Raw genomic sequence first — 55,975 nt, 5'->3', positions numbered from 1 at the left:
CAGCAGGCCCGCAGGCTGATCACCGCGGCGCCGACCCGGGCGATGAACCCGTTGCGGCCGCAGGAGCAGGGGTGGAAGGAACGGATGGGCGCGGAGCGATCGCACTCGGCGCAGAATCTCTCCGGTCTGGCCCTGGTGGCGCCGGTGGCGTTCTTCGCCGTGCGGCTCAACCTGACCCGTACGCTGCCCTTCACCTTCTCCTTCGACGACCATATGCCGACCCACTACATCTCGCGCCTGGCCCCGCCCGGCGTACTGAGCGAGTTCGGCGACGTGAGGTAGGAGATGCGAGGTAGGTGACGTGAGGTAGCCGGCGTGAGGGAGCCGGCGTGAGGGAGACAGGGGCAGTCGAGGTCGGCGTGGGGCGCCGGTGCGCTTCACAACGCCTCGGCTCCCCGCCTCACCGCCCTGCCCACCAGGCCAGTCCAGCGTTGCCCGCACAACCCCACGCAATCGCGAAACACCACAAACAGATCAAGAAGGATGAATAGTCCAAAAATGGTGGCGCGGCCCCGCAGGGCGGCCTGCAACGCTGAACGGCATGGCCGACCACAACGATCCCAACTGCGTGAACTCAATCTTCGCGGACATCGATCCCAGTCCGGCCGACCTCTACGACATGTTCGGCTTCCCGGGACCCGATCTCGCACACGAGACAGTCGTGTTGGCATCGACCTTCGCCAGCGTGCCGCAGGCCGGCGAGCTCGACCCCGACATGCTGTACCGGATGCTCGTCCACCCGCGCCGGCGGGCGGGCGGCTGGCCCAATGGGTTCGACCTCGAGGGCATGGTCCGCTACGTCGACGGCGTACGCGAGCGCCTCACCAGCCCACAACAGAACGGCGACATCCGCGCCTGGGTGGATGACCGGCAGACGGCGCATCTGACGCTGACCGGGTTCGTCGGCGGAGACATCTCCGAAACCGTCCCCACCAACACGGTCACCTCGATTCGCACGCCGGGCGGGGAACACATCCGGGTCTTCGTCGGCGGCCGGGACGACGCGTTCTTCAACGACCTCCCCGGTTTCTTCCGCTCCATCAACTACGCGCCGCAGTACTACCACGTCCCGCACGACTCGCCCGCCGAGCTGCGCGAGGTGCCGATTCCCAAAACGCTGCTGGAGCTGGAGGGCAATCACTACTTCAACTACGATCCGGCGCAGCCGAATTGGGGCCGCGGCGAGAAGCGCGACCTGCCCGCCGAACCGATGATCTGGACCGGTGACCGCTTCGCCAAGGACGCCGACGGCAACTACCGTCTGGTCTACAGCGGGCAGGACGCGCAGGCCGGCCAGAACGTCAACTGCGTGGTTCTGGAGATCCCCCTCGGCTATCTGACCCGCGATCCGGACGCAGACCGCGTGGTGGACGTGTGGGCGGAAAGCTGGGTGCGCAGGGCGGTGGGCAAGGTTCCGCTCCTGCCCGAGGAACCGCTGATGAGCGAGCAGCCCTGGGCATTCCTCAAGGAGGCGGAGCAGGACCCGCAGTTGCGCGAGTACAAGCGGGTGGACACCACGGCGCAGCCCTTCGCCGATGCCGCGCTCAACGAGCGGGAGGACAGCCGCCAGGTCGGCGGCAAGAACTTCATGCTGGCCCCGCACTTCATCAAGCGCCTGGCCCATCTCGGCTGGGGGTTCGGCCCGTCCATCACGGCGCTCGGCCTGCCCTCCGCCTTCGACCACGACGACGCACCGGTCTCGGTGCACAAGGTGTACCGCAGTGTGGCCAGCGCGTTTCCGCGAGCCCGCAAGGTGCTCTTCCAGGAACTGCGCATGCCGGACGACAACTGGAACCCCAAGGGGCTGGACATCCCGTTGCGGCGGCCGGTGGAAATCTTCATCCCGAACGTGTGCGCCATCGACATGGACACCACCGGGACCTGGCCGTTCGGCCGTCGGCTCGAAGACCAGGTGGCGACCCGGTTCCTGTCGATGTTCCTCGACATGGACGCCGACATCGCCGGCCGTCGTTGCCACGTCGAGAGCCTCAACATCCAGGCGCTGTGGGACTCCGCACCGGTGGTCCCCAAGACACCGCCGAACCCGCTTGCCAACGACAAGGAGTTCCTCGCCGACTTCCCGTACCTGGCTCCCCCGTGGTGACCGGCGTCGCCGACCTGGCAACGGTGGACCGGGACCGCATCGCACGCCTCGACACGCTGCTGGACACACTGCACGACGGCCAAGGCGCCGGCCTCACGCCCACCGAGGCCGCCGTGCGGACGGTGACACTGCGCTACCAGCGGGCGAACCTGTCCGGCCGGGACACCGATCTCCGGGCGGCCCAGGACGCCGCAGAGGAGGCGCTGCGCCAAGGGCTGGTCAGCGACAACCTGCTCACCGCCCTGGCCCGCATCCACCTCGACAACCACGATCTCAAAACCACTACTGAGCTACTGGACCGGTGCCGTTACGGGGCTGCCTCGGCGACCGTGCAGGGCATGCGCGCCGCCGTACTGCTGCAACAGGGCGACGCCGTGGCCGCCGCGCGGCTCCTGCGCACACTCCTCACCGACGAGCCCTCCTGGGAGCACCTCGCCGGGCTGGCCGCCGTCCACGACGAGCTCGATGACCTGCGGGCCGCCGAGAAGCTGTACCAGAGCGCCGCGCACGAGCTGGACGCCAAGCAGCTCTCGGCGCTGGCCTGGGTGGAGGTGCGCCGGGCACGGCTGGCGCGGCGCGCGGGCGACTCGGCAGGCGCCCGCGCGTACCTCCGTCGTGCACAGGACGCCTGGTTCGACTGGCGGGTCGCGGCCGAGTCCGCGCGGTACCGCCTGGAGGAAGGTGACCTTTCCGGCGCCGCGGCGCTCGCCGAGGCGCTCGTCTCCCACACGGGCCGGCCCGACCACGAGCACCTGCTGGCCGACGTCCACGCCGCCATGGGAGACCGCACGAGCGCCGCCCGGCACCGCGACGCCGCGCTGCGCGGCTATGCGGCGGCCGGCCGGCGCTGGCCCTGGCGCTACCTGCACCATCAGGCGGAGCTGCAGCTCACCGCGGGCACCCCGGCCGACCTGGGAGAGGCACTGCGGCTGGCCGAGGACGACCACCGCGCCCGCCCGCACCGCACCACCGGCCGGCTGCTCGTCACCGTGCTCACGGCCTGCGGACACACCGCACGCGCCAACCGGCTCGCCGCCGAGCTGGAGGAGGAGCGGAGGCGGGCGCTGGCGGCGCTGGACGGCTACTGAGGCCGGCCGATCCGCCCGGTGGGCGGCGGTGGGCCGACCATCGCCGCCCGTTGGAAGCCATGGGAAGCCATCGGAAGCCTGGGAAGCCATCAGGACCCGTTCTCGCCCTGTACAAGGCGAGCGGCGCCGCGCTCGAGGTCCGCGAGACAGCACGCAGTCGACATGCAGTCAACATGCAGTCGATATGCAGTCATCACACGGGCCGGCCGCCGGGGCATCCCCCGGCGGCCGAGGTCAGGACCGACCGCCTGTCACGGCGAGCCGCGCACGCCTTTCTCCGCGAAGAGACGTTCGATGCGTCGGACGGAGCGGCGCAGGTCCCGGCCGAAATACACGCCGCCGATGAGGCGCAGCAGCGGGTCGAAGAGCTTGCCCTTGGTCGTCGTGGGAACGCGATGAATGTGCAGGTCGATCCGTGTGCGCTGATCGCCTGCCTCGCCGGTCAGCCGGTACAGCCAGTAACTTCCGGTGCCGAAGGCGTTGCTGTCCACCACATCCAAACGCACTTCACTGGGCGACCAGGCGTAGCGGTAGCGCTGCCAGATTCCCCCCGCGTTGGTCCCCTCCGTGACATCGGCCCAGCCCTCGCCCTGGTCGTGCACCACCAGCTGTCCGGCGCTACTGTTGCCCCAGATCCTTGCCCTGCCCGGGCCGAAGTCGGTGAGGGCCTCGATGAAGGCTGCGGGCGGGAAATCGCCGGCGGCCGAGACTCGCACATCGCTCATGTGCTCCTCCTGGACCGTGTGGGCGCAGCCCGCGTCACCAGGCCGAGCCAACGGCTCCTCATGATGGCGACAGGCTCGCAGCGGGCCGGTCCCGCGTCAAGGCAAGGCATACGAAACCGCGCATGGTCGTCCGAGGGCACAGGCGGAAGGAGCGTCCACACCGTGGATCATGAGTACGTGAGCGCCACCCTGAAGGTCGCCGTGCCCGCCGCGAGGGTCTTCGCGGTGCTGGCGGACCCGACGGTCCATGCCGCGATCGATGGCACCGGCTGGGTACAGGAAGCCGCCGACCGGGCGCCGCTGACCGAGGTGGGGCAGGTCTTCCGGATGAACATGTACCACCCCGACCATCCCAACGGTGACTACCAGGTGGCCAACAAGGTCCACGTACTCGACCCACCGCGCGCGATCGGCTGGCTGACGGGGCAGGAGAAGGAGGACGGTCAGCTGGATTTCGGGGGCTGGCTCTGGCGTTACGACCTGACTCCGCTCGGGCCGTCCGAGACCGAGGTCACGCTCACCTACGACTGGTCGGCGGTGCCGCAGTACATCCGCGAGTACCTCCGGTTCCCACCGTTCGGCCCCGAGCATCTCACCAACTCACTGCGCCATCTGGCCGAACTTGTCTCCAGCGGGTGAGGTCAGGATTCACTTGCCTCCAGCGGGTGATGGCAGGGTTCACTTCTCTCCAGCAGGTGATGGCAGGGTTCAGTTGTCGTGCCCAGCGGGTCGGCGTTGCTTGGCGCGGTGGGCGAGCGCATCGAGGATGCGTTGCCACGCCGGCGATGCCTCGGAGATCTGGGCAGAGACCAGTTTCAGCAACCCCGGCTGCCCACCGTCGCGTTCGTGCGCGACCTCCCACGCGTCCAGGTCGTCGATGAGCCGGTCCAGGCGTGGATCGTGCGGATCCCAGTCGACTGCTTCATCACACGCGAGATACAGACGCGTCGTCTCGGGGTCGTCGAAGCCGGCGTTCTTGTCCCGTATCCGCTGCGGCATGGCCTGCGGGTCCAGTGCCTGCATCAGGATCCACGCGTCGCGCTCGAGCCGTACCCTGCGTTCGCTGACGCCGAGACCGCGCATCCGGTCCAGGATGGCGACCACCTCGGGCGGCAGGACGAGCCGTTCGCCGCCGGCCAGTTCGGCGATCCGGCGGCGGTACTCGGTGAGTTGGTCGATCTTGCGCTGCAATGCGGCGTCGATGTCGGTGATGGCCGCGGCGAATTCGGTCGGCTGTGCATGCAGCAGCGCGTCGATACGGGCCAGTGGCACCCCGGCATCGGCGAGGGTCCTGATCCGGATGAGGTCCACCGCCGCTTGCGCGCCGTAGCGGCGGTAGCCGGAGGCATCGCGCGCGGGCTCGGGCAACAGGCCGACGTGGTGATAGTGGCGAACGGTGCGCACGGTCACGCCGGCGGTTGCCGCGAGCTGGCTGATCGTGAGCACCGGTCCCCTAGGGTCTTCGTACAACGTGGTCTCACCAAGTCGAGTCTAATCGGGGGCGCGTCTGGTCCGGGGGACGGCTGGTCAGGGGCGCGTCTGATCCGGGGCACGGCTGATCCGGGGCACGGCTGATCCGGGCCACGGCTGATCAGCGGGACGGCTGATCAGGGGCGCGTTCGGTCGACGACATCACGGACCGCCTGGACCACGGCATCGGGGCGGTCGAAGCAGAGCCGGTGGTGCACCGTGTCGGAGAGGACGCGTTGTTCCCCGTACGAGACCGCGCTCACCAGAGCCGCGTCCATCCTCCTATGGCCGTCAGACATCTCTCGCAACGTCCGCTCCGACGTCATCGCCTGCTGGGCCGGGGCGGTGCCCACCACGGTGAGAGCAACCAGCGGTACGTCGGGGATGTCCGGCCCGGCGCGCAGTTCGGTGGCCAGTGCGGCCAGCTCGGTGCGCTCGGCGATGCCGGCGTCGGTCCATTCGTCACTCGTCTTGGCCTCGAGCAGCGCCTGCCGCATGGGCGCCGGGTAGTCCGCGAGCAGCTCGGCGTACATCTCGCGCAGGGCCGGACGCAGCTGTTCCAGCTGCTCCCGATCGGGTGCCATCTGCTCCACCGCGGTCAGAGACATCGCGGGCGGCATGAAGTGGTCCCAGTCGCGGTGGAAGGCGTCCAGCCAGACCAGGCCGGCGACGTCCTGCGGGTACAGCTGCGCGAACCGATGGGCGTAGAAGCCGCCGAGCGAGTGCGGCACCAGGACGTACGGTGCGGCGATGTCCTGGGCGCGCAGCAGCTCGCGCAGCTCCGTGGCGACCGCCGCGGCAGTGCGCGGCAGCGGGAGGGCGTCGCTGTAGCCCGTACCCCCGCGGTCGTACACCACGGCGGTGGTGAACTGCGAAACCTTCTGCTGGACACCAAAATAATCCAGGCCGACCGCGCCGGCGCCCGGCAGGAACACCACGGCCGGCCCGCCGCTGCCCGACCGATGCACGAAAACGCGGCGGCCGTCGATCTCCTCGAACCCGCCGACCGGCGGCACGAGCCGAACCGAGGAAGTGCTGTTGTCCGTCGTCATGCGGCAAGGCTCCAACCCTGACGCAGGGGCAAGGTCAATCCCGTCCGCCGCGACCCGGCCACGGCCCGGCGTCCCTTCCGTGACCCACACGCCGCGAGACGGTTCACCCGGTCCCAGTACCGCTCCCGATCCCGGCCCCCGTACCGCTCCCGATCCCGGCCCCGGTGCCCTCCAAGAAATCCAGAAAAAAGTCGGGCGGCGATGTCGAGATCCCGCGTCCGGCTCCGTCCCCGAGGTGAAAGCGACCACAATGGGCCGCACGAGCATCGAGGAGAACACGATGGCCAAGTACCTGCTGCTGAAGCACTACCGCGGCGCCCCGGCTCCGGTCAACGACGTGCCGATGGACAAGTGGACGCCGGAAGAGATCTCGGCCCACATCCAGTACATGAACGACTTCGCGGCCCGGCTGGAGAAGACCGGCGAATTCGTCGACGGCCAGGCGCTGGCCCCCGAGGGAGCGTGGGTCCAGTACGGCGGTGAGGGGCGCCCGCCGGTCACCGACGGCCCCTTCGCCGAGACCAAGGACCTCATCGCCGGCTGGATGATCATCGACGTCGACAGCTACGACCGCGCCGTCGAACTGGCCGGGGAACTCTCCGCCGCCCCCGGGGCCGGCGGCAAGCCGATCCACGAGTGGCTGGAGGTCCGCCCGTTCCTGACCGCCCCGCCCACCATCACGGAGTGACCTCTCAGGTGTCTCACTCGCCCGAGGCGGCTCCGATGGATGAAGCCCTGCTCAGGAGCCTCACGCCCAGTGTGCTCACCGTCCTCGTCCGCCGCGGAGCCGACTTCGCGGCGGCCGAGGACGCCGTGCAGGACGCGCTGGTCGAGGCGCTGCGCGTCTGGCCGGCCGACCCTCCGCGCGACGCGAAGGGCTGGCTGATCACCGTCGCCTGGCGCAAGTTCCTCGACCAGGCCCGCTCGGAAGCCGCCCGCCGACGGCGCGAGGACCTCCTCGAGGAGGAACCGGCGCCCGGGCCCGCGCCCGCGGTGGACGACACGCTCCAGCTGTACTTCCTGTGCGCCCACCCATCGCTGACCCCGGCGTCCGCCGTCGCGCTCACCCTGCGCGCCGTCGGCGGGCTCACCACCCGCCAGATCGCCCAGGCATACCTGGTGCCCGAGGCGACCATGGCGCAGCGCATCAGCCGTGCCAAGCGCACCGTCTCCGGCGTCCGCTTCGATCAGCCCGGCGACGTCGCCACCGTGCTGCGCGTCCTCTACCTGGTCTTCAACGAGGGGTACTCCGGTGACGTCGACCTCGCCGCCGAGGCCATCCGGCTCACCCGGCAGCTCGCGGCCGCGATCGACCACCCCGAGGTGGCGGGGCTGCTCGCCCTCATGCTGCTCCACCACGCCCGGCGCGCCGCCCGGACCGCGCCCGACGGCAGCCTGGTACCGCTCGCCGAGCAGGACCGGGGCCGGTGGGACACGGCGTTGATCGCCGAGGGCGTCGGCATCCTCCAGGCGGCCCTCGCCCGCGACCGGCTGGGCGAATTCCAGGCCCAGGCCGCCATCGCGGCACTCCACGCGGACGCACCCACCGCCGAGGAGACCGACTGGGTGCAGATCGTCGAGTGGTACGACGAACTCACGCGCCTGACCGACAGCCCCGTCGTCCGGCTCAACCGCGCGGTGGCCGTCGGCGAGGCCGACGGCCCGCGCGCCGGCCTGGCAGCGCTCGCGACGGTGGACGACTCCCTCCCCCGCCATACCGCGGTGGCGGCCTACCTCCACGAACGCGACGGCGACCTGTCCACGGCGGCACAGCTCTACGCCGAGGCGGCCCACAAGGCCCCCAACCTCGCCGAACGCGACCACCTGACCCGCCAGGCCGCCCGCCTCAACGCCCGCCGGCGCCACTGACGGACCACGCCCGGACTTTCCCACGGCACTGGACGCGCCCCGTGGCCAGAACGGTCGCTGACCTAAGCGAACCACTCCCCCGGAGCTACGCCCGCAGCACCCGCACGCCTGCCGAGGTCAGGTCGGTCGCCAGCTGCTTGTGCCGGGGCGTGCGGAGCTCGATGGTCTCCCCCGCGTGCAGATGCAGGTCCAGTGAGCCGTCGCCGAGCCAGGGCGCCTGCGTGGAGTACACCGCGCCGAGGATGTCGGTCAGGGCAATGTCCAGGGCTTCACCTGCCGGGCCGCGCAGGTGCATGGCCGAGGCAGTGAGCGCTGCGGCGCCGGCGCGGGCGGGACCGCGGTCCCAGGTGGCCGGTTCCGTGTCATGGGAATCGTCCTCGTTGAGGCCGAAGTGCACTGCGCAGGGGACGGATCCGGCAGGGAGGGCAGCCGCTGCGGTGTGGAACGCCGCGTGCAGGGCTCGGCGTTCGCGCAGGCGCCCCACCAGGAAGAACGGCAGCAGCAGGAGGAAGACGCCCAGCGCCCCGGCGACGATGACGCCGAGATTGGCCGCGGTGCGCGGGCGGGCGATGCAGATCCCGCCGAGGATGACGACGGTCGGGGCGACCATGCACGCCGCGATGAGGACGCGGTAGGGCTTAGTCACAGCCCCCGTGTCGGTCGGCGGGGCGGTGAGACGCTCGCGGAAGATCCTGCGGTTGCGTTCCGTGGCCTGTACGGACTGCCGCTCGCCGGCCCAGCGGTAGCGCCGGCCGTACTTCGCCGCGACCTGCCAGGCCAGCGCTCCAGTGGTGAACAGAGCAGCAGCCCCCGTGACCGGGATTACGGAGACCGCGTCCGCGTTCGTCAGGACGACCAGCAGGCAGATCGCGCAGACGAGGACCGCGATGCCGCCGAGGTTGCCACGCAGGTGCAGGCCCTGGTTCCGGACATAGCGGTCGCGAACCGGAGGGTGTTGATCCGCCGGTTCGAGCTCGGCCGGGATGTCGCCGGGCGGCAGCGCACGAGCTGCGCGGGTGCGCTCCAGCACGTACCAGGCCCGGATGCGCTGCCACCGCAGCCGGTCCCGCGACCGGATGGACCGCAACCCCAGCAGCGCGGCGCCCGCGGCCACGACCGTCGCGGCGAAGGTGATCAAGTCGGTGCTCATGCGCTCGCCGCCATGGCCGTCGGCGCCCGCCTGCACCGCGTCCGTCGCACTGCCCGCGGCGAGCGCGACGGCGGCCACCAACAGCCCCGCGCAGCCCAGAAAGTACAGTGCGCGCAGCCGGGAAAAGTCCTCGCGAACCAGCGAGTTGAGGGCCTGTGCCCGTTCCCGCAACAGGGCGGCCCGGTCGGGATACGCCTGGACGGGGTCCGGCCCCGGATACGGCTCGCCCCGCCGTTGGCGGGCCGCCGCGAGGTCGGTGCGGCTGTCCGCGATGGTCATGCGGTACTCCTTCATGTGTTGCTGCGTATACGCCGCGCCCGTGCCGCCCACTGTCGGCCACCCCGAAGACGGACCGCCCACCAGTCACCGGAACGCCGGCACGCCGACACGGCCGATGAACACCGCAGGCACACCGACGCGTTCGCCGCGCCTTCCGGGCCGGACGGCAACCGTTCGTCGATACGGTCGAAGCTCAGAGGTTAATCGCTCGGCAGGAGGCCAACGCGCCAGGCCGGATCACCGTGCCTCAGCCCCACCGCGACGCTCGCCTGCCCTACGGATCGGCGATGACGGCAGCCGGGCAGGGGCAGCTTGCCGCGTTGCCTCGGACGTCGATGGCTGGAGAGGCGCCTGCAGGCGGTCGTGCAGGTCGGTGACTCCGGCCGCCGGCCTGGCCGTCACGTCGTATCCAGGTGGCGCAGCCGGTCCCGGGCGGTGCAGCGCAGGCGTGCGGCCGGAACGCGATCCGACACGTTGAGGGCGCGCTGTGCGGGTGGGCCGTCGCCGAGCCCGACGACGGCCCACCGGCATTGTCAGTCAGCCCAGTAGTCCTTGAGCATTTCGCTCGGCCAGGCGGGCTCACGGATCGCGCCGCGTGGGCCCATCTCCTTGAAGTAGGGCGAGAGGTCGTAGACGGGAGTGCCGTCGACAGCGTCAAGGTCGCGCACGTGCAGGTCCAGGCCGTCAACCTTGAGGAGGCGGGGGAAGGACTGCGCGAGTTGGTTGGGGCGGCGGTGGTTGCGGTGCACGAAGGTACCGGTGGCAGGCCAAGCGGCGTTGTTTCGTGGGCTGCGGGCGTGCAGGGCGACGTCGTCCGGGGACGCCTCGCTGAAATGCCAGACGACCACAAGATGGGAGAACTCTTCGAGTCCTTGGACGACCTCCGGCGGGAAGTCACTGTTCAGGCGGATGATCGCAGTCTCGTTCCAGCTGTCGTCAGTGACCTCACTGCGGCCGCCCACGACGACGCCGATGGGTTTGATCTCCAGCGACTGTGCCATGCGTATCCCCTCATCCCTCGTCGATGCGGCGATCAATCTACTGGGGCGAAATACGAGCCGGCCCGCGCGCCCAGGTCGTTGATGAACGTGACACCGCTGCGACGCGGTACGGCGAGAGCAGGCGGCGCATCCCCACCACGGCCTGCCGCAGTCCCTCAGCGTGCACGCCGTCTCACGCGCGAGCGCCGCCTGGAGAAGAAGAACGTACGGTGGTGCAGCGACCGACGGCTGGCGCCCGGTCCTGGCGGCGGGGGCGACGGGCTGCCCGACACGTCGATCTCTCTGCCCTGGTGTACCAGGAGTTGGAGCCCTTGCCGCAGCGCCTGCCGCCGCGCATGGTCATCCGTGCCTGGCGCCGGCCGACGGGCACCCGCGCCGCTGAGCGACGCCCGCGGTCTGAGGCAAGCGCGACTCTTCGCCCGTCAGTGGTATCACCGTTTCCCGACAACGTGGCGATGCAGCCGTGCACAGCTCCACGTGCCTATCATGACGGTCAGCGCGGTCAGGCCGGCGATCACCCCCCCCCCGGTACGAGTCGGAGTCCAGGTCCGCTTCGCTCTTCTCCACCGGATCGGCTACCTCCTCGGGGTCGTACAGCACGCGCATTTTGTCGCCTGGTTCCACCCAGTCCGCGTCGCAGCCGTCTCCCTGCGACAGCCGCGGAGAAATTTCCCAGCCGTCGCTGGCGACGAGCGTGCACTTGTCGGTCTTGCGGTCAGCGACGTCATCCACGACGGCCTCGGTCCACCGGCCCCGCATCTCCAGCGCCCGCTCCTCGCCGGCTGCGTGGGTGATGCCCGCCAGCCCGACGGCGGAGAGGAAAACAGCGGCGAGCGCGAGGACAGTCAGTGGCGGCGTCTTGTGGGAGAAGCTGCGGCGGGGCACGAGCAACGGCACCAGAATGAGCGCCAGGGGCACGAGCAGACCGGTGAGAGAGGCCACTACGCTCAGCGCGCCCGGCAGCGGCACCACCGGCGCGAACCACATCAGGCTCACCGACACCGCCACGCACGCGCCATTGAACAGCAGCCAGAGCAGGTCCGTACGGAATCGAGCAGGAGCACTCTTGGCCGTCCGGGCCGTCCGGTCGGCTCTTGCCGCTCGTCCGTCTCCGCCCTTGCCCGGCGTCATGCGCGCACCGCCCTCCCAGCTCGGCGCCGGTGCAGCAGGTGCCGCTGTATGCCGACCACGCAGCGGCAGATCAGGCAGGCGGCCCCCGCACTGCCCACGGCGATGGTCCAGGCGAGGGCGGAGGGGTTTTCATTGGGCTCAGTGTTGAAATAGAGCCACAGCGCCAGCTCCCACAGCACAGCGCTTGCGGCGGCCAGCACCGCACCGATGAGCTGCAGTCGGCGGCTGCGCCCGGTGGACTTGTCTGCCAGCGGCGACAGCGGTGGCCACCACATCCGGACGAACCACACTCCGCACGCGGCGAAGGCCGCGCCGAGGGCAGTGAAGCCACTGAGCGGCTGACTGATCATGAGGCCGACACCGGATGGGAGGCACATGAGCGCGCCCCAAAACATCATCGCCCGTACTTGCCCTTCGCTCAGCATGCTCGGTGGTATCCACACCACGGTCATTCCCCCTACGTGAGGCACGAGATCCGGTGGCCTCGCCAACGCTGTCCTACAGATGATCAAGTAGCAGTCTCCCTCACCGGTTCGCCCGCCCGGGCTCCGAGGGGCGAACTGTCCGTCATTTCCCGGCGACAAGCACACTGCCGCCCAGGCTCACCCCAGCCCGATCCGCTCAGGGGCGACGCGAGTCGCCCCGGGGATGCACCAGTGGAGCCGGGCAAGCGGGCAGGCAGGGTCGTCCCGGGGCCGTCAGTTCACCCCTGCCGGCGAGAAGCTGAGCAGGAGCAGCGCGATCCCCGTACCGATCCCGACGGCGAGCACCAGGACCGTCCAGAACAGGGTCTTGGCTGCCATCCCGAGGCAGGAGCCGAGGAGGTACTCCTCCGGCCGCAGGCGCTTCCTGGCCCCGCGGGGTACGCGGACGCCGCTTGAGGGCTACGGCACGGCTCGCGCTATCGCCTTGTCGATGGAGGTATCGGCGCCCAGACGGGGCTCCTGTACGGCGAGACGGACGCCGTGCTCATCGGTGAGCAGGAGCGCGGCCAGCCATACCTGCCCGAGCACTTCAACGAGTACGCGGACAACCGGTGGTGCGGAGTGCTCCCTTGCGCGCTCAGACGGTCCGGGCCGGCGGCGACCCTCACGGACCACCACAGGCACGCGGTGGGAGCGTCGGGACTTGACTCGCGCCGGTCGGCGCAGCCCAGCGACCGCCCGGCAGGCACAGGTCATCGCGAACCCATAAGTAGCCGTGTCAGAACCACTCATCAGTGGCGAACCGTTACGCGTGGGCGAATCCGAACCCGGTATGAATCCGGTTGCGGCGATGCCGGCGGTCCCGGTGGGGTACCGCCATGAGCGGTGCCACGAAGCGAGAGCAACGGGTGGGGGCGGGTCAGGACCGTAGGAGCACTGGACCGTCGGCTCCATGGCGCCGATGGGCGGTGCTCCTGGCTCTGATGCTGGCCGCCTTCACCTTCAACACCGCAGAGAACCTGCCGGTCGGCCTCCTAGAACTGATCTCCGAGGACATAGCGGTGTCCGTGTCCGCGGTCGGTCTTCTGGTCACCGGTTACGGCGTGACGGTGGCCGTGGCATCTCTGCCGCTCGCCCGCGTCACACAGTCGCTGCCCCGGCGTCATGTGCTCACCGGCCTGCTGGCCGCACTCGTCGTCTCCAGTCTCGTCGCGGCACTGTCTCCCTCTTATCCCCTGCTTCTTGGGGCGCGGCTGCTGACCGCGCTGGCGCAGGCTCTGTTCTGGGCCGTGATGGGTCCGGTGGCGGTCGGACTGTTCGCACCCGAGGTCCGGGGGCGTGTGGTGGGGGCACTGTCCGTCGCCGGGTCGCTCGCCCTCGTGCTCGGTGTGCCCGCCGGGACCTGGCTGGGCCGGCAGAGCGCCTGGCAGGTACCTATCGCCCTGCTGGCGGGCCTGGGGATCGTCTCCCTCGTGACGATCGCCGCTCTCCTGCCGACCACACGCCCGGAAGAGGCACGCGCCGCCTACGGGACCGCTCCCGACGCTCGCCGGTTCGCCACCGTGCTCGTGGCCGGTGCCCTGTCCGCCACCGGGGCATTCACAGGATTCACCTACCTCGTGAAGTTTCTGGGCGACGTGAGCGGGTTCTCCCCGGACACGGTCAACGCCCTGCTCGTGGCTTTCGGACTCCCCTGTCTGGCCGGAGTGGCCCTCACCGGGGCACTGCTCGACCGCTTTCCGCACGCGACCCTGGCCACAGCCGTGGCTGCGCAGGCTGGGAGCCTGCTCGGCCTGTACGCGGCCGGCACCGACCCGGTGGCAGCGGTGGTGTTCCTGGTGCTGATGGGCGGCGCACTCGGACCGGTGTTCATGGCCACCCAGAACGAGATGCTGCACTGTGCACCAGGCCGTACGGACATCGCCCTCGCGGCGAACTCCGCCTCCTACAACGCTGGTATCGCAGCCGGCGCCGCGCTCGGGGGACTGCTCCTCGCACTAGTCGACGTACGGGCCGCTTTCCTCGCCGGCGGGCTGCTCACCACCACGGCCTGTGCGGTGCTGTTCAGCGGGCGGCATCGCCCCCGGCCGTGACGGCAACGGAGTGGGGAAGAAGACGAAGCCGTGGACGCCGGATTCGGCTTCGCCGCCGATCTCGGCCTGGCCGCGGCAGCAGGAAGACCTCGGGCGACGCCGGCCAACCGAATTGGGTGGAGGGGCCCTGATGCGTCGCGCTCCCGGTGCTGCCCCGGCGCGCCTCGTTCAAGATCGATTGTCAGTGGTGGGTGAGAGGCTAGGAGCATCCAGTGGGAAGAGGGGGAGCAGTCATGTCCGGTACCCAGAACTACATCAACCACGTTGCTCTGGTCTTGGATGCCAGTTCGTCCATGTCACACCTGAGCCGCAAGGTCGTCGAGGTCGCTGACCAGCAGATTGCCTATCTGGCCCGGCGTTCGAAGGAGTTGGACCAGGAGACCCGCGTCACGGTGTACGTCTTCGCCGACAAGGTGGAGTGCGTCATCTACGACAAGGACGTGCTGCGGATGCCGTCGCTGAAGCAGTTGTACCGGGTCGGTGGGATGACGGCTCTGCTGGCGGCCACGCTGAAGTCGCAGCGGGAGCTGGCGCAGACGGCTCAACTGTACGGAGACCACAGCTTCCTGACGTTCGTGCTGACCGACGGCCAGGAGAACGCAAGCCACCGCTGCCCGGACGCCCCTGCCACCAATCCGCGGGAGCTGGTGCAGGCCGTGGCCACGATGAGCCAGACGCAGGAGGACAACTGGACGCTGGCCGTCCTCGTGCCCGACCAGATGGGCAAGCGCGAGGCCATGCAGTGCGGTTTCCCGAAGGACAACATCGCCATCTGGGACGCCACGAGCACCCAGGGCCTGGAGGAGGCCGGGCAGGTCATCCAGCAGGCCACCGAGAACTTCATGGTGGGTCGCGCCCAGGGCATCCGCGGATCGCGAGCGGTGTTCTCCACGGGTGCGGACGCGGTCAACAAGGACACCATCAAGGCAGCCGGCCTCACTCCGGTGAAGCCGTCGGAGTACCAGCTGATCCCGGTGGCCCGCGCGGCGGCGATACGCGAGTGGGTCATCGAATGCGGGCACACTTACCGCACCGGTTGTGCGTTCTACCAGCTGAGCAAGTCGGAGAAGGTCCAGGCACGGAAGCAGATCGCGGTGCTGGAGAAGAAGACGGACCGGGTGTACACGGGGCCGCAGGCCCGAGCTCTGCTCGGCCTGCCGGATGCGGAAGTCCGCGTCAAGCCGGACCACAACGACGACTTCACGATCTTCGTGCAGAGCACCAGCGTGAATCGGAAGCTGGTACCGAACACGCGGTTGCTGCTGATGATCTGACGTGGCGTAACCAGCCCCGCTGAGCTGACGTCTCACAACCAGCCCCGCCGGTCCTGCCGGCGGGGCTCCCTTCGAGTACCCAAGTACTCAAATACTCGAGTACAGGCAGCGCTCACGTTTCATTGCGCGCGGGCGCCTTCGCGGTGGGGTCCGGGGTGTTGTGGCGAGTGCACGCCCACAGTGCGAGCCCAACGCAGCTGAACGCGGCGCCCAGTGCGCATACGGCGCCCCAGCCGGCCAGTGTGTAGAGGGAGGTCGCGGCGATGGCGCCGGTGGCGCTGCCGATCGAGTAGAAGACCATGTATCCGCCGATCAGCCGGCTGCCCGCGTCCGGGTGCAGTGCGTAGATCAGGGTCTGGTTGGTGACGTGGACCGCCTGTACGGCGAGGTCGAGGAGGATCACCCCGACGACCAGGGCCCAGAGCGAGCTGCGGGTGAAGGCCAAGGGCAGCCACGAGGCGGCGAGCAGTGCCAGGGCGATGCCGGTGGTCCGCCGGGAGAGCCCGCGGTCGTTCAGACGACCCGCCGCGGTCGCGGCCAGGGCGCCGGCGACACCGATCAGTCCCAGCGCCCCGATCGCGCTGTGGGGCAGGAAGTACGGGGCCGCGCTGAGCGGCAGCGCGACGCTGCTCCAGAGGGTGCTGAACGCGGCGAAGATCAGCAGTCCGAACAGGGCCCGGAGCCGCAGCAGTCGTTCCCGTGCGAACAGGGCGATCGTGGAGCGCAGGAGTTGTCCGTAGCGCAGGGTCGTCGTCGGTGGTGCGGCGCAGTGGCGCGGCAGTACTCGGTACAGGATCAGGGCGAGCAGTGCGGTGAGCGATGCCGAGGCGAGGTAGACGGAACGCCAGCCGGCGAGATCGGCCAGGAGGCCGGATGCGGTGCGGGCGAGCAGGATGCCGATGACCACGCCGCTGGTGACCAGGCCGACGACCCGTCCGCGCCCGGCACTCGGGGCCAGCGATGCCGCGAAGGCCACCAGCGTCTGCGTGACGACCGCGAGTAGCCCCGTCGCGGCCATGCCCGCGAGCAGCATCGCCGCCGTGCGGGCGGCGGCCACGACACCCAACGCCATTACCAGTAGCAGCAGTTGGGCCACGATGAGTCGTCGGCGGTCGGCCACGTCGCCCAACGGCACGAGGAAGAAGAGTCCCAGGCCGTAGCCGACATGCGTGAGGGTGACCACGCTGCCGACAAGTGCCGGGCTCATGCCGAGGTCGTGGCCCATGGTCACCAGAAGCGGCTGGGAGAAGTAGACGTTGGCCACCGCGGCCCCGCAGGCGACGGCGAAGAGTATGACGATGCCACGGGTGAGGATGAACGCGGAACCTTCACTGCTGCTGCGGGCGTTGGTCTGTGGCGACTCGGTCCCCGGCGTCTCCCCCCGTGGCGCATCGGTATGCGGCGTCTCGGTATGTGGTGCCTCGGTATGTGATGCCGCAGCCTCGCCGTTGCCGGACATGGGCACTCCCACTCCCCCGTACATCTGGTTTCATCTTGCCACCAATAATGAGGGCGACGGTAGCCTTGGTTGGTAGCATGTTGCAACCAGTGTGAGAGTGAGGACGCCATGGTGACCAGAACGCGCTTCGACGACAGCGAATGTCCCGTCGCCCGGTCGGTGGACGCGATCGGCGACTGGTGGTCCCTGCTGATCGTGCGGGACGCCTTCGACGGAAGCCGGCGCTTCGGGGAGTTCCAGCGCAGCCTCGGCGTGGCGAAGAACATCCTCACCGCGCGGCTGCGCACCCTCGTCGCCGGTGGCGTCCTCGAATCCGTCCCCGCCTCGGACGGCAGCGCCTACCGCGAGTACGTGCTGACTCCGAAGGGCAAGGCGCTCTTCCCCGTCATCGTGGCGCTGCGGCAGTGGGGCGAACAGCACTTCTTCGCCTCCGATGAACCGCACTCGGAGCTGGTCGACCGCCGAGCGGGACAACGCCTCCGCGCACTGGAAGTGCTGTCTGCGGACGGTCGGCGGCTGGACCCCGACGACACCACCGTCCAGAAGACCGTCCAGAAGGTCGCCACCCAGTGATCCGATCCGGAGGCACGGGGATGCGAGTCGACACAGGGATGTGAGTCAGAGACGCTGCGGTGCGGGGTCAGGGCACCGTTGCCGCTGCGACCGGAACGGCGGAGGAGTCGCCGTCCCGGGAGCGAGTGAGGAGTTGCCGCTCATGCAACTCCTGCTCCACATAGCGTCCTTGGGAAGGGGGACTCAAGCCCTGGCGTGCGTCCGGCTACTGTTGTCGGAGGCGACGGGCGTGGTGCGGTCGGCTTCATCCTGGATGAGCAGGGAGAGCAGGGAGGCCACTGTCAGACCGGCTTCGGCCGGGTGGCGCAGCACCCTGCTGGGATCGATGCGATACAGGTTGGTACGTCCCTCCCGGGTGTGAGAGAGATAACCGTCCCGCTCCAGGTCGGCGATGATCTTCTGGACGGCGCGTTCGGTGAGGCGGCAGTACGCCGCGATGTCACGGATGCGGGCGCTGTGGTTGTCGGCGATGGCCGCCAGCACTCGCGCATGGTTGGTGATGAACGTCCATCCGGTGTAGGGCTCGGGCACTCCATCCATCTCTCCACTTTAGCGACCGGACATGCACGCTTTCAAAAACACGTACTCTTTTTCAGGTATTAGTTGACGTGTGTGGGCCAGGGCGACAGCCTGGGACCGGTCCGTAGGCAGAGACGAGGGAGAGACCATGCCGGAGCCTGCGTACTCTGAGCAGTCCCCCATCGGACAGGGCTCCGGGCGCGAGCAGAGCTGCCTTCCGATGGCGGCGGCCCCGCCGTTCCTGGCGGCGATCGACGTGCTGCCGGACGGCGATCGGGTGATCGCAACGATCCAGGGAGACCTCGACCTCGACGCCGCCCACTGGCTCCGGTCCTACCTGCGTCAAGCCCTCAGCAGATCGGCCCGCGGTGTCGATCTGGACCTGCACAAAGTCGAATTCTGCGACTGTTCCGGTCTCAACCTCCTGCTCATCCTGCGCCAGAGAGCCCTGGAACAGGGGAAGACCGTCATTCTCCGCTGCAGCAGCCCCGCGGTCGAGCGGCTGCTCGATCTGACCAGCACCCAGAACCTGTTCACGCCCCCGAACCCGGACGACAAGCACATGACATCCTCTACCGCCCACGACCCGGGCCCGCCCAAGGAAACCGACCAGGACCTGCATGCCCTGGTCGCTCAACTGCGGCGGGCCATGCGGACCCGGCCGACCATCGACATGGCCCGCGGCATGCTGATGGCCTCCTTCAACCTGAGCCCCGAGGCGGCCTGGGAGGTGCTGGTCACGACCTCACAGAACACCAATACCAAGCTGTACCGCCTGGCCGGAGACCTGGTGAATACGGTTCAGGGCGCCGCCTTGCCCCCGGCCATTCAGGAACAGCTCACGGCCGCCGTCGCCAAGGCCAGGAGAGCACCCGTAGCGCCGCCCCCGCAGCCCGGACCACCGGACGACCTGCAGGACGCCGCGCCGGAACCGCTCAGCGTCCAGCCCGATTGCTAGCTGTCCGCGATTCGTCACTGTCCTCAATTCGGCGCCGGCTCCAGCCGGTTGCATGTGGCACGCGAGAGGCCCCCGACCTGTGGTCGGGGGCCTCATCGCCGGGACGTGCCGCACCCGGACGAGGAGCAGCAGGCCCGGAAAGCTGTTCACCGGGCGGATCAGGCGCATACTGGTGGCAATGACAAAGCCAGCCGCAGTGAAGCGACATTTGCCCACGAGCCCCTTCAAGGCCCCGGTGGTGCAGCCTCTCAAGCAGTTCGACGTGGGCGACCGGGTCACACACGACGTGTACGGCCTCGGCCGTGTGATCGGCATCGAGGACGGAATCGCGGTGCTTGTGGATTTCGCTTCGGCGCAAGAACGGATCATGAGTCCGTACGCCAAGATGAGCAAGCTGTAGGACCGCCGGCCCGGCACAGCACGCTGGGCCCGCTATGGGAGACCCGCTGTTCGCCCCCGGTCCACCACCGGGGGCGAAGGGAGCTTCCGCGCGTCTGTCAGGCGGCCTGAACCAGTTCGGCGCGGCCGAAGAGGATGGCGTAGCCGGAGGGCAGCTGGGCGAGGATGCGGTCGAGCAGGTCGGGACCGGCCAGGTGGGCGACGACGCCGAGGACGGAACCGGCGTCCCAGCGCGTGGTGGCCAGGGTGCCGCCCGTGTGGGCGGCGAGGTCCTTGATGAAATGCCAGCCGGTCAGGGAGTCGGTTTCGGGTATCTGCGCGGTGAAGATCTGCGCGGCCTGGCGGGGCAGGCGGGCGGCGAGTTCGACGCGTTCCTCACCGGTGAGCCGGCGGCCGAGTGCGGCCAGGACGGCCGAGGTGACTTCTTCGGCTCGTTCGCGGGTGGGGTAGGCGCCGTCGTAGCGGACGCGCTCCAGCATCTGCGTGTAGGACAGGGCCGGCGTGCTCGCGGTCTGCTGCGAGGGGGAGTGCATCGGTGGATAGGTGCCTTTCTCGGTAAGGGGGCTGCTCTGGTGGCGGTCGGGCGATGACGGACAGGTCGCCGATGACGGACAGGTCTCCAGTGAGCGACGGATCGCCGAGGGCCGATGGATCGCCGGCGACGGACGGATCGCCGACGGCGGACAGGGCGGCTCACCGGTTGGGTGGGCTGTGTTCGGCGGCGGTGGTCTCCTGGGGGCGGCCGAAGAGGAGGTCGTAGCCCGGGGGGAGCTGGAGCAGTATGCGCTGGGTGAGCTCCTCGCCGGCCGCATCCGCGGCGACGCTGAGTACGGCGCCGATGTCCCAGGTCGCGGTCTGCTCGGTGGCCCCTTCGATCCACGCCGCGGTGGCGCGTACGAACCGCTCCGCGGAGAGGGGCTCGGCGGCCTGCAGTGGGTTCAGCAGGATCAGGGCGAAGGTCTCCGGGAGCCGGGCGGCCAGCTCGGCCCGCACCTCTCCCACCAAGTGCGCGCCCAGCAGCGCCAGGACGATGCGCGCCGCTCGGTCGGCTTCCGTACGGGTCGGGTACTCACCACGTTCCTGTACCTGGTCCAGGAACGCTTCCCGCTGCATGACCACCGCGATCCCCTCTTCCGTTCATCGGTCCGTACGTCGTACGTGCGTGGGTCGTGAGGCGGCGGAGGGCCGGGAGGGTCGGGGTTCGAGGGGGAGATCAGCCCGCCCTCCGCCACCGCGAGGTGAGGTGTCCTCCAGGCCGCACACCTCCTTCCTCAGTGACCGTCCTCAGTGACCGTCCTCTGTGATCTTCCTTTGTGACCGTCCTCTGTGGACTTCCTCTGTGCCGTCGAGGATCGGCGTCAGCCGCGGAGCTCCTTGTGTCCCGAGCCTCTGCCGATGGAGATCTTGCGCGGCTTGGCGCGCTCGGCGATCGGGATACGCACGGTGAGGACGCCCGCGTCGTAGTCGGCGTTGATGTGCTCGGTGTCCAGCGTGTCGGCCAGCATCACCTGGCGGGAGAAGACGCCCAGGGGACGCTCCGAGAGCTCCATCTGGACTTCGTCACTCTTGGTGACGGGGCGGCGCTCGGCCTTGACGGTGAGCATGTTCCGCTCGACATCGATGTCGATCGCCTCGGGGTCGACGCCGGGCAGGTCGAGGGCGATCACGTACTCGTCGCCTTCGCGGTAGGCGTCCATCGGCATCGCCGAGGGCCGTGACCAGGTGCCGGACAGGTTGTTGCCGAGGAGCTGCTGGGTGAGCCGGTCCAGCTCACGGAAGGGATCGGTGCGCATCAGCATCGGGAAAACACCTCCGTTTTCGCTCGGGCTGTTCATGCCCATGCGCTGTTACCTGCTTCTCTTGTAGCATGTCATCCAAACGATGACAAGTGAGAATGTCACCGAAAGGGTGACGCCCTTGAGCGGAGGTGACTCATGAACGCAGAGGCGAGCGCAGAGGTGAACGCAGACGTGACCGGAGACGCGAAAGCAGACGTGACCGCAGACGACCAGGGACCGGCGTCGCCACCCACCTCCTTCGCCGCCGCCAAAGCGGCGCTGGAGGCGATCGAGGAAGCCGTACGCACCGCCCAGGCACCGCAGCCGGGCGGACAGCCCGCCCCTGAGGTGAGTGCGGAACAGGCGCTGGCCGCGTTGCTGCAGCTGCGCCGGCTGCGGGACCAGCTGGCCGGCTGGGAGACTGGGCTGATCGAGACCGCTCGGGAGGCCGGCGCCAGCTGGGCCGACCTCGCCCAGCCCCTCGGGGTCGCCAACCGGCAGTCCGCGGAACGTCGCTACCTGCGCCTGCGTCCGGGAGCGCCGGGCACCACCGGCGAAGAGCGGATCCAGGCCACGCGCGATCAGCGCGCCGCCGACCGCACCGTCACCACCTGGGCCCGCGGCAACGCCGCCGACCTGCGCCGGCTGGCCGGGGAGATCACCGCCCTGACCGACCTGCCCGCCGAAGCCCGCACGCCCCTCATCCGGGCCCTCGCCCACCACGACGTCGCCGCGCTCCTCGGCCCACTGACCGACGCCCGCGACCACCTCACCGCCGGCCACCCCGGCCTCGCCGCCCGCGTGGACGCCCTCACCCGCCACACCGACGACCTGCGGCAGACGAGCAACGATCAGCGGCGCCCCACCCTCTGAGCCGGGCCGGCCGCCGGCCCGGCCGCCGGCGCGGCGGCGTGGCGGCGTAGTGGCGTAGTGGCGTGGCGGCGTGGCCGCGTCACCAGGGTCTTACCCGCTCAGCTCGCGTCCCGGAGTCAGTGTCAGGCGTCGGCGGAGCGGTGCGACTGTGCGGCGGAGTGGCGCAGTTCCTCGTTCATGCGCTGGGCTTCTTCGAGCTGGTCTTCGAGGACGACGATGCGGCAGGCCGCCTCGATGGGGGTGCCCTGGTCGACCAGTTCGCGGGCGCGCGCGGCGATGCGCAGCTGGTAGCGGGAGTAGCGGCGGTGGCCGCCCTCGGAACGGAGCGGGGTGATCAGCCGTGCTTCGCCTATCGCCCGCAGGAAGGCGGGCGTGGTGCCGAGGAGTTCGGCGGCCCGTCCCATGGTGTAGGCGGGGTAATCGTCGTCATCGAGACGGTCGAGCGGGTTGTCTGCTGTCATCTGCACCTCATGCGGTCATACGTCTCTGTGCCGTCATACGTCGAGGGGCCCTGGTGCCGTACGGCACCAGGGCCCCGAGGGATTTGAACACCATCTGCCGGCTTACAGCTGCGCCGGCCTTCTCATTCCGCGGCTCCGCCTGGGAGGCCGGAGGCGCGGGGATCGCGGATGCGTGACCGGGGACCACCTTCCAATCCGGGGTCTTGCGGTACCCAGGCGGTAAAGCTTCCTCGCCCGGGCGATCCTGATGGCGTCTGCCTCCTTCTTTCCTGACTTCTGGTACGTACTGCTGGTTCCTCCCGCTTGTTCGTACTGCTGGAACATGCGGTACTGCTTCGCGGCCCCTGATGGGCCGCCGGCCCGGCAGCCAGCGACGGAACCCTGCTTGCCTTCCGGCTCCCTCGCTCCGCTGCCGTGCCGTTGTTCTTCTGACCTGCGTGCGCGGCAGTTCGTCCGCTGCCGCGCTTCATTCGACCTCGTGGCTACAGGCAAAACGGTAACCCCGGCGCCCGGCCCATGTCTACCCTCGCCATGACAGATTTCCTGCAATCGAGTGATGCCGATTTCTGTCAGTGACCGGCACTGGAAAACTGCACCGACAGCACCGGAACCTGTACGCACCGCACGCCGGCACTCACTCGGAGGAGGCGCCCTCGGCCGGGTGGCGCGGAGCGGACGGCGGCCCGGAGAGTTCGCCGGTGGTGATGACGTGTTGGGCGACGGCGGTCAGCAGGAGGCAGTGGTGGCGGGCGTAGCGGCGCATGGCGTTGAAGGCGTCCTGGAGGGAGATGTTGCGGTGGGCCGCGAGGAAGCCTTTGGCCTGCTCGATGAGGATGCGGCTGTGCAGGGCGGTGTGGAGCTGTTCGTTGACGGCGTCGGCGTGCTGGAGGGTGCGGGCGTGGAGCAGGCCGATGGTGGCCGCGTCGGCGAACGCCTGCGCCACGGAGAGGTCCTCAGCAGGCAGGGGGCTGTCGGTGGTGCGCAGGAGCAGCAGGCTGCCGAGCACCTCCTTGCGCAGCCGCAGCGGTACGGCGCAGGCGTAGGCATAGCCGGCTTCGCGGGCTTGGGCGGTGAAGTCGTCCCAGGCGGTGGGGGCGGTGGCGAGCTCGCCGGGGGTGATGGTGGTGGCGGTGCGGTAGGCGTCCAGGGCAGGGCCTTCCCGCAGGGCCAGGTCCAGTACGCGGGTCAGGGCGGGGCTGGGATCGCAGGGCGCCGGACTGTACAGCTGCGGTCCGGGGTAGGCCAGCACGACCGCGGCGTCGGTGACGGCGAAGATGTCGCGGCAGCGGACGGTGAGCTGCTGCAGGAAGTCGATGACGTCGAAGTCCGCGACAAGGGTGTCGGCGAGTTCCACGAAAGTCCGGGCGATCTTTTCTTCCCTGGTCATGGCCTTACTCCTGGATGCTCAGGTGCGGGCCGCGGCGGCCCGGCCGTACGGTGCAGCCATTCACGAGGGCAGCTCCCGAAGGATCTCGCGGGCTGTGTCGGTCAGGGGCCGACCGGTGGCGAACGCCCGGGCGCGCAGCCGGACCAGGGCCTCCTCCATCGGAATCCCGAGCCGGTAGCTGAGTACGCCGGTGGCCTGGTGCACCTCGGCCCGGTGCAGGTCGATCGCGCCGGCGATCCTCGGCCCGTGGGGCGAGCCATCGGTATCCGGCCGCCAGGCCAGCAGTCGGCCGGCCAGTGCGTCGGCCACCCGCAGCCCGTCCGACGCCTGCTTGGCGGTCAGCGGCCCCGGTGCCGTGCGGTATCCGGTCAGGGTCCCGAACCGGGCCGCTCCGGACCGTACCGGCCACACGAACACCGCCCGCACACCCAATGCCTGGGCTTCGGCGGCGAAATGCGGCCACCGGCCGCCCGCCTCCAGGTCCGTGACCTGGCAGGGCCCCGCTGTGAAGTCCGCCGTCAGCCCGGGTCCCTGACCCAAGGTGAACTGGGCGTCCTCCAGCTGTGCGCTGATGTCATCGCTGAACCACACCAGCTCCGCGCCGCGTCGTATGGAGACCGCGATCCCGCCCAGCCCCAGCGCGTGCGCGCACTGCACCGCCCACCCGCGGTGCTTCCCCTTGACGACGGCCCACTCCAGGCCGTCGAGCAGTTCCTGAACAGACATCTGCCCCACCGAGTGAGCCTGCCGCACCAAGCGCGGACCGATTCCCCAAGACGACCATTCCGTTCCGGCAGCCTACGCCCCGGCCGCCGCCAGGAAACCCGTCTTGGGCAAGAACAGATCCCGCCGGGCGGGAACAGGAACATCGAAGGGTCCGTCCGGGGCCGGCAGAGTACGTGCCCGGCCCCGGACGGTCGCCCGGACAGTCGCCGGACGGTCGTTCCTACGATGTGGTGGCGTCCTCGAGTTCGGCGGCCAGGTCCGGGTCGGGCTTGGGGATGGCGCCGAAGTCCTCGTCGGAGTCGGTCTCCAGGCGGAGCACCGCGTCGGTGAGGGAGGTGGTGAAGACCCACCATCGGGCTTCGTAGGCGCGGTGCTGCCGGGTGCAGCGCTTGACTTCGACGAGGACGTCGAGCTGCCCTGCGGTGATCAGCAGGTCCGGGGCGGGGGCGAGCAGGGTGGGGCGCTCGGTGAGCATCGGGTCGGTCTCTTTGTCGTACAGGGCTTGGGCCTGGTGGTGCCAGTACAGGGCGGATTCGGGCTCGGCGAGCTGCAAGTGGTGCAGGTACAGGCAGCGGGCGGCGGTGGCGGAGTCGGCGCCGGCGGCGAACTGCCACCAGAACTGGGCGGCTTCGTGCCGGTCGGCGAGGTAGAGCAGGCAGGCGAAGGCGAGGGCACCGGCCGGTTCGATGCGGGCCGGGTCGTCGACGAGCAGCGCCATCGCGGCGATGGCCGCCGGGTCGCGGACCACACGGGAGGAGAGCGAGCCGAGGTGGGCGGCGGCGCGGGCGTGCAGGGCGGCCATCGCGGTACTGGGCGCTTCGCGGTCCTCCGGGCGGCCGTTGGAGTGCCGGGCCCGGTGGGCGCGGTGCTCCATGGCGGCGGCCTTGCGCCAGACCACGCGGCGGGCGATACGGTTCAGCGCGGCCTGCGCGTCGTAGTCGTCGTATTCTCCGGCCAAGACCTCGGCCTGTGCGAGGGCCCGGTCGATGGCCGGGAGGTTGTTCTTCCGGCTCATACCTTTTCCTCCTCGGTCGGTTCCCAGTCGAATCCCAGGTAGCGGGCGAGGCGGCGGCGCGCTCCGTGGATGTGCGAACGGACGGTGGCGGGAGAGATGCCCATGATCTGGGCGACCTCCTTGGGCGGGTAGCCGAGTACGAAGCGCAGCACGATGACGTCGTAGTGGCGTTCGGGCAGTCGGGCGATCGCCGTGTACAGGCCCAGGTTCGACTCGAGTGCGTTCAGGCGGACTCGGGAGGCGTCGCGGACCGCGGCGAAGGCCGCGGTGGCGACGAAGGGCACTTCGCGCCCTTTGGCGGCCAGGCGCCGGTCGATGACCTCCTTGAGGGTGGCCATCGCGTACGCCTCCACGCTGGGCTGGCGCAGTACCTCGTGCCAGGTGTCGGCGAGCTCGGCGAACGCCTCCTCGACGACGTCCTCGGCCGCCGTGCGGCTGTCCAGCTGCAGGTGGGCGAAGCGCAGGAACGCCTTGTGGTGCAGCAGGAAGAATGCCGTGAAGTCCAGCGGGAGTACGGCGGAGAAGCGGTCGCCGTTGGCGGCGGAGCCGCCCCAGGGATCGGGCCGGTCGGTCACTTGGAGCCCTCCCCCGGCTGCCGCTGCGCCACCCTGCGGGCGCGGTCCTGCTGCTGGGCGGCGATGTGGGCGGCTCCGATGCGCACACTGGCTCCCAGCAGGCGCCGTCCTGCCGTGCACGCGTCGGCCGCGATCACCCTTGCCGTGACTGCCCACGTCATCACGTGGGCGGCCATTTCAAGATCCACGTTTGGTGTCCCTCCAGGACGCTGGAGAGTGCCCACCCCCGTTGGCACCCAAGGCCGTTGTAGCCCTCGCTCCTCAGCCAATCGGAAAGAGCAGCCGAATGTTCACGCGCATCTGCAAAATCTTTCGGAACATGCACATCCGTTATCCATAGTGCTCGTTGAGAGCCACAGGAGCCTCATGCGTCACAGATGCAACCGGCGCACGGCACGAAGTCGCGCGCCACCGCTCCGCGCTTCGCGCCGGTACGCACCCAGCGACGCGCGACTCCAGCACGTGCACGTGGAATCGCACACGCGGGCGAACTCGAAGGCGTCATGGATACGCGCCGGCGGACGTACCGTGACGCATTCAGAGACGAGCGAACACCGTCGGCGGGCCCGAAGGCGAACCCGGCGATGAGCGCGAGGAGCAGGCCGAAGGCGCACCCTGTGCCCGAGCCGGAGGGATCGATGAGAGGTGTCAACCGAGTCGGCACAATCCCGAGGCGGTGACCTGCGAACTCCAGGAGGGCCTGTCGTCCCGCACAGCGACAAGGGCCGTTCCGCCGCGGGCATGGGAGGGGCTCCCGGGCGTCGGGAACCCCTCCCGGTCGGCAGCAAGGCCGGGTCAGTAGATGTTGGCTTCGACTGCGGGGCCGTCACCGCGGGTGCTGTTGATCTGGGCCCGCAGGGCTATCTCGTCGTAGACGCGGAACTCCCGTACGATGCGGCCGTTCTGGATCAGGAACTGGGACACTCCGAGCACGGTGACCGGCTGGTCCGTCAGGGGGCCGAACGTGGGGGTGCCGCGGTAGGTGCCGTGCATGGTCCACAGCACGGCCACCCGGAGCCCGGCGTAACGCTCGGCGTAGTTGGTCTGTATGTCCCGCACTTCGAACCGCGCGTCGGGGAACGGCGCGACGGTCGACAGCAGGTCGGCCTGGTAGCGGTCGGGGCGGATGACGGTGCGGTCGCCGATCGTGTGCAGGAAGAAGTCCCGCACCATGAAGTCGTTGACCTTCTGCAGCCGGCGCCGGGTCCACACCTCGTCGATGAATTCGAGGACCATTTCGCACTCGGGCCGGAAGTCGTCGGGGCGGGGGCCGCTGACGCCTTCGAGGAGTACGTCCTTCGGCGGCGCCTCCAGCATCGAACCGGTGTAGCCCTGGAAGCGCAGGGCGCGGGCCGCCTCGTCCGGGTCGGCGCCGCGCTGCAGGCAGTCGGCGAGCTCGTCGCGGACGACCCACTCCTCGACCATCCGTCCCCTGCGGTAGAGGCAGTTGGCGACCGTGCGCTTGCGGATGCGGACGTTCTTGCCGTCCACGAGGTGTTCGTCGGCGGAGAAGACCAGGTGCGAGCTGAGGAAGGCGTCGTTGCCACGCGCCTCCCACACCACGTCCTCGGCCTGGCCGATGTGCTGCGGTGTGCTGCCCATCCGCATCGTGCTGCCCTCGATCACACCGTCGCGGCCCACGACGGTGCCGAGGCTCGCGTGGACGATGGAGTCCGGCTCGTAGTTGTCGACGATGTACGACACGTCCCGGTCGACCCAGATGCGGTCGGTGACCTCACGGATGAAGTCGTCCGGGTCCTGGTAGGGGAGGTACGCGACGGGGTCCAGCGGCATGAGAGATTCCTTTTCCTTTGAATGAGGTGAGGGACAGCGGTCAGTGCGATCGGTGCGGTCGGTCAACGGGCGAACTTGTCCTCGCCGAGGTGGCTTCGGTACGTCTCCGTCATGAAGGCACTGACCACGACCAGGGCCAGTACCGCCGCCGCGGCGAGGTAGACCCACACGGCATAGATCGTGCCGAAGCTGGTGACCAGCAGGGCCGCGACGAACGGGGTGATGCCCATGAAGACGGAGAACGAGCTGTTGTACGCGATGGCACTGGCACTGAACCGGGTGCGAGTCGCGAAGAGCTCTGCGGCGCAGACCGTGACGATGCCGGTCAGGAAGAACTCCGGAATGATGTAGATGAGCTGGCTGGCGATCGCGGCGCCGAACGTGCCCTGTTCGCCGACGAAGAAGGCCAGGGGGACCAGGGTGATACAGGCGAGGGCACCCATGATCAGCATCGGCTTGCGGCCGATCCGGTCCGAGAGCATGCCGGCGAGCGGCAGCAGTGGGATGAGGACCGCGACGGAGATCGCGTTGGATGTCAGCGCCATCCAGCGCGGCAGGCCCAGCGTCCCCGTCAGGTACTCCGGGTAGAAGGTGACCCAGCTGTAGGAGAGGATCGCCAGCATCACCGAGACGCCGCAGAAGACCAGCATCGGCCGCAGCTGGGAGCGGAGCGCCTCGCGGATGGGTGCCTTGACGACCTGGGTGCCGTCCTCCGTGGCGCGGACGAACTCGGGCGTCTCCTCGATGCGCTTGCGCAGCCAGACCCCGACCGCGCTCAGTGGCAGTGCGAGGAGGAAGGGGATGCGCCAGCCGTAGGAGTTCAGGGCCGGTCCCTCGAACACCGCGCTGGTCAGGGCGGCGGTGCCGGCTCCCGCGAGGATGCCGAAGAAGCAGCTGTTCGAGGCGTACGAGGCGTAGTAGGCGCGTCTCCTGGGCTCGGCCCACTCCACGATGAAGGCCACCGCTCCGACGTACTCACCGCCGGAGACCATGCCCTGGACGATGCGGATCACCAGGAGGAGGAGCGGTGCGGCGATGCCGATCTGCTGGTACGTCGGCAGTGCGCCGATCATGGCGGTGGTCACGCCCATGACGACGATCGTCCACAGCAGTGCCTTCTTGCGGCCCACCCGGTCTCCCCAGCGGCCGACGAGGGTGCCGCCCAGGGGGCGGAAGAGACACGCGATGGCGATGAGTGCGTAGGTGCTCAGCACCGCGACCGCCGGGTCGCTGCCCGGGAAGAAGGCGGGGGCGAGGACCGGGGCCAGGTAGCCGTAGAGCCCGTAGTCGAACTGTTCGACGAAGTTGCCGATACTTCCCGCGCCGATGGCCCGGCGTATCTCCTTCCGCTTCTCAGGGGTGGTGGCGTTTCTGTCGCCGGTGGCTGTGGGTGGCGCTACAGCGGACATGGCTTCTCCGTTCGCGCGGTGGGAGGGAGGCAGGGGGGTGGCAGGGGGGCAGGGGGGTGGCAGGGGGGGCGGTGCTTACATACGCATGAAACGTGTGCATACGTATGTAATAAGAGGCGGGTCAGCTGTGGTGCTGCGCGGCCTCGGTGCGAGGTGTGGCGAGGGTCCGGAAGGTGTCCATCAGGACCTGCGCCATGTTGTAGAGCACCAACTGCGCGCCCGCCTGCTCGGCGGCCCTGGCACCGGCCGTGTCGGGGACGATGGACACGACCGCGCGGCCCGCGTCGTGCGCTGCCCCGTGAGCCGCGGCGATGAGCCTGTCGAGGGCGTCCTTTCCGGGGAATCCGCAGTCCACGGCCAGGTCGGCCGGGCCGACCAGGATCGCGTCGACGCCTTCGGTCGCGGCGATCCCGGCGGCCGCGGCGCAGGCCCGCGCCGTCTCGATCATCGCCACGACCAGGGTCTCCTCCGCGGCGGCGAGGTGCTCGGCGGCCGTCACCGTACCGAAGCGGCCCGCCCTGCTGTACGTGGCGAAGCCCCGCTCCCCCAGCGGCGGATAGCGGTCCGCCGCCACCGCCCGCCGAGCGTCCGCGGCACTGTCGATGTGCGGATGGATGATGCCGGCGGCACCCAGATCCAGGCAGCGCAGGGCGAGTGCGGGCTCGGCGGTGCCCACGCGGACGAGTACGTCGATGCCCTGGGCGGCAGCCGCGGTGAGGTGGTGCTGAAGCACCGTCATATCGGCCGGGCCGTGCTCGCAGTCGATGACTACGTAGTCGAGGCCGGCGACCCCCGCCATCTCCACCAGCGTCTCCGATGGGAGGCGGAGCAGTGCGCCGTAGAGGCGTTCGCCCGCTGCCAGTCGCCGTTTGAGGGAGCGGCGGCCCGTCGTTGTGGCCGTCACCGTGCCACCATCCCCGCGGAGAGGTCGATGTCGGCCCCGCACAGGCCCGGCATCCGCAGCATCGCCGTCACGGCCGCGCCCACCTCGTCCTCGGTGACCATCCGGCCGAGGGCCGAGCGTGATACGAAGGCGGCCTCGGCCTCCTGGTAACTGCTGCCGGTCCGCGCCGCCTCCAGGCGGAAGTTGCGCTCCATCCGCGGGCCCGAAACGGGGCCGGGAGAGAGGGAGTTCACCGTGACGCCCAGCGGGCCCACTTCGCCCGCCAGTGTGGTGGTGAGGCCGATGACCGCCATCTTGGACGCGCAGTAGGGGGTGCGCCGCAGCAGTGGCCGCTTCCCCGACACCGAGGCGATGTTGATGACGTCGCCCGCGCCCCGCTCCGTCATGGCGGGCAGGAAGGCACGGCACATCAGGAACACACCGCGGACGTTGATGCCGAAGACCTCGTCCCAGTCGTCCGCCGAGATGTCGGTCAGCGGGGCCACCGGCCCGGCGATGCCGGCGTTGTTGACGAGGATCGAGATCTCCTCGTCGGCGAGGCTTTCGGCGAGCGCCGCCACGTCGGAGGGGTCGGACACGTCGCATACCCGGTGGGTGACGTCCGGACCGAGTCGCGTTGCGGTTTCCTTAAGGGTGCGCTCGTTGCGGCCGGTGATCACCACCCGGGCGCCATCGGCGAGCAGGGCACGTGTGATGGCGGCCCCGAGTCCGCTGCCGCCGCCGGTGACGAGTGCGGTACGTCCTCCCAGTGGTGCGGCCACCTCACCAGGGGGCCTGGGAAACTTCAGGGGACGGGGCATGGAGGGTTCTCCTCGGAGGGTGTGGGCTGCGGTGGTCGGGTGCGTTGCGCCGCCGCGAGCAGGTCGCGTACCGCGGCGGAGACGGGACCCGGCTGCTGGATCGGCAGCAGGTGGCCGGCGTCGGGTACCGCGCTCAGCCGGGCGCCCGGCGCGGCCTCGGCGATCGCGCGGTGGAAGTCCGGCGGGCACAGCGCGTCCCGGGTGCCGTACAGGACGGTCGTGGGACAGCGGGCGGTGCGGAGCGCTCCGTGCGCGTCCGTGCGCGTCGCCTGGGCCGCGAGCTGGGCGCGGGCGGCGTCCGGGCCGGTCCTGCGGGCCATGCTCCGGTAGCGGTCGGCCAGGTCGGCGGGCGGTGCGGGCACGTCGTACATGCCGGGCAGCGTCCGCTCGACGACCTCCGCGAACCGGCCCTCGGCGATCAGCTCCCCCATCGCGCGCCAGGCCGCGTACTGCTCGGGGCGAGGGGCGCCCGCGTTGGTCGACATCGCGCAGAATCCCGCGACCCGTTCCGGCGCCCGGCGCAGTACCTCGAAGCCGACGATCGCGCCGAGGCTGAGCCCCACCAGGACGAACGGGCCGCGAACGGCGGACAGCACGTCCCGCGCCTGCTCGCCGATGTCCGCCCGTGTCAGCGCGACGTGGTGGACCGGGTGGCGCACGGGGAACGCGACGTCCGACCACAGGTCCTGGTCGCACAGCATCCCCGGGACCAGCACGAGTGGCAGCGGGCCGGTCGCGCCGTCCGTTGGTATGGCGGCCATCAGCGTCGCGCGGAGCGGGGCAGCAGTGCGTACGGGGCGAGGTAGCCGTTGTGGTCGATGCCCAGCCCGGCGTCGGCCGCGGCCTTGACCACCTCCTCGTCCCACTCCAGGCGTACCCGGCCGTCGCCACCGTTGACGATCAGGAGGTCGCCCTCGGTGTCACCCACGTTCCGCAGGGCGCGCCAGGCGTCCTGGGGAACGGAGAGGATGTCGCGCGGGCCGAGGCGCACCGAGACCGGGTCGGTGCGGTTCAGTGTGACTTCCCAGAGCCCGTCCTTGACGATCAGCGCCTGGGTCTCGCGCTGGCGGTGCGGCGAGACGCCCTGGCCGGGCTCGGCACGCAGCCAGGCGGCGTTGTGTCCGTGCGGGTTGAAGATCCGGGGCTCCTGGTGCGGGTCCTCGGTCATGCCGTACCCGATGACGCAGCTCAGGCGCGCCCCGCCGCCCGGCAGCGTGCTGTCGAGGAAGGGGCGGTCGGACCAGACCAGTTCGTCCGCGGCGGCGATGCGCCGCTTCATCTGCTCGGGGGTGTAGCGGCGCAGCTGGTCGATGTACTCCTGCGCCATCGGCTCGGTGAGCTCGGTGCCCTCGGGGATCTCGTCGCCGGCGACCGTGTCGATGAGTTTGTTGTCGGCAGTGAGGTACAGGCCGTGGCCCTCCGCCTCGCGCAGCACCGAAGGGCCCCAGATGATGCCGCCGGTGTTGTCCATGCCGAGCAGGGTGAACAGCCAGCCGTCGTCCGGGCCGGTGTTGGTGAAGCCGCGGAAGATCCAGGTGGGTACGGAGACCACATCGCCCGCCCGGAGCGGCAGTTCGCCCTCGGTGCCGTCGGCGCCCCAGCGCAGCAGGTACTCGCCCTCGGTGCAGACGAACACCTCGGCGGTGTAGTGCAGATGGAGATTGTTCGTGATGCCGTGCGGCATGGCCGCCGCACCGATCTGGAAGCCGTGCGGCAGGCGGAGGTTGACGTGCTGGCCGGAGGACTGCGAGACGCCGGGGCCGATCATCGCGTAGTTCTCCTTCCGGTCCGAGCCCGGAGTACGGCAGTCGATGAACGCCTGGTTGCAGGAGACGAAATCGCTGCGGCGGATCGTGCGGCGATCCAGTTCCGCGGTGGACACGACGACATCGGACACGGTGACTCCTCACATGCCTGGAATACGTATGCATTGATCTGACAGGCACGGCTCCGGCACTGTCAAGAGGTCGGTCGGGATGGCTTGCAGACGTATGATTCGGGGAGCTGAGTACAGGGGCGTCCGCCCGCCCGAAGGGGTACATACGTATACTCACAGCGTTACGGGGCAGTACGGCGTACCGGGCGAGGGGACGAGGGCAACCGATGACGATCACGAGTCACGACGTGGCGAGACTGGCGGGCGTATCGCAGGCCACGGTGTCGCGCGCGCTCCGTGACGACCACCGGGTGTCGGCGGCCACCCGGGAGAAGGTGCGGCGGGCCGCGCAGGCGCTGAACTACGTTCCCAGCGAGGCCGGACGGACCCTGTCCACCCGCTCGACGCGGCGCATCGGTGTGATCGTCACCGATCTGACGAACCCGTTCTACCCGCACGTCGTCGCCCCGCTGCACGACGAGCTCCAGGCCCTCGGCTACCGGATGATGCTGATCACCGAGCGGTCCGACGAGGCGGTGGCGGGCGAGAATCTCCTGGACCAGTCCCTGGACGGGGTGGTACTGGCCACCGCGACCACCGAGTCACGGCTGCCGGCCCAGCTGGACCGCCGCGGCGTCCCGTATGTATTTCTCAACCGCGACACCGGACAGCCGGGCGACTACGCGTCCGTCGTGGACAACGAAGGCGGCGGCCGGCTGGTGGCCGGCGTCCTCGCGGAGCTGGGACACCGCCGCATCGCCGGCATCTTCGGCTCGCCCAATACGACCACCGGCCGGGACCGCGAGCTCGGCTTCCGGCTGGCGCTGGCCGAGGCGGGGATCGGCCTGCCGGACAGCCGTGTCGTCCGCGGCGCTTTCGAGTACGGCACGGGGTACGAGGCACTCCCCCGGCTGCTGGCCGCCGACGAGCCGCCCACGGCGGTGTTCTGCGGCAACGACGTGGTGGCCATCGGCGTGCTGAACGCGGCCATCGCGGCCGGGCTGCGGGTGCCGGACGACCTGACGGTGATCGGCTTCGACGACCTCCCGATGGCGGACTGGGAGGTGTTCCGGCTGACCACGGTCCGCCACGACCTGCGGGAACTGGCCCGCCAGGCGGCCCGGCTGCTGGTGCGCCGGATCACCGGCGAGGCCGACGCCGCCGGGGAACGCATCGTCCTGCCGACGGAGTTCGTCCCCCGGGCCACGCACGCGCGCCTTACTTGACCGCGGGCACCTCGGGCGCGCATTCCTCGCGCCCCCGCCCGCCGTCTTGTGTGCGCTGCAACCGGAATCCCACCGTGACCAGCACCGCGGCGAGGCCGAACGAGAGCCACAGTTCGAGGCGATGGCCGGGAAGGATGGCCATGAGCAGCAACACTGCCGCGATGAAGACGATCGTCGCCACCGTGAGGTAGGGGAACAGCCACATCCGCACTTCGGTCGTCCCGTGTTGCCGGCGCCGGGTGGCGTACTGCGTGACCGCGATGACCAGGTACATCATCAGTGCGATCGCCCCGCTGGACGCCAGCAGATACGTGAAGATCCTCGGCAGGAGATAGTTGGCGGCCACCGCGACGATGCCGACGACGGTGGACGCGGCGACCGCGTTGCGGGGCACGCCGCCGCGCGAGACGGCGGCGAAGGCCGCCGGGGCGTCCCCGCGCCGGGCCAGGGAGAACGCCATGCGGGAGGCGGTGTAGATCGCCGAGTTCAGGCAGCTGCAGACCGCGATGACGACCACCACGTCCATGATCTGGCGCGCGCCCGGGATGTTCATGCGCTCCAGGACGGCCTGGTACGAGCCGGCGGCCAGGCCGTCGGCGTTCCAGGGCACCAGGCTGACCACGATGAGGATCGAACCGAGGTAGAAGAGGCCGAGGCGCCAGACGACGGCCTTGATGGCCTTCTTGATGTTCTTCTTCGGATCCTCCGACTCCGCGGCGGCGATGGTGACGATCTCGCTGCCCTGGAAACTGAACATCGCGGTGAGCAGGGCGGCGAGGACCGCGATCCCGCCGTTGGGCGCGAAGCCGCCGTTGCTCCAGAGGTGCGACACCCCGCTGGTGCCCGAGCCGGGCAGCAGACCGCACATCGCGAGGACGCCGAGGACGAGGAAGCCCACGATCGCGATGACCTTCAGCAGGGCGAACCAGTACTCGAACTCGCCGTAGTTGCGGACGGCGAGCAGATTGGTGCCGGCCAGTACGGCGATGACCGCGAAGGCGGGAAGCCAGCTCGGCACTCCGGTCATCCCGCCGAGGACCTCGCCCGCGGCGATGGCTTCGATGGGGATGACGAGGACGTAGAACCACCAGTAGAGCCAGCCGATGGAGAAGCCCGCCCAGCGCCCGAGGGCCCGGTCGGCGTAGGTGGAGAAGGAGCCGGTGTCGGGGTGGGCGACGGCCATCTCGCCGAGCATCTGCATGACCAGGACCACCAGTGCGGCGGCGGCCAGGAAGGAGAGGAGTACGGCCGGGCCCGCGGTGGCGACGGCGGTGGACGAACCGACGAACAGTCCGGCTCCGATCACTCCGCCGATGGAGATCATCGTGATCTGGCGGCCTTTGAGCCCCTGGGTGAGACCGCTGCCGGGGCCGCCGGACGTCGGGGGGACGGGTGACTCGTGTGGCATGGGTGGTCCTCGGGAGGTTGTGCGGGCCCCGCCTCCGTGGTTGCCGTGGAGGCGGGGCGGCGAGGTCAGAGCTGGTCGCGCAGGGCCGCGGGGACGGAGTCGAAAGCTTCCGAGCGCCGGCCGATCCTGTCAATGCGCAGGGTGGCGGTGGCTCCGTGCGCTGCCAGGCCCTCGAATGCGGAGATCCGCTCGACGGCGGGGGCCAGCGCGGCCGTGCCGTCCTTGGCGGCCCGCTGGTAGGTCAGGGGCTTGAGGAAGCGGGAGACCGAGAGTCCCGCGTTGTAACGGGAGGTCTTGCCCGTCGGCAGTACGTGGTTGGTACCGGCGATGCCCTTGTCGGAGTAGGCCACCGTGCTCCAGGGGCCCAGGAACAGCGATCCGTAGTTGGTCAGGTTCTGGAGGTAGAAGTCGTCGTCATCGGTCTGGATCTCCAGGTGCTCGGGGCCGAGGACGTCCGCCACCGCGACGGCCTCATCGGCGTTGCGTACGACGATGACGGAGCCGTAGTCGCGCCAGGCGGCGCCGGCGATCTCCCGGGTCGTGAGCGTTTCGAGCTGCCGGTCGACCTCGGCGATGACCTTGCGGCCCAGCTCCTCGGAGGTGGTGATCAGCGCGGCCGGGGAGTTGGGTCCGTGCTCGGCCTGGCCGAGCAGGTCGGCGGCGACCCAGGCCGGGTCGGCGGTGTCATCCGCGATGACGGCCACCTCGGACGGCCCGGCCAGCAGGTCGATGCCGACGCGGCCGAACAGCTGCCGCTTGGCCTCGGTGACGAAGGCGTTGCCGGCGCCGACCAGCATGTCGACGGGGGCCTCGCCGAGCAGCCCGAAGGCCAGCGCGCCGAGCGCCTGCACGCCGCCGACCGCGAAGACCCGGTCGGCCCGGGACAGGTACGCGCCGTACAGCACGGCCGGGTGGGCACCGTGCTCACCGGACGGCGGCGTGCAGGCCAGGACCGCGGGCACACCGGCCGCCTTGGCGACGCCGACGGTCATGAAAGCGCTGGCCAGCAGGGGGAAGCGGCCGGCCGGGAGGTAGGCGCCGACGCGGGTGACCGGGACGTAGCGCTGTCCGCCCTTCACTCCGGGCGCGAGCTCGATCTCGAAGTCGGTGAGGTGCTCGCGCTGGGCGGAGGCGAAGCGGTGCGTCCGCTCGTAACCCATTTCGAGGGCGGTGCGGACGTCGGGCGGCAGTGCGTCGCCGGACTTCTTCAGCTCCTCGGCGCCGATCTCCAGGTCGCCGGACCAGCCGTCGAGCTCTTCGGCGTACGCGCGGACGGCGTCGAGGCCCTTGCGCTCGATGGTGGAGAGCATCTCCGAGACGCGCTCGACGACCTTGGGGTCGCGCTGCGCGGGAGGGCCGTCGACGGCCGGCTTCTTGAGCCACTGGAACGGGGCGAGGGCTTGTGCTTCGTGCTGCGTGATCTGCATGCCAGGGACCGTAGGCGTGCGCCGGCCACAGGACTAGATGAGTGATTCCTGGGCTTCCTACAGGGTTTCCCTATGCCCCTCTCAGAGGGGCGCCCTACGCCTCGTTGTCCTGTGCCTCAGCCGTGGACCTCGGCGTTCAGCTCGCGGATCGTGTCCTCGGCGAGGCGGGCGAGCTCCCGGGTGGCCCGGGACAGCGGGTGCCCCTGGCGCCGGACCAGGGCGATGGTGTCGTACAGCGGCTCGGCGAAGGGCACGGTGTGCAGCCCGGCCGGGAAGCCCGGGCTGTCGATCACCGCGCGGCTGGCGATCGTGTCGCCCACCCCGGCGGCCGCGAGCTTGAGCGCGGCCTCGACCCACTCCAGCTCCATCAGCGGTTCCACCCGCACACCGGCCAGCTGGGCACGCTCGGCGAGCTGCCGCCGGGTCGGGTCCTGCCAGCCGTAGTGGGCGTCGTACAGCACGAGCGGCGCCGCGGCGAAGGCTTCGATGGTCACGGGCGCTGCGGCGCGTTCCGGGTCCGCGGTGACGTAGAAGACCTCGTCCCGCATGAGCGGCCGCACGACCAGTCCCTCGTCGTCGATCGGCAGTACCACCAGCCCGGCCTCGATCTTTCCGGCGGCGACGGCGTGTGCTGTCTCCGCGGAGTTCTGTCCGACGAGGCGTACCTGCACGGCGGGATACCGGGCGTGGAAGGTCTGCGCGAGGTTGGCGAGCAGGTAGTAGTCGGCATTGCGCAGCACACCGAACGTGGCCGTGCCGCCGCCCAGCGACCCGAGGGACCGCACCGCCTTCACTCCGCCGTCCGCCGCCCGCAACGTCTCCTGCGCGTACGGCAACAGCTCCCGCCCGGCCGCGGTGAGGGCGAGCCGGCGGCTGCCACGGACGAACAGTACGGCGTCCAGTTCCTCTTCCAGCCGCCGCACCAACTCCGATACGGAAGCCTGCGCGATCTCCATGGCGGCGGCCGCGGCGGTGAACGAACCCAACCGCTCGGCCTCGACGAACGCCTTCAGCTGATTCAACGTCATGGCGTGACCCGCCCGGTACCTGGGCGGACGGCAGTGCGGCAGGGGTGCGCTCTGAGCATGCGCGGCACTATAGCCGTGGCTTTCCCGGACAGGCGGGGGCCCGGTCGCGGTCGTAAAATTTCTGGTATGGCTGAGCGGTCGGATGCTGCTGCCGCGCCTGAGCTCCTCGTCGAAGCCGGGGGCGGCACCCAGGTACTGAGCCCGCTCCGGACGTACCACGTCGGGCGCGATCCCGCGAGCGAGCTGGTGCTGGACGATGTCAGGGTCTCCTGGCATCACGCGGTGCTGCGGACCACGGACGGCCACTGGGTGGTGGAGGACGAGGAGAGCACCAACGGTACGTACACCGAGGGGCGCCGGGTGCACCAGTCTGACGTGGGGCCCGGCAGTGTGATCCGGTTCGGCAATCCGGCCGATGGCCCGTGCGCGGTGCTCACCGGCATACCGCGACCACCGCGGACCGCCGAGCGGCCGTCCGCCGTCACCGCCGTCCCGTACCCCGCCGCCACCCGTACCTTCCGGCAGCCCAGCGCCGTACGCCCCCTGCCCTCGGCGCGGATCACCCGCATCGGCCGGGCGCCCGACAGCGACCTGGTCGTCGAGGACCTCATCGTTTCGCGTCGGCACGCGGAGTTGCGGGCGGGCCCGGAGGGGTACGAGATCGTCGATCTCGACAGTCACAACGGTACGTATCTCAACGGCCGGCCGGTGACCCGCGCCCCGGTCGTCCCCGGCGACATCATCGGCATCGGTCACTCCGCGTTCGTGCTGGTGGGCGAGGAGCTGCAGGAATTCATCGACACCGGTGAGGTGTCGCTGGACGTGCAGGAGCTGGCCGTACGGGTCGACAAGGGGCGGAAGACACTGCTCGGGCAGGTGTCCTTCCCGGTGGGTGAGAAGACACTGCTGGCGGTGGTCGGGCCGAGCGGTGCGGGAAAGTCAACACTGCTCAACGCGCTGACCGGGCTGCGGCCCGCCGACGAGGGCACGGTGCTGTACGACGGCCGTGATCTGTACCGGGACTACGCCGAGCTGCGGCAGCGCATCGGACTCGTACCGCAGGACGACATCCTGCACTCCCAGCTGACCGTGCGCCGCGCCCTCGGCTACGCCGCGCGGCTGCGCTTTCCCGAGGACACCGCGAAGGCCGAGCGGCAGGCCCGGGTGGACGAGGTCATCCATGAACTGGGGCTGGACCAGCGGCGGAACCAGCCGATCCACTCGCTCTCGGGCGGCCAGCGGAAACGGGTGAGCGTGGCCCTGGAGCTGCTGACCAAGCCGTCGCTGCTGTTCCTCGACGAGCCGACCTCGGGCCTGGATCCGGGCATGGACCGCTCGGTGATGCACATGCTGCGCGGGCTGGCGGACGACGGCCGTACGGTCATCGTCGTCACCCACAGCGTGCTCAGCCTGGACGTCTGCGACCGGCTGCTGGTGCTCGCGCCGGGCGGCACGATCGCGTACTACGGGCCGCCGGAGGACGCCCTGCCCTTCTTCGGATTCGCGCAGTGGCCGGAGGCGTTCGAGGCATTCGAGAACGACACGGACCGGGACTGGGCGGGGCAGTTCGCCGCCTCGCCGGTCCACCGGCGTTATGTGGCGGCGGAAACCCAACAGCCCCGGCGCGTCCCCGAGGCGCCGCGCGGCCCGGTCGACGCGCCCAAGTCGCAGAGCTGGGGCGCGCAGCTGCGGACGCTCGTACGGCGTTACACGGCGGCGCTGACGGCCGACCGTACGTTCCTGGTCATCATGGTCGCGCTGCCGTTCATCATGGGGGCGATGGCGCACGCCCTGGCGGGCTCCGCGCTCACCCGGGACTCGGCGCTCAACGCACTGCTGATCCTGTGTGTCGGCGCGGTGCTGACGGGCGCCGCCAACGCGGTGCGCGAACTGGTCAAGGAACGCACGATCTACCAGCGGGAGAGAGCCGTCGGCCTGTCCAGATCGGCGTATCTGATGTCCAAGGTGCTGGTGCTGGGGACCATCACGGTCGTCCAGGCGGTGGTGCTGACCATGGTGGCACTGTTCGGCGTCGAGCTGAACGCACCGGACGGAAATGGGGTGTTGCTGCCACCACTCGCCGAAATCACTCTGGCTGTCGCCCTGTTGGCCTTCACCGCGATGATGCTCGGCCTGTTCGTGTCGGCGCTCGTGCGGAAGGAGGAGGTCACCATGCCGCTGCTGGTCCTCCTCGCGATCGTGCAGGTCGTCTTCTGCGGTGCGCTGCTCAAACTGCAGGGCGTGGCGGTGCTGGAGCAGCTGGCGTGGCTGGTGCCGTCGCGGTGGGCGCTGGGCGCCATGGCGGGCACCATCGATCTGCACCGGATCGTGCCGCAGGGCATCACCGACGATCCGCTGTTCCGGCACCAGGCGGGGATCTGGCTGCTCGACATGGGCATGATGATCGTGCTCTCGCTCGTCCTCGGATTCCTGGTGGCCAAGCTGCTGCGGCGGCGCGAGCCCGAGATCATGCGCAAGTAGCCCGTACGGGAGCAGCCCTGTCCCGTACGGAGCGCCGAGGAGCCGCCTGTGACCGTCCCCGACTTCCACCCCAGCCACGTCGTCCCGCCCGACGGCATGACGACCTGGTCGGCGCCGGACGCCGCGTGGCCGGGTGTGCGGCTCGATCCCCTGCTGCCCGTCCAGGTCGTCGAACGGCGGGGCGACTGGGCGCTGGCGTTGTGTTCCAACGGCTGGTCGGCGTGGGTGGACGGGCGGCTGCTGCTGCCGGTACCGCACGGCCCGCCGGCCGCCGGGCAGGCCGCCGCCAGGACAGCGGATCCCCGGCCGTTGCTGGGCGCGGTCGCCGGTGACCTGAGCCGTTACCGGGAGCTGGTGGAGGAGCTGAGCGCCGGCCGGCTGGACGGTGAGTCGTTCGCGGAGCGGACCCGGGGGATGCGGATGGGGATGGTCGTGGACGGCGAGGCGATGTGGCTGTACGACGCGCGGCACGAGCGGTGGTGTTACTGCGACGGGGGGACGCTGGAGACGTACGCGGTGGAGCGGGGGCCGTCGGAGGGGGCGTCGGCGTACGGGGAGGTTGAGCCGTGAGCGTTTCCGGGGCCGGGACCGGGCTGCGCGGGCGCCGTGTCGCCGGGTATCTGCTGGAGGACGAGCTCGGCCGGGGCGGCATGGCGGTCGTCTACCGGGCGCAGGACCTGCGGCTCGGCCGTACGGTCGCGGTGAAGCTGCTGGCGCCCGAGCTGGCGCGCAACGACACCTTCCGGCAGCGCTTCGCGCACGAGTCGAGGGTGGCCGCGGCGATCGACCACCCGCACATCGTGCCGGTCTTCGAGGCGGGCGAGACCGACGGGATGCTCTACATCGCCATGCGGTACGTCGAGGGGCGCGACCTGCGGGCCCTGCTCGACCGCGACGGCAGGCTGCCACTGGAGACCGCCTGCCGCATCGCCCTTCAGGTGGCCTCCGCGCTGGACGCCGCCCATGCGCACGATCTGGTGCACCGGGACGTCAAGCCGGGCAACATCCTGGTGGCCGACGGCACCGACAGCGACCACCCGGAGCATGTGTATCTCACCGACTTCGGGCTGACGAAGAAGTCGCTGTCGCTCACGGGCTTCACCCGCGTCGGGCAGTTCGTGGGCACCCTGGACTATGTGGCGCCCGAGCAGATCTCGGGCCGCCCGGTGGACGGCCGCTGCGATGTGTACAGCCTGGCCTGCGTCGTCTTCGAGATGCTGACCGGGGCACCGCCGTTCCGGCGCGATGACGACATGGCGCTGCTCTGGGCACATCAGTACGATGCCGCGCCGCCGCTGACGAGCCTGCGGCCCGACCTTCCGCCGGCCGTCGACGCGGTACTGGCCGCCGCCCTGGCCAAGGCGCCCGGCGACCGCTACGACACCTGCCGCGGTTTCGTGACGGCACTGCGCACGGCTGGCCGGACCGCGGCACCTGCCGCGCCCTCGGCTCAGGACCACGCCGCGACGCGGGTGGACTCGCGCGCGGAGGCGTACGGCCGGCTGCCGCGATACACGGCTCCGCCCCCGCCACCGGACTGGGCCGCACCGGTGTTTCCGGGGCGCGGGGGCTGAGTTCGGCCTTACGGGGGCGGGGACGCGGCCTGGTCGCGTGGGCGTGCGTCGCGTGCGTCGCCGGGATGTTGTACGTACCGCGCCAGCAGGCTGCCGAGGAAGCCGGTGACCAGGCCCCAGACGGCGCCGGCGGCGACCAGCCGGAGGAGCACCGGCCGCAGGGTGACCTCACCGCCGAGCCCGCCACCCAGATCCCCCATGCCCAGGAGGGAGATCCCGTAGTGCGCGGAGATCCGGGTGAGCAGTCCGACGACGAGCATGGTGAGCGCCAGGGCCGCGGCCATCTCCAGCGCGTGCCGCCAGGCCGGCAGCCGGGCCGGGGACCGTACCGCCGCGGTGAAGGCGGCGGCGAGCAGCACCACGGCCGCCACGGCGACGAGCAGCCAGGCGCGCCCGTCGTGCTCCGCGACCGCGCCGAGGTCCAGGGTCCGTTGCCCGCCGCGGGTGCGCAGTACCTCGTCGAGTACCCGCGGCATCGGCAGTCCGATCGCTTTGTCGACATGCCCCACCCAAGCGCCGCCGATGCCCACGCCCAGCGCCGTCCAGACGAGGTTCGGCAGCCCGAGGAACAGGACGGCGACGGTCTCGGCGGGATGTCCGCGGGTGCAGAGCACGATCACGCCGACGACCAGCCCGATCGCCGCGTACGCGAGCAGCACCAGCAGCATCGCGAACGCGGGCGGCCGTACGGAGCGCTGGAAGTGCAGCAGCCGCGAGGAGAGCGGGGCCTTGCGCGACACGATGAAGGTGAGGGCGAGGACGGCCAGCACCCACAGCAGCCCGAAGCCGAGCGTCGCGGGTACGTCGGCCCGGAATTCGACGGTGGGGAGCGCGCCGAGCTCGGCTCCGATCTCCTCGGCGAGGTCGTTGCCGGTGGAGATCCGGAAGCTGTGCCGCGCGAGCAGGGCGAGGATCAGCAGGAACAGCAGCCAGCACGCGGCCGTACGGGCGATGCGGTCGAGCAGTTCGCCGGTGGTGGCCACCGCACGGTGGCGCAGTGGGAGCAGGAAGACGGCGGCCGTCACCAGCGCGCCGGCCAGCGTCACCGACAGCGGTACGGCATCGATGGCGGCGGCCGCCTGCGCGAGGACGCCGGAGTCGCCGGAGAGCTCGACCGAGCCGCCGGCCGCGATGACGACGACGGCCGCGACCACTCGGGGGAACGCCCCGCCGGGCAGGTCCGCCGCGCCCGCCGCCCACAGTCCGAGCGCGGCGACCACGATCATGGCCACGATGCCCGCGCCCGCCGCGGCGAGCGCCTCTCGCATCCGGCTCACGCTGTCTCCTCACTCCTCGCCCCGCACTCGTCGGCCCTCACCCTCGGCTACCGCGTTCACCACGGTATGTACGGGCGCGCCGCCCCGCTTGCGGACGGCGCCGGGCACGAGCACACAATGGCGTAAAGAGGGAATAAACGGGTGAATTCGGATCGCCGGATGGTCCACGCGGCCGACGCCGGACATGCGCCCGACATGCAGGGGAAGAAGGCCGACCCGTGACATCGCAACCACCGCCCGAAGGCCGCCCGACCGGCCCGCCGTCGGGTCCGCCCTCGGGTCCGCCGTCAGGTCCGCTCTCCGGGCCGTCGTCAGAACCGGCGTCGGGGCCGGCGTCCGGCCCCTCCCCCGGACCGTCGTCAGGACCGTCCGCGGGTACGCCTTCGGGGCCCGATCACGAGCCGACACGGGTCGACTCCGGCGCCGGCTCCGGCTCCGGCACCGGCACCGGCACCGGGCAGGGGCCGGGCGGGCCCGGTGGCGGTGGCTCCGGCGAGGGCTCCGGTGGTGGCTCCGGCGAAGGCCCCGGCGATGGCGCCGGCCGTGGTGCGGGCGGTGCCGCCGCCCCGGGGCCAGGCCGCGGCAAGCCCTGGTGGCGGTCCTCGTCACGCGTCGCGCTCATCACGGCCGTGCTCGTCGCGGCCGTGGCCCTGACCGTCTTCCTCACCCGTCCGGACAGCGGTACCGGCTCGGGTGAGGTCTTCCTCCAGCCCGCAGCCGCCGAGGGCAAGGACCCCTTCACCGAGTCGAGCGCCAAGGACTCCACCGCGCCCGCCTCGCCGAGCGCGACACCGACCGCGCCGTCCGGTGACACGGGCGGCACGGCCGGCGTCGCGGGCTCGGCGCCGGGCCTGTACGGCGGCAGCCGCTCCACACCGAGCTGTGATGTCGAGAAACAGATCGGCTTCCTGCGGCGAGAGCCCGCCAAGGCCAAGGCGTTCGCCGACACGGAGGGCATCGCACAGCGCCAAGTACCGTCCTACTTGCGGTCGTTGACCCCCGTACAGCTGCGCAAGGACACCCGCGTCACCAACCACGGCTTCAAGGACGGCAAGGCCACCGCCTACCAGTCGGTCCTCCAGGCGGGCACGGCCGTACTGGTCGACTCGCACGGCGTGCCGCGGGTGCGCTGCGCCTGCGGAAACCCACTGCTGCCGCCGGTGGCCGTCAAGGAGACACCGAAGCCGGTCGGCAAGCCCTGGCCCGCGTACCGGCACTCGGACGTGGTGGCGGTGCAGCAGTCGGCCACCACGGTCAACGTCTTCATCCTCGTCGACCTGGACACGGGAGCCTGGTTCAAGCGCGCCGCGGGCGATGAGACGGGCCGGACGGACACCCCGACCACTGCGCCGTCCTCCCGAACGCCCTCCGACTCCCCGTCCTCGACCTGCCCTCCCAGCGAGCCCCCGTCCTCGGTGTGCCCGTCCTCCGAATCGACGTCCACCTCCCCGTCGTCGACGTCCCCCTCCACGCCCAGCGAGCCGCCGACTCCCTCCGCGCCGCCGGACACCTCAACGCCCGACTCCCCCAGCCCGCCTCCGGAAGAGCCCGGCAACACCCCGGAACTCCCGCCACCGGGCACGTAAAGCCCGGCAGGGCGACGCGGCAACGGCCGTAGGTGCCAACATCGTCCGGCCATAATTCCGCCGCGGAAAGGCCACGCATCTCTCGGTGGATTACTCCGTACGAGTGTGTTCGGAGGCGGGGGGGTGCGGCCTGCCCGCTGTTCGGCAGGCTGAGGGCGGACACATTCGGGGTGGCCCCGCGGGTGCCGACGAGGTGCTTTTCGGGTTTGTCGAGGGTGGCGGGGGCTTTGCGCGCGACGGATGACATCATGACCGCGGGCCGCTTGCGGTCAGGGCATGGCGGGCCGCAACGAACTCGATCGCGGCTGTCATCACAATTCCGGAGTGTGGGTACGCGGTTGGCAACGGTCTTGCTCAGGGCAAGTGGGACCTTATACTCAACGCCTTCGACAACATGGTGAAACGCCGTCGCCGCGGAACTGCTTCCGGCGAAGCTCCTGACCGGCATTGCCGTGGAGGGCCAGCGAGCCCAGAACCACACAAGTACATCGAGCGTCCGGCAGAGAAACCGATAACTGGCCGGCCGAAGCAGAAAGGCATCACATGACCACTACCGTCAGCGCACCGGGCAGCATCGCCGCCACAACGGACCTGCTGCAGGCCGAACTTCCCCGGCTGGAGGCGCAGCAGCAGACCCTGGAAAAGGAGCTGGCCGCCGTCACCACCCGGCTGGATTCCGTGCGCACCGCCCTGAACGCACTGCAGGCGCTGTCCACCACGCAGACCGCGGAGCAGCCCGCTGAGCAGGCTCCCGAGGCGGACGCCGCCCCCGCACCGGCCTCCGGTGCGGCCGTATCCGAGGCCGCTCCCGCGGCCGTTGAGCCGACGAGCGAAGCAACTCCCGAAGCGGTGCGGGCGCCCGAGGCGGACGCCGCCCCGGCTCCCGTTGTGCCCAAGCCCCGCAAGGCGCCCGCCGGTGCCACCCGCAAGAGCGCGGCGAAGTCGACCGCCGCGGCGGAGCGGAAGAGCCGCACCGCCGGCAAGTCCACTGCCGCGGCCAAGAACGGCAAGGTGAAGACGGACAAGGCCAAGGCCGACAAGACCGAGAAGAACACCGCGGCGAAGAGCACGGCCGCGAAGAGCACCACGGCGAAGACCGCGTCGGCGAAGAGCACGGTGGCCGAGGGCAAGGCCGCTCAGGGCAAGGCGGCGAAGGAGACCACCCCCGCCGCAACGGCCAAGGACAGCAGCGGACTCACCGACCAGGTCCTCAAGGCACTCACGGAGATCGGCAGCGCCCCTGTCCGGGCGCGGGATGTCGCCGAGGCCGTGGGCCGCGCCGAGAGCACGGCCGGTATCAACACCGTGCGCAGCACCCTGGACCGGCTGGTCGCCTCCTCCCGGGCCCAGCGGGCCGGCCGCGGCCTGTACCAGGCTGCCACCGCCTGATCGACCGTACGGGCCGACGAGCAGCGCATGGAGCGGGGCGGTGGCCCCGGTCCCGACTCGCTCCAGCGCTGCCGGCCTGCCACATCACAGCCGCGGCAACACTCGTCCCCATCGCAACGGCCTCGTTCTCACTCCAGCCCCGTGATCTGGGTGCGCGAGGTGAGGCCGAGTTTGTTCAGGATGTGTTCCACGTGGGCGTCGGCCGTGCGTTTGGAGACGACGAGGCGTTCCGCGATCTGCCGGTTGGTCAGGCCCTCGGCGACCAGCGCGGCCACCTGGCGTTCGCGGTTGGTGAGGCCGGGCGGGCGGGCGGTGGTGCGGTCCGGGGCCGGCAGGGCCGCGGCGGTGCCGGGTGCGGACTGCGGCGTGGGCGGGGCCGGAAGCGTGCCGGCCGGAGCCGCCGTGTTGCAGGCCGTCGGGATGCCGGGCGCGGGCTTGGGGAGGGCGTCGGTGTCCTGCACCGCGTACGTGACGGACTCGGAGAGTTCGAGTGCCCCGCCGCGGGCGTGATGTTCGGCGTAGGCGGCGTCGCCCAGTGCTGTGCGCACCGCGGTGACGGCGGTGTCGTGTTCCGCGTTGAGGATCGGTACGTTGAACAGCCGCGCGCCGCCGATCCTGGTCCAGAACGACTCGGCGGCACCCAGCAGCCACGCCGCGCGTTCGAAGCGTTGCGACCGGGCGGCGGACCAGGCCAGCAGTTCCATGGTGATCGCCGCGCCCAGGCCGTCGTTCACGGCCAGCTTCAGGGTCAGTGCCTCGCGGCCCAGCCGGTCGCGTTCCTCGGCCCGGGAGTCCTCGCGCGCCATCCACAGCGCCAGCTGCCGGTACAGCAGGCAGTAACTGCGGGTCCAGCACTCGCCGGGGGCCGACTCCAGCGCCCGCAGCCCCTCCCCGGACACCTCCCAGGCGCGCTCGACGTCGCCGACGAGTGCCGCGCCGAAGGTCTGGATGAAACAGGTGATGGCCAGCCCGTCGTGGTCGCGCAGCGCGCGGAAGGCGCGGCGGGCCTCGTCGAGGTCGCGGTGCGCCTCGGCCGGCCGCGCGCGGAACAGCGCCAGACAGCCGCGGAACTCGATCGCGTACGCCGCACCGCGCCGGTCGTCGATCCGTTCGGCCATGGCCAGCGATTCCAGGACGTACGGCTCGGAGGCGTCGCGCTGCCCGAGGACCATCAGGATCCAAGCGAGGCGGTGCAGTGCCTCGACGCGCTCGGGGCAGTCGTGCTTCACGTTGGCGAGGGCGCGCTCGAGCCAGCGGGCGCCCTCCTGCATCCGGCCCGTCATGATCCAGTGTGTCCAGAGCCGGGTGGCCAGGTCCAGGCCGCGCAACGCCAGTTCGGGGTCGTCGGTGCTGGTGCCGTACTCCATGGCGATACGGAAGTTCTGCAGCCAGCGCGCCAGGGCCCGTAGGTGCTCCGCCTGCCGGTCACTGTGGAACGGGCGGTCGGCGCGCTCGGCGCACGCCGCGAAGTAATCGAAATGCGCCCGGCGGTACGCTTCCTCCTCGCCAATCTGGGTCAGCCGCTCGGCACCGTACTCGCGCAGGGTGTCCAGCAGCCGGTAGCACGCGTGCTCCGCTTCGATGCGCAGTACCACCGACTTGTCGACCAGCCCGATCAGCTGCTCCAGCACGTCCTCGGCGGGCAGCTCACCGCCACCGCACACCGCCTCGGCGGCCTCCGCGTCGAATTCCCCGGCGAACACCGACAGCCGCCGCCACAGCACCTGTTCCTGCGGGGTGCACAGATCGTGGCTCCAGTCGATGGCGTCCCGCAGGGTCCGGTGCCGGGGCACCGCACCGCGACGGCCGCCGGTCAGCGCCTGGAACCGGTGTTCCAGGCGGGCGGCCAGGTCGTTGAGCGGGAGCACCCGCAGCCGTACGACGGCCAGTTCGATCGCCAGCGGCATTCCGTCCAGCCGGCGGCAGACGGAGGTGACGTCCTTGCGGTTGGCGTCGGTGACGGCGAAGCCCGGTACGACGGCGGCGGCCCGCTCGGCGAACAGCTGCACCGCCTCGCGGTCGGTGGGCAGCGGCGTGATCGGGTAGACGAACTCGCCCGGCACGTCCAGTGGTTGGCGGCTGGTGGCCAGCACCGTGACACCGGGCGCCATCCGCAGCATCAGATCGGCGAGCATCGCACAGGCGTCCAGCAAGTGCTCGCACGTGTCCAGGACGAGCAGCAGCCGCTTGGCGGCGAGGTAGGAGACGAGGAGGCCCACCGGGTCACGGTCCCCCTGCTCGGACAGGCCCAGCGCGGCCGCTACGGTGTGCGGCAGCAGCACCGGGTCGCGCAGGGACGACAGCTCGACGAAGCAGGCGCGGTCGGGGAAGGACGGCAGCGCGGTACGGGCGGTGCGCAGCGCGAGCCGCGTCTTGCCGACTCCCCCCGGGCCGATGAGCGACACCAGCCGGGCCTTGTCGAACAGCGCGCCGATCTCCCGCAGTTCCTGGTCACGCCCGACGAACCCCGTGACTTCCAGGGGCAGTCCGCATGCCTGCTCCTTGACATAACCCAAGGTCATATGGAGTACGCCCCTCCGCCTGCCGTGCGCCCGAGAGTGGGGACTCCTACGCTACGCGGGACAGCACGGCCCGCGATGCGGTTCTGCGCAGTTCGTGTCCGGTCACGAGTCGCCGAGCAGCCAGGTCAGACAGCGCTGCAGGAACTCCCTTTCCTCTCCGAGCCGGTTCAGCCACTGCCGGCCGTGCGCCCGAGTGGACCACGGCATCCTGTACGTGCTGTACGTGGTGCCGTGCGGCTCCTGCGGCAGGATCAGCGCCCGCCGGTCCAGGCCGGCGAAGGCCGATACCAACCCCTCCGAAGGCAGCCGCTCGTCGGCGCACACCTCCAGCGCGTCCCGCAGCCCGAAGGGACCGGGAAATACGGTGCAGCGCGCCCAGAGCAACTGCTCCGCGGGCGTGCACAACTGATGTGTGCTGAGAAGCGAGTCGCGGAGTGTGCGCTGGCGCGCGGGCAGGCCGGGGATGGTCAGGTCGAGGAGGGTGTCCGCCCGGGAGACCAGGGTGAGGATCTCGTTGGGCGAGTGGCGGGCGAGCTGGCCCGCCGCGATGTGGACGGCGAGCGGCAGACCGTCCAGGTACGAGCAGATGTACTCGACCGTCTCGGGGGCCGGTGCGTCGGCGAGTTCCCACTGCCGGCCGCTCGCCTCGAACAGGCGGGCGGCTTCCTCCAGCGGGAGCGGGTGCAGCCGGTAGTGGCCGGCGGTGTCCATGGGGGTACGGCTGGTGGCCAGTACGCGCAGGCCGGGGCACGCGGCCACCAGCCCGGTCAGGATCTCGGCGCAGGCATCGGCCACGTACTCACAGGTGTCCACCACCAGCAGCGCCGGGGCGCCGCCGAGCGCGTCGGCCAGCGCCTCGGCGGTGCCCCGGTCCGGGAGGCCCTCCCGGCCCAGGGCGCGGGCCAGCCGCTGCGGCAGCTGCTCGGGACCGTCCAGCCGGGCCAGGTCCACCCGCCCCACGGCCTGCCACTGTCCGGGCAGCAGGCGGTGGGCCAGCTCCGCGACGAGCGCGGTCTTGCCCACTCCCCCGGGCCCGCTCACGGTGACCAGCCGTTCGGCCCGCAGCACCTCCGCCACCTCCGACAACGCCCGGTCCCGGCCGACCAGGCCGGCGGGCCCGCGGTCCCTCTCCCCCTGCATGAGCTGCCTCCAGCCGTACGCGTCCGATCCGCGAGCGCGACCAATGTGCAGCAAGGGGCCCTGAGTAGGCATCGGTCATGGGCCGATATCGGTATACCTCAGTACACCGAGGTGCCCCCTTTACGTGCCGCGGGCAACAGCCCGGCGGCGGCGATCACGCCGATCAGCGCGTGCAGGAACGCACTTCGGAACGGGTGGCGGCGATACCCATGGGGGAGCATGGCGACGCCGATGGGGTCTCGTGCGGGGGCGGGCTGATCGTTATGCTGCGCCGCGAACGCTCAAACGCACACAGGGGGGCTCAGCGACATGCGGGAACCGGTCGATCGCAGGCGGCAGCGGATCTTGGGTGTGGTGCGGTCGCGCGGTGCGGTCCGCGTCGGCGATCTCGCCTCCGAGCTGGAGGTTTCGGTGGTCACCGTGCGCCGGGACGTCGAGGAGCTGGCCCGCGCGGGGCAGCTGCGGCGCGGGCACGGAGTGGTGCGTTCGATCGTGCCGGTCGAAGAGGCGGGGGCGGCGGGGGCCGCGGCCGGAGCGCCGGGTGCGCGGCCGGGCGAGGACGGCGCCCCGATAGGGCTGGTGGTGCCCGAGCGGCACTCGTACCTCTTCGAGACCCTGCACGGCGCGCGTACGGTGCTGGAGGAGGCCGGGATGCGGATCGCGCTGCACATCGCGCCCGCCGTGTCCGGTGGCGAACGCCCCATGGTGGAGCAGGCGTTGGCGAGCGGCGTGCAGGGCCTGCTGATCGCGCCGCGCTGGCGCGGGCTGGGCGCCGAGGAGGCGGACTACGGCTGGCTCGCCTCGCTCGGCGTACCGACCGTACTGATGGAGCGCCGCCCGCGGCCCGGCAGCGCGCTGCACGCGCTCGACTCGGTCTGTTCCGACCACTGGTACGGCGTCCATCTGGCCGTCGAGCACCTGATCTCGCTGGGGCACCGGCGGATCGTCCTGGGCGCCCGGGACGACAGCCCCACGGCGCGGGCGGTACGCGCGGCGTTCGCCGCGATCGCGGCGGAGCGGCCGGAGGTCGAGGACTGGGCCGTGACGCTGAGTTCGCCGACGGCCGTGCCGGAGCCCGCGGAACGGTCCCGAGCGGAGTCCGCCTCGCCGTCCGCCTCGGAGTCCGCGTCGGAGTCCGCGGAGGAGCCGAAGCCCGACGTCCTGGACCTCATCCGCTCCCGAGGTGCCACCGCCGCCGTGCTGCACGGTGACGTGGACGCGTTGATGCTGGTCCAGCGGTTCCAGGAGGCCGGGATACGGGTGCCGGAGGACTTCTCCGTGGTGGCGTACGACGATGTCGTCGCGGCGCTGGGCAGCACTCCGCTGACCGCGGTGGCGCCGCCCAAGACGGAGGTGGGACGGGCGGCGGCCGAGCTGCTGCTGCACCGGCTGCGGCGGCCCGCCGGGGAGCGCGCCGCACCCGTACGGCGTATCGAGCTGCTGCCGGATCTGCAGGTCCGCGGTTCGACCGGACCGGTGAACGGGCCGGAGAGCGGGCCGGAGAGCCGCGCTGGTGAGTGACCGTCAGGGGCCGTCCCGCCCGCACCTCGTGAGCGTTTGATCGTTTCATTTTCTTCTGATCGGTCTATTGACCGGGTTATGTGGGACCGATCACTATTCCCGTGTCCCGAACGAGCCGCGGGAGGCTTGCATGCCCGGTCGACACAGTCGTCGCTCCGTGCTCGCTGCGCTCGCCGCCCTGTCCCTGCCCGGTGTGAGCGCCTGCACCGGCAGCAGCGGCGGCAGACAGCCGCGCACCACCGGTACGAACACCGGTAAGAACACCGGCAAGAACATCGGCAAGGGCACCACCCGCATCACCTTCTGGTCCGCCCTGCGCGGCAGCCAGGAGGTGGTGACGGAGTTCAACCGCACGCACGACCACATCCAGGTGGACTTCCAGCAGGTGCCGTCCGGCGCGCTGGGCGGCTACGCCAAGCTGAGCAACGCCGCCCGCGCCGGCAACGCGCCGGACGTCGCCACCATCGAGTACCCCCAGGTCCCCGGCTTCGCCATCGACGGCGTCGCCCGCGACATCACCGATCTCGTCGACGACGGCCTGCGCGGCAGGCTGCTGCCGCAGGCCCTCGAACTGACCACCTTCGACCGCCGGGTCTTCAGCGTCCCGCTGGACATCGAGCCGATGGTGCTGCATTACCGCAAGGACCTCTTCCGGGAGTACGGCATCGACGTCCCGGCCACCTGGGACGAGTTCGAGGAGGCCGCGCTGGTGGTGCGGAAGCGCGCACCGGACCGCCATCTGTCGCTGTTCCCCACCGACGGCATGACGCAGTTCGCCGCGTTCTCCTGGCAGGCGGGCGCCCGCTGGTTCGACACCTCCAAGGGCGCCTGGAACGTCTCGATGGCCGACGCGCCGACCCGGCGGGTGGCACGCTACTGGCAGCGGCTGGCGGACCAGGACCTGGTCGCCAGGTTCGCCACCGACGGCAATCGCTTCCCCGCCGCGATCGGGCAGGGCACGATCCTCAGCCGGCTGCACGGCGCCTGGGACGCGGGCGCGCAGATGAACGCCCATCCTGGGCAGGCGGGCAAGTGGGCGGTCGCACCGCTCCCCCAGTGGGACACCCGGCGGCCGGTGAGCGCCACCCACGGCGGGTCCACGTTCGCCGTCACCAAGGACTGCCGCCACCCCGAAGCCGCGATGGAGTTCATCAGCTGGCAGGTCAGCCATCCCGACGCGCTGCGCGCCCGGCTGGCCAGCGGTACCAGCAGCCAGTTCCCCGCCGCGCCCGGCCTCATCGAGGTGGGCCGCAAGGCATTCGACCGCCGCTACTACTCGGGCCAGGACATCTACGCGCTCTTCCGCGAGCAGGCCGAGCTCATAGACGACCGGTGGACGTGGGGGCCGCGGATGACGGCGACGCAGAAAGTCATGCAGGACGGGTTCGCCCGTGCCGCCGGCGGCCAGGGCACGATCATCGACGCCGTACGCGAGGCGCAGCGCGGCACCCTGCCCGACCTGAAGGCCCTCGGCCTGTCCACCACCGAACGCAGCAGCTGAGTGACCGTCAGAGTCGTGTCCGAGAGGTATCGGAGAGTCATTCAGAGAGGCAGGTGACACCATGACCACGACCACAACCGGCACGGACACCGTCGCGCTCCCGACCCGGACCGCTCCCCGCTCGTCCGCCGCGCAGCGGCACGGGGCCCGCAGGCGCCGGCTCGGCGCGTGCGGCGTGCTGATGACGCCGTTCTTCGTCCTGCTCGTGACGGTCTTCCTCATCCCCGTCGGTACCGCCGTGTGGCTGAGCTTCTTCGGCGCCGACCAGCCGGGACTCGGGTTCGGCCCGGAGCGGACCGTCTTCGTCGGACTGCGCAGTTACGCGGCGGTCCTCACCGACCCGACCTTCCTCGGCGGCCTCGGCACGGTCGCCGCGTACTGCCTGGTCTACATCCCGCTGATGGTGGTGTGCGCCCTGGCGCTCGCCCTGCTGCTGGACTCGGGCGTGGTGCGGCTGCGGGCCTGGGCGCAGCTGGCGCTGTTCCTGCCGCACGCCGTGCCCGGCATCATCGCCGCGATCATCTGGCTGTACCTCTACACGCCCGGCATCAGCCCCGTGATCGAGCTGCTGGGCCAGGCGGACATCACCGTCGACTTCCTGGGCGTCCACACGGTCCTGCCCTCGATCGTGAACATCGCGGTGTGGAGCAACCTCGGCTACAACACCATCATCTTCTACGCCGCGCTGCAGGCCGTCCCGCGCGAGGTGATCGAAGCCTCGGTGGTCGACGGCGCGGGGCCGGTGCGCACCGCGTTGCAGGTCAAGACGCCGCTGGTGCGTTCCTCGGTAGTGATGGTCGCGATGTTCACACTGATCTGGGGTCTGCAGCTGTTCACGGAGCCGATGCTGCTCGGCCAGCAGACCCCGATGATCAACTCGCGCTTCACCCCGAGCATGTACATCTACGACGCCGCCTTCAACCGCAACAACTACAGCCTGGCGGCGGCCGCCTCGGTGATCCTGCTCCTCTTCACCATCGCCCTGTCCTACGGCGTGACCCGCTGGACGAACCGGTCCGACGAGAAAACGGAGGCCGCCCGATGAGTACCACCTCCACGGCCCTGCGCCCCCGGCTGCTCGGCCGGACCGCCGTCAACGCCGTCGTCGGCGTGTGCGTGCTGTACACCCTGCTGCCCGTCCTGTGGCTGGTGCTGGCCGCCACCAAGAACCGCGACGCGCTCTTCAGCAGCGATCTGCTGTCGCTCGGCGACTTCTCCTTCTTCGCCAATCTGGGCGAGCTGTTCTCGATGGACGGCGGGCTGTTCGGCCGGTGGTACGGCAACAGCCTGCTGTACGCGGTGGTGGGCGCGGCGCTCGGCGCGCTCATCAGCGTCGCCTGCGGTTACGCCTTCGACAAGTACGCCTTCCGGCACAAGGAGAAGCTCTTCGGCGTGGTGCTGGCCGCGGTGATGGTGCCGCAGACGGTGCTCGCGCTGCCCCTGTACCTGATGGCGTCCGGGGTCGGGCTGGTCAACACCTTCTGGGCGGTCTTCCTGCCCGTCCTCTTCAACCCCTTCGGCGTCTACCTCGGCCGGATCTTCAGCCAGGGTTATGTACCCGACGAGGTGCTGGAGGCGGCCCGCATCGACGGCGCGGGCGAACTGGCCACGTACTTCCGGGTCGCGTTGCGGATGCTCGGGCCGGGGCTGGTGACCGTCTTCCTCTTCCAGCTCACCGCGATCTGGAACAACTTCTTCCTGCCGATGGTGATGCTGTCCGACCAGGAGCTGTACCCCGTGAGCCTGGGGCTGTACACGTGGAACAGCTCGGCGACCGTCTCGCCCGAGTACTACCCCGTCGTCGTCATGGGCTCGCTGCTCGCGGTGCTGCCCCTCATCCTCGCCTTCATGCTGCTGCAGCGCTTCTGGCGCTCGGGGCTGACGGCGGGGGCGGTGAAGTAGCCACTCGTACAGCGCAGCGGGGAAGTAACCACTCGTACGAGAAGTGACACGCGTACGACAAGTCGAAGGAGTTCCATGACCGAGGCGCGACACCGGCCGCGCGCCGCGCTCGCCATGAGCCAGGACGCCGCCGCGGCCGTCTTCGGCCCGGACGAGACGGCCGCCCTCGCCGCCCTGTGCGACCTGGCACCACCCCCCGTACTTGACGACCTGACCACCGACCGGGCCCGCGCGGTCCTCGCGGAGACGGAGGTGCTGGTCACCGGCTGGGGCTGCCCGCCCGTCGACGCCGCGGTCCTGGCGGCGGCGCCCCGTCTGCGCGCCATCGCGCACTCCGCGGGCAGCGTCCGCCACCACCTCACCGATGCCTGCTGGGACCGCGGCATCGAGGTCTCCTCGGCGGCCGCGGCCAACGCACTGCCGGTGGCCGAGTACACCGTCGCGATGATCCTGCTGGCGAACAAACGCGTCCTGGAGCGCGCCCGCGACTACCGCGCCACCCGCAGCCGCGACGCCTGGCTGCGCACCGACCGCTCGGTGGGCAACTACCGGAATACCGTGGGCATTTGCTCGGCCTCGCTGATCGGGCGCCGGGTGATCGAGCTGCTGCGCCCGTACGACCTCCAGGTCCTGCTCTACGACCCGTACGTGTCCGAGGCGGAGGCCGCGGCGCTGGGGGTGACGGGCGTCGGTCTTGAGCAGTTGTTCGCCGCGAGCGATGTGGTCAGCGTGCACACGCCGCTGCTGCCCGCCACCCGCGGGCTGGTCAGCCGCGAGCTGATCGGCCGGCTGCGCCCCGGCGCCACCCTGCTCAACACCTCCCGCG

The 55,975-nt window shown here is 70.5% G+C and carries 53 protein-coding genes (2 of these 53 only partly in view); 23 read left to right on the top strand and 30 right to left on the bottom strand.

The annotated features are described in order from the left end of the window. From ACIGXO_RS31445 to ACIGXO_RS31435, 3 genes are all read left to right on the top strand, one after another. Window positions 1-282, top strand: partial view of a lipase family protein gene (locus ACIGXO_RS31445; protein ID WP_399793648.1) — the 3' portion only. 1,185 nt of this gene lie to the left of the window's left edge; 282 of the gene's 1,467 nt are visible here — the last part of the coding sequence; its start codon lies off the left edge, out of view; the stop codon is at window positions 280-282. A gap of 259 nt (window positions 283-541) precedes the next feature. Beyond that, the gene (locus ACIGXO_RS31440; protein WP_399793646.1) at window positions 542-2,104 is read left to right on the top strand and encodes a DUF4331 family protein; all 1,563 of its coding nucleotides are present in this window, start codon (window positions 542-544) and stop codon (window positions 2,102-2,104) included. Further along, window positions 2,098-3,192: a tetratricopeptide repeat protein gene (locus tag ACIGXO_RS31435; RefSeq protein ID WP_399793644.1), complete on the top strand. Its 1,095-nt coding sequence runs from the start codon at window positions 2,098-2,100 to the stop codon at window positions 3,190-3,192. The genes ACIGXO_RS31440 and ACIGXO_RS31435 overlap by 7 nt, the downstream gene beginning before the upstream one ends. Before the next feature lie 251 nt (window positions 3,193-3,443). On the opposite strand, the gene ACIGXO_RS31430 is transcribed toward ACIGXO_RS31435, so the two are convergent. Then, window positions 3,444-3,917, bottom strand: coding sequence for a hypothetical protein (locus ACIGXO_RS31430; protein WP_399793642.1), 474 nt, complete (start codon window positions 3,915-3,917; stop codon window positions 3,444-3,446). 162 nt (window positions 3,918-4,079) lie between these two features. Here ACIGXO_RS31430 and ACIGXO_RS31425 point away from each other — a divergent pair, with 162 nt between their 5' ends. Beyond that, window positions 4,080-4,556, top strand: coding sequence for an SRPBCC domain-containing protein (locus tag ACIGXO_RS31425; protein ID WP_399793640.1), 477 nt, complete (start codon window positions 4,080-4,082; stop codon window positions 4,554-4,556). Between the two features lie 69 nt (window positions 4,557-4,625). Here ACIGXO_RS31425 and ACIGXO_RS31420 read toward each other — a convergent pair whose 3' ends face one another. Both ACIGXO_RS31420 and ACIGXO_RS31415 read right to left on the bottom strand, forming a co-directional pair. Further along, complete coding sequence (locus ACIGXO_RS31420) at window positions 4,626-5,363, bottom strand: MerR family transcriptional regulator (protein WP_399793637.1); 738 nt, start codon at window positions 5,361-5,363, stop codon at window positions 4,626-4,628. Between the two features lie 161 nt (window positions 5,364-5,524). Next, window positions 5,525-6,439 carry an alpha/beta fold hydrolase gene (locus ACIGXO_RS31415; RefSeq protein WP_399793635.1) on the bottom strand — a complete coding sequence of 305 codons (915 nt, stop codon included), beginning with the start codon at window positions 6,437-6,439 and terminating at the stop codon, window positions 5,525-5,527. A 280-nt stretch (window positions 6,440-6,719) separates the two neighbouring features. Between ACIGXO_RS31415 and ACIGXO_RS31410 the strand changes: the two genes are divergently transcribed. Both ACIGXO_RS31410 and ACIGXO_RS31405 read left to right on the top strand, forming a co-directional pair. Continuing rightward, entirely contained in the window at window positions 6,720-7,127 is a 408-nt protein-coding gene (locus ACIGXO_RS31410; RefSeq protein ID WP_399793744.1) for a YciI family protein, read from the top strand. A 35-nt stretch (window positions 7,128-7,162) separates the two neighbouring features. Next, window positions 7,163-8,308: an RNA polymerase sigma factor gene (locus tag ACIGXO_RS31405; protein ID WP_399793633.1), complete on the top strand. Its 1,146-nt coding sequence runs from the start codon at window positions 7,163-7,165 to the stop codon at window positions 8,306-8,308. Window positions 8,309-8,393: 85 nt separating this feature from the next. Here the strand turns inward: ACIGXO_RS31405 and ACIGXO_RS31400 are convergent, their stop codons facing one another. From ACIGXO_RS31400 to ACIGXO_RS31380, 5 genes are all read right to left on the bottom strand, one after another. Beyond that, window positions 8,394-9,737, bottom strand: coding sequence for a hypothetical protein (locus tag ACIGXO_RS31400; protein ID WP_399793631.1), 1,344 nt, complete (start codon window positions 9,735-9,737; stop codon window positions 8,394-8,396). Between the two features lie 533 nt (window positions 9,738-10,270). Further along, on the bottom strand, window positions 10,271-10,738 hold the full coding sequence (locus ACIGXO_RS31395) for an SAM-dependent methyltransferase (protein WP_399793629.1): 468 nt from the start codon (window positions 10,736-10,738) through the stop codon (window positions 10,271-10,273). Between the two features lie 339 nt (window positions 10,739-11,077). Beyond that, window positions 11,078-11,869 (bottom strand): hypothetical protein, encoded by a 792-nt coding sequence (locus tag ACIGXO_RS31390; protein WP_399793627.1) that lies wholly within the window; start codon window positions 11,867-11,869, stop codon window positions 11,078-11,080. Next, window positions 11,866-12,294 carry a hypothetical protein gene (locus ACIGXO_RS31385; RefSeq protein WP_399793625.1) on the bottom strand — a complete coding sequence of 143 codons (429 nt, stop codon included), beginning with the start codon at window positions 12,292-12,294 and terminating at the stop codon, window positions 11,866-11,868. The genes ACIGXO_RS31390 and ACIGXO_RS31385 overlap by 4 nt, the downstream gene beginning before the upstream one ends. Before the next feature lie 459 nt (window positions 12,295-12,753). Next, window positions 12,754-12,882 carry a hypothetical protein gene (locus tag ACIGXO_RS31380; protein ID WP_399793623.1) on the bottom strand — a complete coding sequence of 43 codons (129 nt, stop codon included), beginning with the start codon at window positions 12,880-12,882 and terminating at the stop codon, window positions 12,754-12,756. Window positions 12,883-13,277: 395 nt separating this feature from the next. Between ACIGXO_RS31380 and ACIGXO_RS31375 the strand changes: the two genes are divergently transcribed. Continuing rightward, a complete protein-coding gene (locus ACIGXO_RS31375) occupies window positions 13,278-14,387 on the top strand; it encodes an MFS transporter (protein ID WP_399793742.1) in 1,110 nt (369 codons plus the stop codon). A gap of 233 nt (window positions 14,388-14,620) precedes the next feature. After that, the gene (locus ACIGXO_RS31370) at window positions 14,621-15,661 is read left to right on the top strand and encodes a vWA domain-containing protein (RefSeq protein WP_399793622.1); all 1,041 of its coding nucleotides are present in this window, start codon (window positions 14,621-14,623) and stop codon (window positions 15,659-15,661) included. 112 nt (window positions 15,662-15,773) lie between these two features. On the opposite strand, the gene ACIGXO_RS31365 is transcribed toward ACIGXO_RS31370, so the two are convergent. Next, entirely contained in the window at window positions 15,774-16,976 is a 1,203-nt protein-coding gene (locus ACIGXO_RS31365) for an MFS transporter (RefSeq protein WP_399793740.1), read from the bottom strand. Window positions 16,977-17,228: 252 nt separating this feature from the next. Here ACIGXO_RS31365 and ACIGXO_RS31360 point away from each other — a divergent pair, with 252 nt between their 5' ends. Beyond that, window positions 17,229-17,693 (top strand): winged helix-turn-helix transcriptional regulator, encoded by a 465-nt coding sequence (locus ACIGXO_RS31360; protein ID WP_399793620.1) that lies wholly within the window; start codon window positions 17,229-17,231, stop codon window positions 17,691-17,693. A gap of 183 nt (window positions 17,694-17,876) precedes the next feature. On the opposite strand, the gene ACIGXO_RS31355 is transcribed toward ACIGXO_RS31360, so the two are convergent. Next, complete coding sequence (locus tag ACIGXO_RS31355; RefSeq protein WP_399793618.1) at window positions 17,877-18,233, bottom strand: helix-turn-helix transcriptional regulator; 357 nt, start codon at window positions 18,231-18,233, stop codon at window positions 17,877-17,879. Between the two features lie 127 nt (window positions 18,234-18,360). On the opposite strand from ACIGXO_RS31355, the gene ACIGXO_RS31350 reads away from it, so the two are divergent. Further along, window positions 18,361-19,170: an anti-sigma factor antagonist gene (locus ACIGXO_RS31350; protein ID WP_399793616.1), complete on the top strand. Its 810-nt coding sequence runs from the start codon at window positions 18,361-18,363 to the stop codon at window positions 19,168-19,170. Window positions 19,171-19,348: 178 nt separating this feature from the next. Continuing rightward, a complete protein-coding gene (locus tag ACIGXO_RS31345; protein ID WP_399793614.1) occupies window positions 19,349-19,570 on the top strand; it encodes a hypothetical protein in 222 nt (73 codons plus the stop codon). A gap of 97 nt (window positions 19,571-19,667) precedes the next feature. Here ACIGXO_RS31345 and ACIGXO_RS31340 read toward each other — a convergent pair whose 3' ends face one another. The 3 genes from ACIGXO_RS31340 to ACIGXO_RS31330 form a co-directional block, all read right to left on the bottom strand. Beyond that, entirely contained in the window at window positions 19,668-20,102 is a 435-nt protein-coding gene (locus ACIGXO_RS31340) for a DUF2267 domain-containing protein (protein WP_399793612.1), read from the bottom strand. 160 nt (window positions 20,103-20,262) lie between these two features. Then, window positions 20,263-20,682, bottom strand: coding sequence for a DUF2267 domain-containing protein (locus tag ACIGXO_RS31335; RefSeq protein ID WP_399793610.1), 420 nt, complete (start codon window positions 20,680-20,682; stop codon window positions 20,263-20,265). A gap of 245 nt (window positions 20,683-20,927) precedes the next feature. Beyond that, entirely contained in the window at window positions 20,928-21,368 is a 441-nt protein-coding gene (locus ACIGXO_RS31330; protein WP_399793609.1) for an Hsp20/alpha crystallin family protein, read from the bottom strand. Between the two features lie 195 nt (window positions 21,369-21,563). Between ACIGXO_RS31330 and ACIGXO_RS31325 the strand changes: the two genes are divergently transcribed. Then, window positions 21,564-22,220 (top strand): type III effector protein, encoded by a 657-nt coding sequence (locus tag ACIGXO_RS31325; protein ID WP_399793607.1) that lies wholly within the window; start codon window positions 21,564-21,566, stop codon window positions 22,218-22,220. A gap of 122 nt (window positions 22,221-22,342) precedes the next feature. Here ACIGXO_RS31325 and ACIGXO_RS31320 read toward each other — a convergent pair whose 3' ends face one another. From ACIGXO_RS31320 to ACIGXO_RS31270, 11 genes are all read right to left on the bottom strand, one after another. Beyond that, window positions 22,343-22,681, bottom strand: coding sequence for a MerR family transcriptional regulator (locus ACIGXO_RS31320; RefSeq protein ID WP_399793605.1), 339 nt, complete (start codon window positions 22,679-22,681; stop codon window positions 22,343-22,345). Between the two features lie 634 nt (window positions 22,682-23,315). Then, window positions 23,316-24,068 (bottom strand): ANTAR domain-containing protein, encoded by a 753-nt coding sequence (locus tag ACIGXO_RS31315; protein ID WP_399793603.1) that lies wholly within the window; start codon window positions 24,066-24,068, stop codon window positions 23,316-23,318. 60 nt (window positions 24,069-24,128) lie between these two features. Then, the gene (locus ACIGXO_RS31310) at window positions 24,129-24,794 is read right to left on the bottom strand and encodes an ANTAR domain-containing protein (protein ID WP_399793601.1); all 666 of its coding nucleotides are present in this window, start codon (window positions 24,792-24,794) and stop codon (window positions 24,129-24,131) included. A 220-nt stretch (window positions 24,795-25,014) separates the two neighbouring features. Then, window positions 25,015-25,809 carry a hypothetical protein gene (locus ACIGXO_RS31305; protein WP_399793599.1) on the bottom strand — a complete coding sequence of 265 codons (795 nt, stop codon included), beginning with the start codon at window positions 25,807-25,809 and terminating at the stop codon, window positions 25,015-25,017. Next, window positions 25,806-26,384: an RNA polymerase sigma factor gene (locus ACIGXO_RS31300; RefSeq protein ID WP_399793597.1), complete on the bottom strand. Its 579-nt coding sequence runs from the start codon at window positions 26,382-26,384 to the stop codon at window positions 25,806-25,808. Before ACIGXO_RS31300 ends, ACIGXO_RS31305 begins: the two co-directional genes overlap by 4 nt. Window positions 26,385-27,179: 795 nt before the next feature. Further along, the gene (locus ACIGXO_RS31295) at window positions 27,180-28,178 is read right to left on the bottom strand and encodes an ester cyclase (protein WP_399793594.1); all 999 of its coding nucleotides are present in this window, start codon (window positions 28,176-28,178) and stop codon (window positions 27,180-27,182) included. Window positions 28,179-28,240: 62 nt separating this feature from the next. After that, window positions 28,241-29,587, bottom strand: a complete 1,347-nt coding sequence (locus ACIGXO_RS31290; protein WP_399793592.1) for an MFS transporter — start codon at window positions 29,585-29,587, stop codon at window positions 28,241-28,243. 121 nt (window positions 29,588-29,708) lie between these two features. Further along, complete coding sequence (locus ACIGXO_RS31285) at window positions 29,709-30,491, bottom strand: HpcH/HpaI aldolase/citrate lyase family protein (protein ID WP_399793590.1); 783 nt, start codon at window positions 30,489-30,491, stop codon at window positions 29,709-29,711. After that, the gene (locus tag ACIGXO_RS31280) at window positions 30,488-31,291 is read right to left on the bottom strand and encodes an SDR family NAD(P)-dependent oxidoreductase (protein ID WP_399793588.1); all 804 of its coding nucleotides are present in this window, start codon (window positions 31,289-31,291) and stop codon (window positions 30,488-30,490) included. The genes ACIGXO_RS31285 and ACIGXO_RS31280 overlap by 4 nt, the downstream gene beginning before the upstream one ends. After that, window positions 31,276-32,052, bottom strand: a complete 777-nt coding sequence (locus ACIGXO_RS31275; protein ID WP_399793586.1) for an alpha/beta fold hydrolase — start codon at window positions 32,050-32,052, stop codon at window positions 31,276-31,278. The genes ACIGXO_RS31280 and ACIGXO_RS31275 overlap by 16 nt, the downstream gene beginning before the upstream one ends. After that, window positions 32,052-33,188, bottom strand: coding sequence for a cupin domain-containing protein (locus tag ACIGXO_RS31270; protein ID WP_399793584.1), 1,137 nt, complete (start codon window positions 33,186-33,188; stop codon window positions 32,052-32,054). The genes ACIGXO_RS31275 and ACIGXO_RS31270 overlap by 1 nt, the downstream gene beginning before the upstream one ends. A gap of 206 nt (window positions 33,189-33,394) precedes the next feature. On the opposite strand from ACIGXO_RS31270, the gene ACIGXO_RS31265 reads away from it, so the two are divergent. Further along, window positions 33,395-34,393: a LacI family DNA-binding transcriptional regulator gene (locus ACIGXO_RS31265; protein WP_399793582.1), complete on the top strand. Its 999-nt coding sequence runs from the start codon at window positions 33,395-33,397 to the stop codon at window positions 34,391-34,393. Here the strand turns inward: ACIGXO_RS31265 and ACIGXO_RS31260 are convergent. The 3 genes from ACIGXO_RS31260 to ACIGXO_RS31250 form a co-directional block, all read right to left on the bottom strand. Beyond that, entirely contained in the window at window positions 34,386-35,801 is a 1,416-nt protein-coding gene (locus ACIGXO_RS31260) for an amino acid permease (RefSeq protein WP_399793580.1), read from the bottom strand. The genes ACIGXO_RS31265 and ACIGXO_RS31260 overlap by 8 nt on opposite strands. A gap of 65 nt (window positions 35,802-35,866) precedes the next feature. After that, window positions 35,867-37,228: a histidinol dehydrogenase gene (gene hisD / locus ACIGXO_RS31255; RefSeq protein WP_399793578.1), complete on the bottom strand. Its 1,362-nt coding sequence runs from the start codon at window positions 37,226-37,228 to the stop codon at window positions 35,867-35,869. Between the two features lie 116 nt (window positions 37,229-37,344). Next, complete coding sequence (locus tag ACIGXO_RS31250; protein ID WP_399793576.1) at window positions 37,345-38,256, bottom strand: LysR family transcriptional regulator; 912 nt, start codon at window positions 38,254-38,256, stop codon at window positions 37,345-37,347. A 126-nt stretch (window positions 38,257-38,382) separates the two neighbouring features. On the opposite strand from ACIGXO_RS31250, the gene ACIGXO_RS31245 reads away from it, so the two are divergent. From ACIGXO_RS31245 to ACIGXO_RS31235, 3 genes are read left to right on the top strand one after another with little or no spacing between them, the layout of a single operon-like run. Continuing rightward, complete coding sequence (locus ACIGXO_RS31245; RefSeq protein ID WP_399793574.1) at window positions 38,383-40,737, top strand: ATP-binding cassette domain-containing protein; 2,355 nt, start codon at window positions 38,383-38,385, stop codon at window positions 40,735-40,737. A 48-nt stretch (window positions 40,738-40,785) separates the two neighbouring features. After that, the gene (locus ACIGXO_RS31240) at window positions 40,786-41,307 is read left to right on the top strand and encodes a hypothetical protein (protein ID WP_399793572.1); all 522 of its coding nucleotides are present in this window, start codon (window positions 40,786-40,788) and stop codon (window positions 41,305-41,307) included. Beyond that, complete coding sequence (locus ACIGXO_RS31235; protein ID WP_399793570.1) at window positions 41,304-42,311, top strand: serine/threonine-protein kinase; 1,008 nt, start codon at window positions 41,304-41,306, stop codon at window positions 42,309-42,311. Before ACIGXO_RS31240 ends, ACIGXO_RS31235 begins: the two co-directional genes overlap by 4 nt. Window positions 42,312-42,319: 8 nt before the next feature. Here the strand turns inward: ACIGXO_RS31235 and ACIGXO_RS31230 are convergent, their stop codons facing one another. Continuing rightward, window positions 42,320-43,579, bottom strand: a complete 1,260-nt coding sequence (locus ACIGXO_RS31230; RefSeq protein WP_399793738.1) for a streptophobe family protein — start codon at window positions 43,577-43,579, stop codon at window positions 42,320-42,322. Window positions 43,580-44,217: 638 nt separating this feature from the next. On the opposite strand from ACIGXO_RS31230, the gene ACIGXO_RS31225 reads away from it, so the two are divergent. Beyond that, a complete protein-coding gene (locus ACIGXO_RS31225) occupies window positions 44,218-45,174 on the top strand; it encodes a DUF6777 domain-containing protein (protein WP_399793568.1) in 957 nt (318 codons plus the stop codon). A gap of 543 nt (window positions 45,175-45,717) precedes the next feature. After that, window positions 45,718-46,563 carry a prephenate dehydrogenase gene (locus ACIGXO_RS31220; protein WP_399793566.1) on the top strand — a complete coding sequence of 282 codons (846 nt, stop codon included), beginning with the start codon at window positions 45,718-45,720 and terminating at the stop codon, window positions 46,561-46,563. A gap of 128 nt (window positions 46,564-46,691) precedes the next feature. On the opposite strand, the gene ACIGXO_RS31215 is transcribed toward ACIGXO_RS31220, so the two are convergent. Further along, complete coding sequence (locus ACIGXO_RS31215; protein ID WP_399793564.1) at window positions 46,692-49,085, bottom strand: ATP-binding protein; 2,394 nt, start codon at window positions 49,083-49,085, stop codon at window positions 46,692-46,694. Between the two features lie 102 nt (window positions 49,086-49,187). Further along, window positions 49,188-50,225, bottom strand: a complete 1,038-nt coding sequence (locus ACIGXO_RS31210) for an ATP-binding protein (protein ID WP_399793562.1) — start codon at window positions 50,223-50,225, stop codon at window positions 49,188-49,190. A 309-nt stretch (window positions 50,226-50,534) separates the two neighbouring features. Between ACIGXO_RS31210 and ACIGXO_RS31205 the strand changes: the two genes are divergently transcribed. From ACIGXO_RS31205 to ACIGXO_RS31185, 5 genes are all read left to right on the top strand, one after another. After that, window positions 50,535-51,746: a substrate-binding domain-containing protein gene (locus ACIGXO_RS31205; RefSeq protein WP_399793560.1), complete on the top strand. Its 1,212-nt coding sequence runs from the start codon at window positions 50,535-50,537 to the stop codon at window positions 51,744-51,746. Window positions 51,747-51,876: 130 nt separating this feature from the next. Next, complete coding sequence (locus tag ACIGXO_RS31200) at window positions 51,877-53,247, top strand: extracellular solute-binding protein (RefSeq protein ID WP_399793558.1); 1,371 nt, start codon at window positions 51,877-51,879, stop codon at window positions 53,245-53,247. Between the two features lie 61 nt (window positions 53,248-53,308). Then, window positions 53,309-54,292, top strand: a complete 984-nt coding sequence (locus tag ACIGXO_RS31195; protein WP_399793555.1) for a carbohydrate ABC transporter permease — start codon at window positions 53,309-53,311, stop codon at window positions 54,290-54,292. Beyond that, on the top strand, window positions 54,289-55,149 hold the full coding sequence (locus tag ACIGXO_RS31190; RefSeq protein ID WP_399793553.1) for a carbohydrate ABC transporter permease: 861 nt from the start codon (window positions 54,289-54,291) through the stop codon (window positions 55,147-55,149). Before ACIGXO_RS31195 ends, ACIGXO_RS31190 begins: the two co-directional genes overlap by 4 nt. Before the next feature lie 75 nt (window positions 55,150-55,224). Continuing rightward, on the top strand, window positions 55,225-55,975 hold the 5' portion of the coding sequence (locus ACIGXO_RS31185) for a hydroxyacid dehydrogenase (protein WP_399793551.1). It continues 269 nt past the right edge of the window; 751 of the gene's 1,020 nt are visible here — the first part of the coding sequence; it begins with the start codon at window positions 55,225-55,227; its stop codon lies off the right edge, out of view.

The organism is Streptomyces sp. NPDC053542 (genome assembly GCF_044544685.1).
GTDB lineage: Bacteria > Actinomycetota > Actinomycetes > Streptomycetales > Streptomycetaceae > Streptomyces.
Note: the sequence above shows the minus strand (reverse complement) of the source record. Positions and strands in the feature narration are given on the sequence as shown.

Coding starts and splice junctions, on each gene's coding strand:
- ACIGXO_RS31335 (WP_399793610.1), bottom strand. CDS start 20,682: ATGCAGCGGGAAGCGTTCCTGGACCAGGTACAGGAACGTGGTGAGTAC.
- ACIGXO_RS31375 (WP_399793742.1), top strand. CDS start 13,278: ATGCTGGCCGCCTTCACCTTCAACACCGCAGAGAACCTGCCGGTCGGC.
- ACIGXO_RS31220 (WP_399793566.1), top strand. CDS start 45,718: ATGACCACTACCGTCAGCGCACCGGGCAGCATCGCCGCCACAACGGAC.
- ACIGXO_RS31200 (WP_399793558.1), top strand. CDS start 51,877: ATGCCCGGTCGACACAGTCGTCGCTCCGTGCTCGCTGCGCTCGCCGCC.
- ACIGXO_RS31230 (WP_399793738.1), bottom strand. CDS start 43,579: ATGCGAGAGGCGCTCGCCGCGGCGGGCGCGGGCATCGTGGCCATGATC.
- ACIGXO_RS31330 (WP_399793609.1), bottom strand. CDS start 21,368: ATGCTGATGCGCACCGATCCCTTCCGTGAGCTGGACCGGCTCACCCAG.
- ACIGXO_RS31430 (WP_399793642.1), bottom strand. CDS start 3,917: ATGAGCGATGTGCGAGTCTCGGCCGCCGGCGATTTCCCGCCCGCAGCC.
- ACIGXO_RS31370 (WP_399793622.1), top strand. CDS start 14,621: ATGTCCGGTACCCAGAACTACATCAACCACGTTGCTCTGGTCTTGGAT.
- ACIGXO_RS31290 (WP_399793592.1), bottom strand. CDS start 29,587: ATGTCCGCTGTAGCGCCACCCACAGCCACCGGCGACAGAAACGCCACC.
- ACIGXO_RS31250 (WP_399793576.1), bottom strand. CDS start 38,256: ATGACGTTGAATCAGCTGAAGGCGTTCGTCGAGGCCGAGCGGTTGGGT.
- ACIGXO_RS31345 (WP_399793614.1), top strand. CDS start 19,349: ATGACAAAGCCAGCCGCAGTGAAGCGACATTTGCCCACGAGCCCCTTC.
- ACIGXO_RS31415 (WP_399793635.1), bottom strand. CDS start 6,439: ATGACGACGGACAACAGCACTTCCTCGGTTCGGCTCGTGCCGCCGGTC.
- ACIGXO_RS31360 (WP_399793620.1), top strand. CDS start 17,229: ATGGTGACCAGAACGCGCTTCGACGACAGCGAATGTCCCGTCGCCCGG.
- ACIGXO_RS31340 (WP_399793612.1), bottom strand. CDS start 20,102: ATGCACTCCCCCTCGCAGCAGACCGCGAGCACGCCGGCCCTGTCCTAC.
- ACIGXO_RS31390 (WP_399793627.1), bottom strand. CDS start 11,869: ATGACGCCGGGCAAGGGCGGAGACGGACGAGCGGCAAGAGCCGACCGG.
- ACIGXO_RS31410 (WP_399793744.1), top strand. CDS start 6,720: ATGGCCAAGTACCTGCTGCTGAAGCACTACCGCGGCGCCCCGGCTCCG.
- ACIGXO_RS31275 (WP_399793586.1), bottom strand. CDS start 32,052: ATGGCCGCCATACCAACGGACGGCGCGACCGGCCCGCTGCCACTCGTG.
- ACIGXO_RS31205 (WP_399793560.1), top strand. CDS start 50,535: ATGCGGGAACCGGTCGATCGCAGGCGGCAGCGGATCTTGGGTGTGGTG.
- ACIGXO_RS31315 (WP_399793603.1), bottom strand. CDS start 24,068: ATGACCAGGGAAGAAAAGATCGCCCGGACTTTCGTGGAACTCGCCGAC.
- ACIGXO_RS31395 (WP_399793629.1), bottom strand. CDS start 10,738: ATGGCACAGTCGCTGGAGATCAAACCCATCGGCGTCGTCGTGGGCGGC.
- ACIGXO_RS31280 (WP_399793588.1), bottom strand. CDS start 31,291: ATGCCCCGTCCCCTGAAGTTTCCCAGGCCCCCTGGTGAGGTGGCCGCA.
- ACIGXO_RS31245 (WP_399793574.1), top strand. CDS start 38,383: ATGGCTGAGCGGTCGGATGCTGCTGCCGCGCCTGAGCTCCTCGTCGAA.
- ACIGXO_RS31265 (WP_399793582.1), top strand. CDS start 33,395: ATGACGATCACGAGTCACGACGTGGCGAGACTGGCGGGCGTATCGCAG.
- ACIGXO_RS31295 (WP_399793594.1), bottom strand. CDS start 28,178: ATGCCGCTGGACCCCGTCGCGTACCTCCCCTACCAGGACCCGGACGAC.
- ACIGXO_RS31215 (WP_399793564.1), bottom strand. CDS start 49,085: ATGACCTTGGGTTATGTCAAGGAGCAGGCATGCGGACTGCCCCTGGAA.
- ACIGXO_RS31400 (WP_399793631.1), bottom strand. CDS start 9,737: ATGACCATCGCGGACAGCCGCACCGACCTCGCGGCGGCCCGCCAACGG.
- ACIGXO_RS31305 (WP_399793599.1), bottom strand. CDS start 25,809: ATGAGCCGGAAGAACAACCTCCCGGCCATCGACCGGGCCCTCGCACAG.
- ACIGXO_RS31195 (WP_399793555.1), top strand. CDS start 53,309: ATGACCACGACCACAACCGGCACGGACACCGTCGCGCTCCCGACCCGG.
- ACIGXO_RS31440 (WP_399793646.1), top strand. CDS start 542: ATGGCCGACCACAACGATCCCAACTGCGTGAACTCAATCTTCGCGGAC.
- ACIGXO_RS31310 (WP_399793601.1), bottom strand. CDS start 24,794: ATGTCTGTTCAGGAACTGCTCGACGGCCTGGAGTGGGCCGTCGTCAAG.
- ACIGXO_RS31260 (WP_399793580.1), bottom strand. CDS start 35,801: ATGCCACACGAGTCACCCGTCCCCCCGACGTCCGGCGGCCCCGGCAGC.
- ACIGXO_RS31355 (WP_399793618.1), bottom strand. CDS start 18,233: ATGGATGGAGTGCCCGAGCCCTACACCGGATGGACGTTCATCACCAAC.
- ACIGXO_RS31190 (WP_399793553.1), top strand. CDS start 54,289: ATGAGTACCACCTCCACGGCCCTGCGCCCCCGGCTGCTCGGCCGGACC.
- ACIGXO_RS31210 (WP_399793562.1), bottom strand. CDS start 50,225: ATGCAGGGGGAGAGGGACCGCGGGCCCGCCGGCCTGGTCGGCCGGGAC.
- ACIGXO_RS31385 (WP_399793625.1), bottom strand. CDS start 12,294: ATGCTGAGCGAAGGGCAAGTACGGGCGATGATGTTTTGGGGCGCGCTC.
- ACIGXO_RS31405 (WP_399793633.1), top strand. CDS start 7,163: ATGGATGAAGCCCTGCTCAGGAGCCTCACGCCCAGTGTGCTCACCGTC.
- hisD (WP_399793578.1), bottom strand. CDS start 37,228: ATGCAGATCACGCAGCACGAAGCACAAGCCCTCGCCCCGTTCCAGTGG.
- ACIGXO_RS31320 (WP_399793605.1), bottom strand. CDS start 22,681: ATGACAGCAGACAACCCGCTCGACCGTCTCGATGACGACGATTACCCC.
- ACIGXO_RS31350 (WP_399793616.1), top strand. CDS start 18,361: ATGCCGGAGCCTGCGTACTCTGAGCAGTCCCCCATCGGACAGGGCTCC.